Raw genomic sequence first — 57,671 nt, forward strand, 5'->3', positions numbered from 1 at the left:
GGCGCGGATGCTGCGCAGCGTGCACGCGTACGCCGCGCCGAACACCGGCGGCGAGTCCTTCGGCATGATCCTCACCGAGGCGATGGCCGCCGGCGCCCCGGTGGTGGCCAGCGACCTGGACGCGTTCCGCCGGGTGCTCGCCGGCGGCACCGCGGGCGTGCTGTTCCCGACCGGCGACGACGGCGCGCTGCGGGCGGCGCTGGCGGGGCTGCTGGACGACGGCGCGGAGCGGGCCCGGCTGGCCGCGGCGGCGGCGTCGGCGGTGGCGGCGTACGACTGGCCGCTGGTGGCCGGCCGGGTCCTGGAGGTGTACGCCGCGGCGATCGAGATCGGCACGGCCCGCACCCCGGTGCCCCCGGACCGGGTGGCCGCCGAGATCACCGCCCTCTGGGACTCCTGACCCGCCCCGGGGATGCCCGACCCCGCCCCGGGGATGTCGGCCGAGCGGTGGGGGACACGCGCCGGCCGGTGGGGTCGCACGGCGCGTTCCGGTGCGATTCGGTCACCCGCGCGGCCCGCGGGCGGGCGCACCGGGCCGGGCCGGCCTACGATGCCGGTCATGCTTCTCATGGCAGTGCTGCTCGCCGTGGCCCTCGCCGGCCTGTACGCCGCGTGGACCGCGGCCCGGGTCGACCGGCTGCACGCCCGGGCCGCCGCCGCCGGCCGGGCGCTCGACGCCCACCTGGTCCGGCGGGCCGCCGCCGCGGCGGTGCTGGCCGAGCAGCTCCCCGCCCCCGGCCTGTACACCGTGGCCCGCAGCGCGCTCGACGGCGCCGGCGACCGCGAGGCCGCGGAGAACGACCTCACCCGGCAACTACAGTGCGTAGCGGGCCGCTGCGACCTGTCCGAGCCCGTGCGGGCCGCCTGCCGGCGGGTGGCGGTGGCCCGGCAGGTGCACACCGACCTCGTCCGGGACGCGCTGGCGGTGCGCCGGCAGCGGCTGGTCCGGCTGCTCCGGCTGGACCGGCGGCACGCGTGCCCTGCGTACTTCGACATCCAGGACCCGGCGCTGGCCGCGCCGGCGCCCGTGCTGGTCCCCGCGGGGGCGCCCGGCGCCGGGCCGCGCCCCGCCCCGGTGGTAGTGAAACAGGCCACAGGCCAGGCCACGGGGGTTTGATTGGCCGTCGGGCGGGCCCGACCACGCGGCGTAGCATGACCGGCGACTCACCACCCCGTCCGGTGAGCGCTGGGCCGTCCCGTCCGAGGAGCTGAACCGCCGTGTCGACCAACCCCGAGAACGCCCCCGCCGCCCCCGCCGTCGGCACGGCCCGCGTCAAGCGCGGCATGGCCGAGATGCTCAAGGGCGGCGTGATCATGGACGTGGTCACCCCGGACCAGGCGAAGATCGCCGAGGACGCCGGCGCGGTCGCCGTGATGGCGCTGGAGCGGGTCCCGGCGGACATCCGCGCCCAGGGCGGCGTCTCCCGGATGAGCGACCCCGACATGATCACCGGGATCATCGAGGCCGTCTCCATCCCGGTCATGGCCAAGGCCCGGATCGGGCACTTCGTCGAGGCGCAGATCCTCCAGTCGCTCGGCGTCGACTACGTCGACGAGTCCGAGGTGCTCACCCCGGCCGACTACGCCAACCACATCGACAAGTGGGCGTACACCGTGCCGTTCGTCTGCGGCGCCACCAACCTCGGCGAGGCGCTGCGCCGACTCACCGAGGGCGCGGCGATGATCCGGTCCAAGGGCGAGGCGGGCACCGGGGACGTCTCGAACGCCACCACCCACATGCGGAGGATCCGGGCGGAGATCCGCAGGCTGACGTCGCTGCCGGCCGACGAGCTGTACGTGGCGGCCAAGGAGTTGCAGGCCCCGTACGAGCTGGTCCGCGAGGTCGCCGAGACCGGCAAGCTGCCGGTCGTGCTGTTCACCGCCGGCGGCATCGCCACCCCCGCCGACGCGGCGATGATGATGCAGCTCGGCGCCGAGGGCGTGTTCGTCGGCTCGGGCATCTTCAAGTCCGGCAACCCCGCCGAGCGGGCCCGGGCCATCGTCAAGGCGACGACGTTCCACGACGACCCGGACGTGCTCGCCAAGGTCTCCCGCGGGCTCGGCGAGGCCATGGTCGGGATCAACGTGGACGACATCCCCGTCCCGCACCGGCTCGCCGACCGCGGCTGGTAGGTCACCCGTACAGGTTCCTCCCGGGCGGCTGTACAGCGTGCTCCGAGGTTCTCCCGGCACGATGGTCGGCACCGTCTCCGGGAGGTCGAAACCTTGAAGCGCACCCGCATGCCCCTGGCCGCCACCGTCGCGGCGCTGCTGGCGTCCACTGTGGCGCTGGCGGCGTGCGACGCCGACGCCGAGCCGGACGCCGGCGCGGACGGCCCGGCCGCCGAGGCGCCGGCCGGGCTGACCGAGGCCGGGCCGCCCACCTGCGACACGATCTGGCAGCGGCGCGGCGCGTCGTTCTACGACCGGGCCGAGCCGATGGTGGACAGCCACGACGACCGGGCGGAGTGGACGGTGGCCCCGCCGGCCGCCGCCGGGCTGGACACCGCGGCGCTCGCCGCCGGCGGCGACGCGCTGGCCGAGCACCGGGGGATGCGGGCGGTCGTCGTGCTGCGCGGCGGCAAGCTGGTGTACGAGCGGTACTTCCGCGACGGCGCCGCCAACCAGAGCAACAATGTGCACTCGGCGTCCAAGAGCATCCTGCAGGCGCTGACCGGCATCGCGGTCGCCGACGGAAAGATCAAGAGTCTGGACGCGCCGATCTCGACGTACCTGCCGCAGTACGCCGCCGCCGGCACCCCCACCGGCGCGATCACCGTGCGCCGGCTGCTCGGCATGTCCTCCGGGCTGGACTGGCGCGAGGACGAGACCGAGGAGCGGATCGAGGAGTCCGACGACTGGGTCGGCGCGATCCTCGGCCTGGCCGAGAACCCGGCCGCCGGCTTCAACTACAGCACCGGCAACACGCACGTGCTCTCGGCGGTGCTCCAGGCCGCGACCGGCACGACCACGTGCGCGTACGCCCGGGAGAAGCTGTTCACGCCGCTGGGCATCATGCCGGAGCGGTGGACCAGGGACCCGCAGGGCGTCTACGCGGGCGGGTACAACATGTACCTGACCGCCCGCGAGCTGGCCCGGTTCGGCCAGCTCTACCTCGCCGGCGGGGTGTGGCAGGGCAAGCGGGTCGTGCCGGCTGCGACGGTCACCCAGTCCCGGACGATCACCGCCGAGCGGGTCCGGCAGCCCGGCTACCGGTACGCCTCCGGCTGGTGGGCCACCGACGCCGCCGGCCACGCGGTCAACCTGGCCTGGGGCTTCGGCGGCCAGTACGTCGCGGTGATCCCGGACCTCGACCTGGTCGTCACCACCACCCAGAACACGCAGGGCGACGGCGACCGCGCCGAGTACCGCGAGCTGGACATCCGGGACTTCCTCACCCGGTACGTGGTGCCGGCCGTCCGGTGACCGGGCGGGCCGGCGGGCCGCCTAGGCTGCGGGCATGAACGTGGATCCGATCGTGGGGGTGCTCGCGCTCCAGGGCGACGTGCGCGAGCACCTGGCCGCGCTGGCCGAGTGCGACGTCATCGCCCGCCCCGTCCGCCGCGCCGCCGAGATCGCCGCGGTGGACGCGCTGGTCATCCCCGGCGGCGAGTCGACGACGATGAGCAACCTGGTCGACGTGTTCGGCGTCCGCGACGTCATCACCGAGCGGATCGCCGCCGGCATGCCCGCGTACGGCTCCTGCGCCGGAATGATCATGCTGGCCCGCACGGTCCTGGACGGCCGCCCGGACCAGCGCGGCTTCGACGGCATCGACGTGGTGGTGCGGCGCAACGCCTTCGGCCGGCAGGTCGACTCGTTCGAGGCGCCGGTCGAGCTGGCCGGCGTCGAGGGCGGGCCGCTGCACGCGGTGTTCATCCGGGCCCCGTGGGTCGAGTCGGTCGGCCCGGGCGTCGAGGTGCTCGGCCGGGTCGCGGTCGGCGCGGCGGCGGGGGGTGCGGGCGGGGCCGGCGCCGGTACAGTCGACGGGAGCGACGGTAGGATTGTCGCGATTCGGCAGCGGCGGCTGCTCGCCACCTCCTTCCACCCGGAGCTGACCGGCGACCTGCGGGTCCACCGGCTGTTCGTGGAGATGGTGCGGGCGGCGACAGGGACGACGGAGGACTGATGTCCGGGCACTCCAAGTGGGCGACCACGAAGCACAAGAAGGCGGCGATCGACGCCAAGCGTGGCAAGCTCTTCGCCCGGCTCATCAAGAACATCGAGGTCGCGGCCCGGACCGGCGGCGGCGACCCGGCCGGCAACCCGACGCTGTTCGACGCGATCCAGAAGGCCAAGAAGTCCTCGGTCCCCAACGACAACATCGACCGCGCCGTCAAGCGCGGCTCCGGCCTGGAGGCCGGCGGCGCCGACTGGCAGACGATCATGTACGAGGGGTACGGCCCGAACGGCGTCGCCCTGCTCATCGAGTGCCTCACCGACAACCGCAACCGCGCGGCGACCGAGGTGCGCACGGCGCTGACCCGCAACGGCGGCACGTTCGCCGACGCCGGCTCGGTGTCCTACATGTTCTCCCGCAAGGGCGTGGTGATCGTGCCCAAGGCCGAGTTGAGCGAGGACGACGTGCTGCTCGCCGTCCTCGACGCCGGCGCGGAGGAGTGCAACGACATCGGCGAGGCGTTCGAGGTGGTGTCCGAGCCGGGCGCGCTGCTGCAGGTGCGGGAGGCGCTGCAGGGCGCGGGGATCGAGTACGACTCGGCCGAGTCGTCGTTCGTCCCCAGTGCGACGGTGCAGCTCGACGAGGACGGCGCGCGCAAGGTGCTCAAGCTGGTCGACGTCCTCGACGACTGTGACGACGTCCAGAACGTCTACGCCAACTTCGACATCCCCGACGACGTGCTGGAGAAGGTCGAAGCGTAGGTCAGGGGCGCCGGGCCAGCCAGGTGCTGCGGACCGCCCGGACGGTCAGGTCGCCCCGCTCGGTGATCCCCGCCGCCAGCGCGTCCAGCGCCGCCACGTCCGCCGCGGGCAGCCGGTCGGCCACCCGCTCGCGCATCCGCAGCAGCGTGACCAGGGCGTACTGGGGCGCGGCCGCGGGCAGCGGCGGGCGCAGGACGAGGTCGGCGCGGCGGGCGTCGAGCACGGTGAAGCCGGCCCGGGTCAGCGCCGGCGCCCAGTCCTCGTGCATGTGCAGCCCGGCCTCCGCCCGGAGGTCGGCCAGGATTGCGTGGCCGCGCTCCTCCACCGCCGCGTCGGGGGTGTCGGCCAGGAAGCGCGGCAGGTCGGTCAGCTCGGTGACCGCGAGCAGCCCGCCCGGCCGCAGCGCGGCGTGGACCGCGGCGAGGACCCGGTCCGGGTCGGCCACGTGGTGCAGCGACGCCGACGCCCAGACCAGGTCGGCGGGGCCGTCCAGCGGCGGCAGCGCCTCGTCGACGTCGGCCCGGACGGTGCGAATCCGGTCGGCGACGCCGGCCGCCGCGGCGCGCTCGCGCAGGCGGCCCAGCATCTCGTCGTCCACGTCGACCGCGACCACGGTGGCCGACGGTAGCTGCCGGGCCAGGGCGACGGCGCCGGTGCCGGTACCGGCACCGAGGTCGACGATCCGGGCCCGCTCGGGTACGGCGGCGGCGACCGTGGCGACGAGGTCGCGGTGGTGCTCGCCCAGGACCTCCGCGTCGAGGTCCAGCATGTCGGCCAGGTGTGTGTGCGTCATGCCCCCGACGGTACCGCCGTCGTGCGCCAATGGCATAAGGTCTTGCGTATGAAGCAAGACGGTGAGGTCGATGCGCTGGTCCGGCAGCGGCTGCGCGGGCTGCGGCTGGCCCGCGGCTGGTCGCTGGACGAGCTGGCGGTCCGTTGCCACCTCAGCCCGTCCACGCTGAGCCGGATCGAGACCGGCCAGCGCCGGATCGCGCTGGACCAGCTCGCCGCGCTGGCCCGGGTGCTGGACACCTCGATCGATCAGCTCGTGGAGTCCGCCGGCGACGACGACGTGGTCATCCGGCCGCACCGGGACGCCCGGCGCGGGATCACCACCTGGCTGCTGTCCCGGCCGGGCGCCCCGCACGGGATGACGATCGCCAAGCTGCGGGTCACCCGGGCGGTGCCGGCGGAGCCCCGGGTGCACCCGGGCCGGGACTGGTTCACGGTCCTGTCCGGGACGGTGGCGCTGCGGCTCGGCGAGCGGATCATCCTCGTCCGGGTGGGGGAGGCGGCGGAGTTCTCGACGATGGTGCCGCACGCGTTCGGGGCGGCCGACGGGCCGGCCGAGATGCTGTGCATCCTCGACCACGACGGCAAGCGGACCCACCTGGGTCCGGGCGGCGAGGGGGCCGACCCGCCCGACCAGCCGGAGGCCGGGAGCGGCTGCGGTCAGAAGTAGTCGGAGAGCTGGGCCGGCTCGCCGCAGGCCAGCAGGTCCAGGGTCGCGGGGTCGGCGCCGCCGGCCGCCGCCGCCGAACCGGCCGCGACCAGGCTCCGGCCGGTCGTCACGCCGCAGTAGAGCTGGGCGAAGCCGCCGGGCGTCAGCCGCAGGTCCGCGCCGGCGGCCGGCTCCAGCGTGCCCCGGCCGTCGGCGACGGTCAGCCGCCAGTGGCCGTCGTTCCACGGGCACAGCGGGTCGGCCAGGGTGAACGTCACCGCGCCCCCGGCGTGCGGCGGCCAGCCGCGCGCGGCGACCGCGCGGGCCGCGTCCACCGGCCGGTGCATCCACGGCTGCGCCGCGTGCTCGCGCATCGCCGGCCAGGGCAGCAGTGGCCCCAGCGCGTCGTACGCCAGCGGCGCGATCCGCAGCGTCGGCGTCACGCTGCGCCAGCCGGCGAGCGCGCCGAGCAGCGCCCGGGCGGCGGCCGGGTCCGCGGCCACCGGGTCCTCGACGGTGAGCGTCGCGTCGGCGGCGTAGCCGCGGCCGCGATCCCAGTACGCGTACGCGCACAGCTCGCCGTCCCGCTCCACCAGCGTCAGCCCGTCGGTGCCCGCGGTGGCGGGCGGGTCGCCGAACCGGCCGCCCGCGCGGGCGAGCAGGCCGGTGCGGTGGGCCACGAGCCGCCCGTACAGGTCGGCGGTCGCCGGTACGTCGGCGTCGGTGCCCGCGCGCAGCGTGAGGCCGGGCTCCGGGCGGTACCGGGGGAGGGCGGCGGCCGGTAGCGCGTACTCGCGGCGGGTCCCGCAGACCGCCCAGCCCGCGGCCGCGTACGGCTCGACCACCGTCGGGAACAGCGCGCTCACCGCCGCGCCGCGCTCGCGCGCGCCGGCCAGCAGCGCCGCGAGCAGCGCCCGGGCCACGCCCCGGCCGCGCCACTCCGGCGCGACCGCCACGCCGGCCACGTCCGCGGCGGCCAGTGTCCGGCCGCCCCACCACTGGGTGTCGTGCAGGTCGATCGCCCGGCCGACCAGGGTGCCGTCGGGGGTGAAGGCGCCGTACCGGGTCAGCCAGTCCGGCGTGGCCAGCGCCGCGGCGGGCGGCTCGTCGGCGGGTTCCCCGCCGAAGGCCAGCCGGCCAAGGTCCCACGCCGCCGCCAGCTCGTCGGGCTCGATGGGGCGTACCGTCAGCTCGCTCACGGCCGCGAGCGTAGCCAGCCGGCCGGCCCAGCGCACCGCGGTTTCCGGTCCGGGGTGGACGCGCCGCGGGCGCGGCCGGGCCGGCGGCGGCGCGGGCAGCCGCTAAGCTGTCGAACAGGTGTACGGGGCGGCCGAACGGTCACCGCTACCGGACAGGCACGGCGGTCGACAGGCACAGCGGTCCACAGGCACGGCGGTCGCACAGCTACGGCTGCCGGACCGGTACAGCGGTCGAACAGGTGGGGCTGCCGGACAGGCGCGGCGGAGGGAGTGCGGCGGTGCGGGTGCTCGGCATCGATCCCGGCCTCACCCGGTGCGGCGTCGGCGTCGTCGAGGGGCAGCCGGGCCGGCCGTGCACGCTGGTCGGCTACTACGTCGTCCACTCCGACCCCGGCGACGAGCTGCCGCTGCGGCTGCGCCACCTCGACCGCTCCCTGGCCGACCTGGTGGCGCAGCACGCCCCGGACGCCGTGGCGGTGGAGCGGGTGTTCAGCCAGCACAACGTGCGCACGGTCATGGGTACCGCGCAGGCCAGCGCGGTCGCCGTCCTCGCCGGCGCCCGGGTCGGCCTGCCCGTCGAGACGTACACCCCCAGCGAGGTCAAGGCCGCCGTCACCGGCTCCGGCCGGGCCGACAAGGCGCAGGTCACGGCCATGGTCACCCGGCTGCTGCGACTCGACGCGCCGCCCCGCCCGGCGGACGCCGCCGACGCCCTCGCGCTCGCCATCTGCCACATCTGGCGCGGCGGTACCCGCGCCAGGGTCGCCGCCGCGGCGGCCCGGATCGGAGGTCGACGATGATCGCCAGCGTGCGCGGCCGGGTCGTGGCCGTCGCGGCCGACCACGCCGTCGTGGAGGTCGGCGGGGTGGGCTTCGCCGTCCAGTGCAGCCCCGCCACCCTCGCCGAGCTGCGGCCCGGCGCCGAGGCGGCGCTGGCCACCAGCCTGGTGGTCCGGGAGGACTCGCTGACCCTGTTCGGCTTCGCCGACGCCGCGGCCAAGGAGCTGTTCGAGCTGCTCCAGACCGCCAGCGGCGTCGGGCCGCGGCTGGCCCAGGCGATCCTCGCCGTGCACAGCCCGGACGCGGTCCGGGCGGCGCTGGCCGGCGGGGACGTGGCGACGCTGACCCGGGTGCCGGGCATCGGCAAGAAGGGCGCCGAGCGGCTGATCCTGGAGCTGCGCGACCGGGTCGGCCCGGTCGCCGCGGCCGGCGGCGACGGCGCGGGCGCGCCGGTCGCGGCGCTCTGGCAGGACCAGGTCCGGCAGGGCCTGGTCGGGCTGGGCTGGTCGGCGGCGCAGGCCGAGTCGGCGGTCGGCGCGGTCGCCGAGACCGTGGACGGGACGCCGCCGCCGGTGCCGGTGCTGCTGCGGCACGCGATCCGGCTGCTCGGCAAGGCGCGCTGATGTCGGACGCCGGTGTGGTCTCGGCGTACGCCGACGACGCGGAGCGCGACGCCGAGGCGAGCGTCCGGCCGAAGCGGCTGGCCGAGTTCGTCGGGCAGCACCGGGTCCGCGAGCAGCTCGACCTGCTGTTGCAGAGCGCGCTGCGGCGCGGCGCCGCGCCGGACCACATCCTGCTGTCCGGGTCGCCGGGGCTGGGCAAGACCACGCTCGCCATGATCGTCGCGGCGGAGCTGGGCGGCGGGCTGCGGATCACCAGCGGGCCGGCGATCGAGCGCTCGGGCGACCTGGCCGCCGTCCTGACCAGCCTGGCGGCCGGGGACGTGCTGTTCATCGACGAGATCCACCGGATCGCGAAGCCGGCCGAGGAGCTGCTGTACAGCGCCATGGAGGACTTCCGGGTCGACGTCATCGTCGGCAAGGGGCCGGGCGCCACCGCGATCCCGCTGGAGCTGGAGCCGTTCACCCTGGTCGGCGCCACCACCCGGGCCGGCCTGCTCACCGGGCCGATGCGGGACCGGTTCGGCTTCGTCGCCCACCTCGACTTCTACGAGCCGGCCGAGCTGGAGCGGGTGGTCACCCGCGCGGCCGGCATCACCGGCGTGTCGATCACCCCGGACGGCGCGGCGGAGATCGCCGGCCGGTCCCGCGGCACGCCGCGCATCGCCAACCGGCTGCTGCGCCGGGTTCGCGACTTCGCCGAGGTCCGCGGCGACGGCGTGGTACACCGGGAGGCGGCGCTGGCCGCGCTGCGGGTGTACGACGTCGACACGTCCGGCCTGGACCGACTCGACAAGGCCGTGCTGCGGGCGCTGGTCGACACGTTCGGCGGCGGGCCGGTCGGCCTGTCCACCCTGGCCGTCGCCGTGGGGGAGCAGCCGGACACGGTGGAGGAGGTGTGCGAGCCGTTCCTGGTCCGGGCGGGACTGCTGGCCCGGACGCCGCGCGGCCGGGTGGCCACCGCCGCCGGCTGGCACCACCTGGGCCGGACGCCGCCCGCCGCGCCGGGTGGACAGGGTGCGCTGTTCGGCGCGTCGGACAACCCGGACGAGCGCCCGTAACCGTACCGTGATCTGTCGGGGTCCGTGTCTTCCCGGGGCCACGGACTAGACTTCGCGCGGTCCGTCCCGGACATAGTTCCCAGCGCGACCGCCGGCGCAACCCGTGCCGGCGGCCCACCGGAAGGTCGATGACTCGTGCTCAGCGCAGCGCCCGAGAGCGGCGGTGGCGGCAGCTACCTGCCGCTGCTCCTGCTCGTCCTGCTCTTCGCCGCCATGTACTTCATGATGATCCGCCCGCAGCAGCGCCGCCGCCGGGAGGCCGAGCGGATGCAGTCGGAGCTGAAGCCGGGCGACGAGGTCGTCACGATCGGCGGCCTGCACGCGACGGTGGCCCTGGTCCGGGACGACGTGGTCGAGCTGGAGATCGCGCCGGGCGTCACCGTCCGCTACGCGCGGCCCGCGATCGCGCAGGTCGTACCGAAGAAGCCGGCCGAGGAGACCGCGGCCGAAGCCGTCGAGAGCACCGACTGATCCACGGCCGCGCCGCTCCCCGGCCGGGGTGGGCGGCGCGGCCGGCCGGCGCCACCCGCCGGCCGTGCGCCACCCACCTCGGTCGGACGGGAGCGGCCGCCCGCGCACGGGCGCCCGACCCGCGACCATGACATCGGGAGATACCTAGCCGTGGCACCACCTCCAGACGGGCAGATGCGCCCCGGACGGCAACTCGCCATCCTCGCCGGGCTCTTCGTGGTCCTGTACCTGCTGGTCATGTTCGTCGGCACCAGCGGGATGAGCTGGTCCGAGCGGTTCGAGCCGCGCCTGGGCCTGGACCTCGTCGGCGGCCAGCGGCTCACCCTGGAGGCGCAGCCGCTGCCCAACGGCAACATGCCCACCCAGAAGGAGATGGAGCAGGCCCGCGGCATCATCCAGCAGCGGGTCGACGCACGCGGTGTGTCCGAGGCGGAGATCATCGTCGAGGGCGAGAAGAACATCGTCATCTCCCGGGCGGGCAGCGGCGCGAACCTGACCTCGGACATCGGCAACGCCGCTCAGCTCCGCTTCCGCAAGGTGCTCAACCGCACCGACGGCGCGGACCCGTCGGCGACGCCGACCCCGTCCGCCACGCCGACGCCCAGCGGCAGCGCGGCGCCGAAGCCGACCCCGGCCCCGAGCGCCCCGGCGGCCAAGCCGAGCGCCCCGGCCGCCGTGCCGGCGCCCACCGCGACCCCGATCGCGACGCCGCCGCAGCGCACCAAGAAGAACAATGCCGAGCTACTCGCCGACGCGAAGAAGAAGGTCGGCCCGCAGGCGTGGGCGGCGGCCGAGGCGCTGAAGGCGCCGGACGCCGGCAAGACCGCGGCGCTCAAGCCGTTCGCCCAGCTCACCGCGGAGGAGGTCGGCGCGCTGCCGCCGGCGATCCAGTTCAACGTCCCGCAGGTCACCTGCGAGAAGCTGGACAACCGCCGGCAGGGCTCGATCGTGGACGAGAAGGCCAGGGCGGTCGCCTGCCAGGAGGGCAGCAAGTACCTCCTGGACATCGCCAAGGTCATCGGCACCGACGTGGAGACCGCGAGCCCGCAGGTCGACCAGAACGGCGAGCGGGTCGTCAGCCTCCAGTTCTCCTCGGACGGCGCGGGCAAGTGGACGAACCTGACCCGGGAGGCGTTCAACAACTCCGGGCCGGCGGAGACCAAGTGCCCGCAGCAGGTGCTGGGCAGCAACCAGCACTGCCTCGTCGCGGTGGTCCTGGACAACGAGATCATCTCGGCGCCGGAGATCCAGGGCGTGCTCGGCGAGCAGTCGCAGATCACCGGCAACTTCTCGCCGAAGGAAGCCGAGCAGCTCTCCTCGCAGATCCGCTACGGCGCGCTGCCGGTGACGTTCGAGCAGCTCGACGCGCAGACCGTGTCGGCGACCCTGGGTACCGAGCACCTCAAGGCGGGCCTGCTCGCCGCGGGCATCGGCCTGCTGCTGGTCATCATCTACTCGTTCTTCTACTACCGGCTGCTCGGCACGGTCATCTTCCTCAGCCTGGTGCTGTCGGCGCTGCTGGTCTTCGGCGCGCTGGTGTTCCTCGGCCGGCAGATCGGCTTCACCCTGACCCTCGCCGGCATCGCCGGGTTCATCGTGTCGCTGGGTGTCGCCGCGGACTCGTTCGTCATCTACTTCGAACGACTCAAGGACGAGATCCGGGACGGCCGGTCGCCGCGCAGCGCGGTCCCGCGGGCGTGGGCCCGGGCCCGGCGGACGATCATCTCGGCGAACGCCATCACCATCATGGCCTCGGTGATCCTGTACCTGGTCTCCGTCGGCACGGTGAAGGGTTTCGCGTTCGCGCTCGGCCTGGCCACGGTCCTCGACCTCGTCGTGGTCTTCCTCTTCCGACACCCGATCATGACGATGTTCGCGCGGACGAAGGCGTTCCTCTCGCCGCGGGTCAGCGGCCTCGGCCGGGTCCTGCAGCGCGACGACGCGAAGGAGGCCTGAGATGAGCGGGCTCGCGACTCGGCTCTACAAGGGCGAGGCCGGCGTCAACATCGTCGGCCGGCGCAACATGTGGTTCGGCGTGGCCGGCGGGGCGATCCTCGTCGCCATCCTGAGCTTCGTCCTGTCCGGCTTCCACCTCGGCATCGAGTTCGCCGGCGGCAACCAGTTCAGCGTGCCGGCGACCGTCGGCACGCAGGAGCAGGTGGAGGAGGCGTTCCGCGACGCCGGCGCCACCGTCGGCACGTCGCAGAAGGTCGGCGGCAACGCGTACGACATCAAGACCGCCGCCCTCGACCCGGACGACGTGGACCGGGTGCGGCAGACGGTCGAGGCGAAGTTCGGCCTGCCCGCCAACGCGATCAGCACCGCGGCGGTCAGCGCGGCGTGGGGGGCGCAGATCACCCGCAGCGCGCTGATCGGCCTGGCGCTGTTCATCGCCGCGGTGGCGGTGTACCTGGTCATCCGGTTCGAGTGGCGGATGGCGGCGGCGGCGATCGCCTCGCTGGTCCTGGACCTCATCCTCACCGCGGGCGTGTACTCGCTCACCGGGTTCGAGGTCACCCCGTCGACCGTCATCGGCTTCCTGACGATCCTCGGCTTCGCCCTGTACGACGTCGTCGTCGTGTTCGACAAGATCCAGGAGAACACGCGCGGGATCACCGCCAGCGGCACCCAGACGTACGCCGAGGCGGCCAACCTGGCCGTCAACCAGACGCTGATGCGGTCGATCAACACCGGCCTGGTGGCGCTGCTGCCGGTCGGCGGCCTGCTGTTCATCGGCGCCGGGCTGATGAAGGCCGGCACGCTGAAGGACCTCAGCCTGGTGCTGTTCGTCGGCATGGCCTTCGCGGTCCTGTCGTCGATCTTCTTCGCGACGCCGGTCCTGGTGGCGCTGAAGAGCGCCGAGCCGCGGATCAAGGCGCACACCCAGCGCGTCCTCGGCCGGCGGGCGGCCATCGCCCGCGGCGAGGAGGTGCCGGGCAGCCGGCGCCGGGCCAACCGGCCGGCCGCGGCCCCGGCGGCGCCCGCGGCGCCGGCCGCGGAGGCGCCGGCCACCGGTGCGGGCGAGGGCGGCAGCACCGGCGGCGGGGCGACCCGGCCGTCCGGCGGGGCGCCGCGACCGGGCAGCCGGCCGGGCAGCAAGGGCCGGCGATCCGGCGGCGGCAAGCGCCGCTGACGCCGCGCGAGCGCAGGGGTGGGGAGGCCGCGATCGCGGCCTCCCCACCCGCATTCCGGGCCCCGGCCGGGCCGTCGCGGCGGGCCGGCGGCGGGCGCGCGCGGGCGGCGGATCACCGGTGCGGGGACGCCGCGCAGGCGCAACCGCACGGCCGAAGCGCCGGCCCGATACGCCGGGTACGATGGCCTTCCTGCCCGCCCCGAGGTTTTCCCAGGGTAACGGCGCTGTCGCAGGCAGTTCCGCCCCGGGAGTGCACCGGTGTCGGGTTCACAGCACGTCGACCGCGGTCGGCGAGCCGGCGTGATGAGGAGCAGCCCCGGTGTCCAGCGACGTCGCGCCCCCGTCCCGTGGGTCGGCGCCCGCCGACGGTGCGACACAGCATTCCGCCGGCGTCGCGCCCGACCCGGCGGCGCGCAACGGCGCGGTCCCCGGCGGGCGTGCCGCCCACGCCGACCCGGCCGGTCCCGGGCCCGCTGCCGAGCCGGAGCCCGAACCCGAGCGCGAATCCGCTGCCGTCGTTGTCGGACCCGACTCCGCCACGGCGGGTGAATCCGGCGCGGTGGGCGAGTCCGGCGTGGCGGGGGAGTCCGACGGCAATCCGTCGGCCGGGACCCCGGGCGCGGCCGGATTGCCCACCGGCAGCCCCGATGCGTCCGCCGACAACCCGACCGGGCCCGGCGCCACCGCCGGCGGTCCGGCTGCCGACCGGGCTGTTGATCGGGTCGCCCCGGCCGCGGCCGGACCCTCCGCCGCGGGTGGTGAGCGGGATGCCGGCCCGCCGCGGCCCGCCGCCGACCCCGGCAGCGAATCCGCCGGCGACGGACCCGCCGACGGCGGTGCGGCAGGCGGCGACGCCGGCACCGCGCGCGAGGGAACCGATACCGCGCCGGCCGACGCCGCCGGCCCGCACGACGATGCCGGCCCGCACGATGCCGGCCCGCACGATGCCGGCCCCGCCGGCGGCGGTACGCCCGCCGACGTCGCCAGCGCCAACGGGGCCGCGCCGGCGAGGGGTCCCGGTACCGAACTCGGCCCGAGCACCCGGCCCGTCGTCGTCGGCGACCCCGGTCCGTTCGCGCTCGCCGGCGCCCCCACCGGCCGGCGGGTCCGCGCCCGGCTCGCCCGGTTCAACGCGCCGTGGCAGACGCCGCAGGTCAGCGAGGTCCTCGAACCGCTGATCGCCGTCCACCGCAACGCCCACCCGAAGGCCGACGCGCGACTGCTCCAGCGGGCGTTCGACACCGCCTCGCACTGGCACGAGGGGCAGTTCCGCAAGTCCGGCGACCCGTACATCACCCACCCGCTCGCCGTGGCCACGATCCTGGCCAACCTCGGCATGGACACGACCACGCTGGTCGCCGCGCTGCTGCACGACACCATCGAGGACACGCCGTACACCCTGGACGAGATGCGCCGGGACTTCGGCGAGGAGGTGACGCTGCTGGTCGACGGCGTCACCAAGCTGGACCGGGTGAAGCTCGGCGACGCGGCGAAGGCCGAGACCATCCGCAAGATGGTCGTGGCGATGGCGAAGGACCCGCGGGTCCTGGTGATCAAGCTGGCCGACCGGCTGCACAACATGCGCACGCTGACCTTCCTGCCCCGCCCCAAGCAGGAGCAGAAGGCCAAGGAGACGCTGGAGATCCTCGCCCCGCTCGCGCACCGGCTGGGCATGAACACGATCAAGTGGGAGCTGGAGGACCTGTCCTTCGGCACGCTGTTCCCGAAGCGGTACGAGGAGATCAACCGGCTGATCGGCGAGCACCAGCCGCAGCGGGAGGCGCTGCTGCGCCAGGTCACCAAGAAGGTCGGCCTGGACCTGCGCAGCGCCAAGATCAAGGCCGAGGTCAACGGCCGGCCCAAGCACCTGTACTCGATCTACCAGAAGATGATTGTCCGTGGCCGCGAGTTCTCCGACATCTACGACCTCGTCGGGGTGCGCATCCTGGTCGACACCGTCCGCGACTGCTACGCGGCGCTCGGCGTGATCCACGCGAACTGGCAGCCCGTGCCGGGCCGGTTCAAGGACTACATCGCCATGCCGAAGTTCAACATGTACCAGTCGCTGCACACCACGGTGATCGGCCCGACCGGCAAGCCGGTGGAGATGCAGATCCGCACGTACGCCATGCACCGCACCGCCGAGTACGGCATCGCGGCGCACTGGAAGTACAAGGAGGTCAAGAACGCCGCGGTGGTCGGCCCGCCGGCGCACATCGACGAGATGACCTGGCTACGGCAGCTCCTGGACTGGCAGCGCGAGGCCAGCGACCCGAGCGAGTTCCTGGACGCCCTGCGCTTCGACCTGTCGAGCCAGGAGGTCTACGTCTTCACGCCCAAGGGCGACGTGATCCCGCTGCCGACCGGGTCGACGCCGGTGGACTTCGCGTACGCGGTGCACACCGAGGTCGGGCACAAGTGCATCGGCGCCCGGGTCAACGGCAAGCTGGTGCCGCTGGAGTCGACGCTGTCCAACGGCGATGTGATCGAGATCTTCACGTCCAAGTCGGAGACCGCCGGGCCGTCCCAGGACTGGCTGGGCTTCGTCAAGAGCCCGCGGGCCCGGACGAAGATCCGCCAGTACTTCAACAAGGAGCGGCGCGAGGAGGCCATCGAGATCGGCAAGGCGTCGATCACGAAGGCGATGCGCAAGCAGGGCCTGCCGTTGCAGCGCCTGCTCACCCCCGACTCACTGATGGCGATCGCCCGCGACCTGCACCTGTCCGACCTGGCGTCGCTGTACGCGGCGGTGGGGGAGAGCCAGGTGTCCGCGCAGTCGGTGGTCACCCGCCTGGTCGCCGGGTACGGCGGCGAGGAGGGCGCGGTCGAGGACATCGCCGAGACCGCCATGCCGACCCGCCCGCCGCGGCACCGCGGCGCCGGTCAGGACCCGGGCGTGGTGGTCAAGGACGTTAGCGACGTGTGGGTGAAGCTGGCCCGCTGCTGCACCCCGGTACCGGGCGACAAGATCTTCGGGTTCGTCACCCGCTCCGGCGGGGTGAGCGTGCACCGCGAGGGCTGCGCCAACGCCGACGACCTGCGCGAGCAGAGCGAGCGGCTGGTCCAGGTCGAGTGGAAGCCGACGTCGGCGTCGACGTTCCTGGTGGCGATCCAGGTGGAGGCGCTGGACCGGCACAAGCTGCTCGCGGACGTCACCAAGGTGATGAGCGAGGAGCGGGTGAACATCCTGTCGGCGACGGTGACGACGACGCGGGACCGGGTGGCGGTGAGCCGGTTCAGCTTCGAGATGGCCGACCCGAAGCACCTGGGGCACCTGCTGGCCGCAGTCCGCAAGGTGGACGGCGTCTTCGACGCCTACCGCGTCACCTCCGGCGCCTGACCCGCCGGACACGCCGATGGCGGCCGCCCGGGCCGGGCGACCGCCATCCGACGTACGCTAGCTGATCGTGATCGACTTGATGACGATGTCGTTCTTCGGGTGGCCGCCGCTGCTGCCGAGCTTCTCGTAGGCCTTGTCGTCGCCGGCCTTCGTGGCCTTCTTGATCACCTCGATGCCCGCGGCGTCGACCTTGCCGAACACCGTGTACTCCGGGTCCAGCTTGAAGCTGTCGTGGGTGAAGAAGAACTGGCTGCCGTTGCTGTCCGGGTTCTGCGTCCGGGCCATCGCCAGGGTCCCCGCCGGGTACGGGTCGGGCAGGTTGACCGGCAGGTTCTCGGTGCCGTACCGGTAGCTCGGCCCGCCCCGCCCGTCGGTCTCCCGGTACCCCTTGCCCTTGGCGTTCGGGTCGCCGCACTGGAGCACGGCCGGGATCATCCGGTGGCACTTGGTACCGTCGTAGAAGCCCTTCTGCGCCAGGTACATCAGGCTCTCCGACGTGCACGGCGACTTGGCCAGGTCCATCGTGGCGTTGATGTCGCCGAAGTTGGTGTGGAACGTCACCGTCTTGGTGCCCACCATCGACGCGGTCGCCGGCGGCTTGCCGACGTCCTTGACGATCGAGCCGCCGGTCGCGTCGGAGTCCAGCCAGGTGCACGCCTTGCTGGTCGGCGGCGGGGGCACGTACGTCACCTTGTAGATGACCCAGGCGGTGCCGCCGGCCACGACCGCGAGCGCCGCGCCGCCGGCGACCCAGATGCGGGTCTTGCGCCGCTTGCGCGCGGTCGCCCTGCGCTCGGCCATGTCTTTCTCCAGGCGCGCCCGCGCCGCGGCCCGCTCCGGCTGGTTGGTCGCGTTCACCCTCGCTCCTTCGCGCGTGTGCTGCTGCTGGTCTCGCTCACCGCGGGCTGGCCGAGGGGGTCGGCGTCGCGGTCGGCGTGACCGTCATGATCGGCTGGTTCGGGATGCCGCCCTCGACGGTGACCGACGTCAGCGTCAGGGCGGTTTTCGGCTTGGTCCCGCCGGGCGCCGTGCCCGCCTTGACCACGCGGTCGACGTGGTTGATGCCGGCGGTGAGGTAGCCCACCGGGGCGAGTGTCGGATCGCTCGTGCGGATGTCCTTGTACACGATGGCGAACTGGCTGCCGTACGTGCCGAGGTTGTTGCGGACCAGCGCGATCGTGCCGCGCAGGTACTGCGGGTCGCCGGCCGGCGACGGCGAGCCGGCCGGGGCCGGCGCGGGCAGGTTCTCGCCCAGTACGCCGTACGTCGGGCCGCCCGCGCCGGTGCCGGTGGGGTCGCCGCAGCGCAGGTACTCGGGGGTGAGCGCGTGGCAGGTGGTGTTGTTGAAGAAGCCGCGCCCGGCCAGGTGCCGCAGGCTGGCCACGCCGCACGGCGCGGTGCCCTGCTCCAGCGTGATGTCGAGCTGGCCCTGGTTGGTCGAGGCGGTCAGCACCGCGTCGCCGACCGCGGGGTTGCCGCGGCGCGGCGGCTCGCCGACGTCGCGCAGGTTGCTGTCGGCGGCGGGGTCGAGGCGGGTCCAGTCGCAGCCGCCGGCGCCGGGGCGCGGGTCGTCGTCGCCGCCGAAGAACCAGAACGCGCCGACGACCACCAGCAGCACGGCGAGCCCGGTGGCGATGCCCGCCACGAGCTGCCGGCGCCGGCGCACCTGCTCGGCCCGCCGGGCGAGCTGCCGCTGCCGTTTGGACCGGGCCAGCGCCCGCGCGCGTTCGTTACCGGAAGCCACGCGCGCTCCCTTCGTCGTCCTCCGTCACCGACCCGGTGCCCGGGCCGCGCGTGGGCCACGCCACACGCCCGCCAGAGTGTACGGGTCGATCCCGGGATCGGGTGGACCGAGGCGCCGGGTTTGCGCCGGTCGGTGCCGGCCGGTGTGCGCCGGTGGGCGGCGATGTGCCCCGTATGATCGGTCGCTGCGGCGCACGACGACGAGGCACCTGGAGGAATCAGTGTTGGTCGACGGCTTCCCGGCCGACGCGTTCGGGACCAACTGCTACGTCGCCGCGGTCGGCAAGGGCGAGCAGTGCGTGATCGTCGATCCGGGCATCGGCGTGCTGGACCGGCTGGACGAGCTGATCGCCCGGCACCGGCTGCACCCGGCGGCGGTCCTGCTCACCCACGGGCACCTGGACCACACGTTCTCGGTGGTGCCGGTGTGCGGGGCCCGGGGCATCCCCGCGTACGCCCACCCGGCGGACCGCGAGCTGCTGGCCGACCCGGCCAAGGGGCTGTCGGCGGACATGACGGCGCTGTTCGGCGGGCGGCTGCCGTACACCGAGCCGGACGACGTGCGGGAGCTGGCCGACGGCGCGACGCTGCGCCTGGCCGGGCTGGAGATCGTCGTCGACCACGCGCCGGGGCACACCCGCGGCTCGGTGATGTTCCGGCTGCCGGCCGCGGACGCGTTCGACGCCGACCAGGTGTGCCTGTCCGGGGACGTGCTGTTCGCCGGTTCGATCGGCCGCACCGACCTGCCCGGCGGGAGCATGCGCGAGATGGCGACCAGCCTGCGCACCAAGGTGCTGCCGCTGGCCGACGACACGGTCGTCCTGCCCGGCCACGGGCCGGCGACGACGATCGGCCGCGAGCGGGCGGCGAACCCGTACCTGCGGGACGCGGCCACGACGTCCCCGAACCGAGGCTGGTGACCGATGAGCAAGCCCACTGCGCTGTCCGGATTCCCCGAGTGGCTGCCGGAGCAGCGGATCGTCGAGCAGCACGTGCTGGACCGGCTGCGGTCCACGTTCGAGCTGTACGGCTTCGCCTCGCTGGAGACCCGCGCGGTCGAGCCGCTGGACCAGCTCCTGCGCAAGGGGGAGACGTCCAAGGAGGTGTACGTCCTGCGCCGGCTCCAGGCCGAGGACGCGGCGGGCGACGCCGGGCTGGGGCTGCACTTCGACCTGACCGTGCCGTTCGCCCGGTACGTGCTGGAGCACGCGGGCAAGCTGCACTTCCCGTTCCGCCGGTACCAGATCCAGAAGGTGTGGCGGGGCGAGCGGCCGCAGGAGGGCCGGTACCGCGAGTTCCTCCAGGCCGACATCGACGTGGTCGACCGGGACGCGCTGTCGCCCCAGTACGAGGTGGAGCTGCCGCTGGTGATCGGCGACGCCCTCGGCGGCCTGCCGCTGGGGCAGGGGCCGGGGGAGCGGCCGGTGGTGATCCAGGTGAACAACCGGAAGGTCTGCGAGGGCTTCTACCGCGGCCTGGGCCTGACCGACCCGGAGGCCGCGCTGCGCGCGGTGGACAAGCTCGACAAGATCGGCCCGGAGAAGGTGGCGGCGCTGCTGGCCGAGACGGCCGGGGCGAGCGACGCGCAGGCCCGGGCGTGCCTGGCGCTGGCGGCGATCAGCACCCCGGACCCGTCGTTCGTGGACGCGGTGCGCGCGCTCGGCGTGACCGACCCGCTGCTGGACGAGGGCCTGGCGGAGCTGGCCGCGGTGATCGAGGCGGCGAACGCGCACGCGCCGGGGCTGTGCCGGGCGGAGCTGCGGATCGCCCGCGGCCTGGACTACTACACCGGGACCGTGTACGAGACGCTGCTGCGCGGGTACGAGCGGTTCGGCTCGGTCTGCTCCGGCGGCCGGTACGACAACCTGGCCAGCGGCGGCGCGGACCGGTTCCCCGGCGTCGGCCTGTCGATCGGGGTGTCCCGGATGCTCGGGCTGTTGTTCGGCGCCGGCGCGCTGCGGGCGTCCCGGCAGGTGCCGACGGCGGTGCTGGTGGCGCTGCCGGACGAGGGGGCCCGGCCGGCGTGCGCGGCGGTCGCCGCCGCGCTGCGCGCCCGCGGCGTCCCGACCGAGGTGGCGCCGAGCCCGGCGCGGTTCGGCAAGCAGATCCGGTTCGCCGAGCGGCGGGGGATCCCGTACGTCTGGTTCCCGGGTGTCGACGGCGAGCCGGATTCTGTCAAGGACATCCGCTCGGGCGAGCAGGTGGCCGCTGACCTGGCGGAGTGGGCCCCGCCGGCCGCCGATCTGCGGCCGGGTATCACCGGCGGCTGACCGCCCGATCACACCGGGTGAAGATCGATTTCGATCATTACCATGTAGTAATCACAAGTTCAATGCTGTCTTTGAATGAACCGAACGGCTAGCGTCTCCATATCGACCGCTGTCATTGTCCGGCCTTCCCCCGGATCGCCAGCGGTGGCATTCCCTGCCGCATGTCGGGCCACCCACCCCGCTTTGGAGGCGTTACCCATGGGGACCACCCTCTCCGCGAGCCGGATCGCCGGCTCCGTCATCGCTGCCGCGGCCCTTGTGGCCGGCGGCGTCGCCCTCGCGCCGGGCGCGTCCGCGGACACCGCGGCCGTCGGGCGCATCCTCCTCGCGGACTCACCCACCGCGATCCCGGGCAGCTACGTCGTGAAGTTCAAGGAGTCCCGGGTCGCCGGCCGCGCCGTGGCGCCGACCGCCACCCGGCTCGCCCGCGCCAACGGCGGCCGGGTCGGCTTCACCTACGCCACCGCGCTGCCCGGCTTCCAGTTCAAGGGCGACGCCGCGGGCGCCGCCCGGCTCGCCGCCGACCCGTCGGTCGAGTACGTCGAGCAGGACCAGACGGTCACCCTCGACGACCGCGCCGGCGACACCCGGCTGGCGACGGCCTGGGGCCTGGACCGCAGCGACCAGCGCAAGCTGCCGCTGGACGACAAGTACGCGCCGCGCGGCAAGGGCGGCGAGAACGTCAGCGCCTACATCATCGACACCGGCATCCGGCAGACCCACCAGGACTTCGGCGGGCGCGCGGTGGCGGGCTTCGACGCCGTGACCCAGGGCGGCAAGGCCGACGACTGCCACGGCCACGGCACCCACGTCGCCGGCTCGACCGCCGGCACCACGTACGGCATCGCGCCGAAGGCGAAGCTCTACGCCGTCCGGGTGCTCAACTGCCAGGGCAGCGGCTCGAACAGCGGCGTCATCAGCGGCATCGACTGGGTCGCCAAGAACGCCGTCAAGCCGGCCGTCGCCAACATGAGCCTCGGCGGCGGTGCCAACCAGGGCACCGACGACGCGGTCGCCAAGGGCGTCAGTGCCGGCGTGGTGTTCGTGGTCGCCGCCGGCAACGGCAACGCCCAGGGCGTGCCGCAGGACGCCTGCGGCTTCTCCCCGGCCCGCACGCCGACCGCGATCACCGTCGCGGCCAGCCAGAACAACGACTCGCGCGCCTCGTTCACCAACTACGGCAAGTGCGTCGACATCTGGGGCCCGGGCGTCAACATCCCGTCCGCGTGGAAGGACAGCGACACCTCCACCAAGACGATCAGCGGCACCTCGATGGCGTCCCCGCACGTCGCCGGCGCCGCGGTGCTCGCGCTGGAGGCCAACCCGACCGGCACGCCGGCGCAGATCGGCGACAAGCTCGTCGCCGACGCCACCCCGGACGTGATCACCAACCCGCAGGGCGGCACGGCCAACAAGCTGATGTACGTCGGCTCCTGACCGGTACCCCGCACCGCTGACCGCCGGCCCCGGCCCGCTGCGCCCCGCGCAGCCGGCCGGGGCCGGCGGCCGTCCGGGCCCGCCGGGGCGGCCGGCGCAAAACCGGAGCGGGCGCAAACGCGGTGGCGGTCGGTGAAAGAATGGCGGCACAGGACGACGAAGGAGAGCCAGCCGTGATCCGTACCCATGCCGCCGGGAGCCTGCGGGCCACCGACGCCGGCGCGACCGTCACCCTCGCCGGGTGGGTCGCGCGGCGCCGCGACCACGGCGGGGTGATCTTCGTCGATCTCCGGGACGGCTCCGGCGTCGCGCAGGTCGTGTTCCGGGAGGGCATCGAGGCCGCCCACGGGCTGCGCAACGAGTTCTGCGTCGCGGTCACCGGCGAGGTCGCCGCCCGCCCGGCCGGCAACGAGAACCCCGAGCTGCCCACCGGCGCCGTCGAGGTCATCGCCGCCGAGCTGACCATCCTCTCCGAGGCGGCGCCGCTGCCGCTGCCGGTCGACGACCACGTCACCGCGGGCGACGACGTGCGGCTGCGGTACCGGTACCTCGACCTGCGCCGCTCCGGGCCGGCCGCGGCGCTGCGGCTGCGCTCGCGGGCCAACGCCATCGCCCGGCGGGTGCTGGACCGGCACGACTTCCTGGAGATCGAGACGCCGACGCTGACCCGGTCCACGCCGGAGGGCGCGCGCGACTTCCTGGTCCCGGTGCGGCTCCAGCCGGGGAGCTGGTACGCGCTGCCGCAGTCGCCGCAGCTCTTCAAGCAGCTCCTCATGGTCTCCGGGCTGGAGCGGTACTACCAGATCGCCCGCTGCTACCGGGACGAGGACTTCCGGGCCGACCGCCAGCCCGAGTTCACCCAGCTCGACATCGAGATGTCGTTCGTCGGGCAGGACGACGTGATCGCGCTCGGCGAGGAGATCGTCCGGGACCTGTGGCGGGAGCTGGCCGACCACGAGATCCCCGCGTCGATCCCGCGGATCACCTGGCACGAGGCGCTGACCCGGTACGGGTCGGACAAGCCCGACCTGCGGTTCGGCTGCGAGCTGGTCGACCTCACCGACTACCTGCGCGGCACGGCGTTCCGGGTGTTCGCCGGGGCGATCGAGGGCGGCGGGTACGTCGGCGCGGTCGTCATGCCCGGCGGCGCCGGCCAGAGCCGCAAGGAGCTGGACGCCTGGCAGGACTGGGCCAAGGCCCGCGGCGCCCGCGGCCTCGCCTACGTCGTGCTGGACGCCGAGACCGGCGAGCCGCGCGGGCCGGTGGCCAAGAACCTGTCCGCCGAGCACCTCGCCGGCCTCGCCGACGCCGCCGGCGCCAAGCCCGGCGACGCGATCTTCTTCGCCGCGAGCGAGGACCGGCGGGCCGCGCAGGAGCTGCTCGGCGCCGCCCGGCTGGTGGTCGGCAAGCGGGTCGGGCTGATCGACGAGAGCGCGTGGGCGTTCTGCTGGGTCACCGAGGCGCCGATGTTCGAGCAGGTCGAGGGCGTCGGCGCGGCCGGCGACGGCTGGACGGCCGTGCACCACCCGTTCACCTCGCCGGTGGCCGAGTGGGAGGGCCGGTTCGAGGAGGCGCCGGGGGAGGCGCTGGCGTACGCGTACGACATCGTCTGCAACGGCAACGAGATCGGCGGCGGCTCCATCCGTATCCACCGCGAGGCGGTGCAGAAGCGGGTGTTCACGCTGCTCGGCATCAGCGAGCAGGAGGCGGCCGACAAGTTCGGCTTCCTGCTCGAGGCGTTCAAGTTCGGGCCGCCGCCGCACGGCGGCATCGCGTTCGGCTGGGACCGGGTGTGCATGCTGCTCGCCGGCGCGGACTCGATCCGCGAGGTGATCGCGTTCCCGAAGACCGGCGGCGGGTACGACCCGCTGACCGGCGCCCCGACGCCGATCACGGCGCAGCAGCGGACCGAGGCGGGCATCGACGCCAAGCCGAAGCCGGCGCCCGCCCCCGCGGCGTCCTAGCCGGGCCCGGGGACCGCGCCGCGCCGCGCGCGGGCGGTCCCCGTCGGGGCGATTACGGTGAGTAACGGGCCGTAGTGGCGCGTATGTGGTGATTTTTGGCGGCTGCGCGGCTGCCGGTACTGTCAGTGGTGATGGAGCCAGACGCACTCTTCCCGGTCGCGCCGCGCACGTCGACCGGCGGCGATGCCGTGGCCGGCCCGACCGCGGCGCCCTTCGCCGTCGGCCCCGACGCCCCGCTGCCCGCCCGGATGCGCCCGGCCGTCCTGGACGAACTGGTCGGCCAGGAGCACCTGCTCGCCCCCGGCGCCCCGCTGCGCCAGCTCCTCGCCGGGGACGCCCTGCTCTCGGTCATCCTGTGGGGCCCGCCCGGCTGCGGCAAGACCACCATCGCCCGGCTGGTCGCCGGCGCCGCCGACCGGCGGTTCGTGGCGCTGTCCGCGCTCAACGCCGGGGTCAAGGACGTCCGCGCCGTCATCGACGAGGCCCGGCGGCAGCGGCGTACCGGCGGGCCGGCGACCGTGCTGTTCATCGACGAGGTGCACCGGTTCAGCAAGACGCAGCAGGACTCGCTGCTCGCCGCCGTCGAGGACCGGACCGTCACGCTGCTCGCCGCGACCACCGAGAACCCCCACTTCTCGGTGATCTCGCCGCTGCTGTCCCGCTGCGTGCTGCTCACGCTCCGTCCACTCGACGCCGACGTCGTGGGTACGCTCGTCGATCGGGCGGTCGCCGACGCGCGCGGCCTCGCCGGTGCGGTCGGGCTCGCCGCCGATGCCCGCGCCCACCTCGTCCGGCTCAGCGAGGGCGACGTCCGCAAGGCGCTCACCGCGCTGGAGGCCGCCGCCGCGAGCGCCCGCGCCGCCGGCCGCCCGGAGATCGACCTGCCGACCGCCGAGCAGGCGGTGGACGTGGCCGCCGTGCGGTACGACCGGGACGGCGACGCCCACTACGACATCACCAGCGCGTTCATCAAGAGCCTGCGCGGCTCCGACCCGGACGCCGCCCTGCACTGGCTCGCCCGGATGCTCGTCGCCGGCGAGGACGCCCGGTTCATCGCCCGCCGGCTGATCATCTTCGCCAGCGAGGACGTCGGCCTCGCCGACCCCACCGCGCTGCCCGTCGCCATCGCCGCGGCGGGCGCCGTCGACCGGGTCGGGCTGCCCGAGGCGCAGCTCAATCTCGCCCACGCCGTTATCCATCTCGCGGCGGCGCCGAAGTCCAACGCCGTCACCACGGCCCTGGCGGCGGCGCTCGCCGACGTCCGCGCGGGCCGCGGCGGCGCCGTGCCGGCGCACCTGCGGGACAGCCACTACCGCGGCGCGCGCGGGCTCGGCCACGGCATCGGGTACCGCTACCCGCACGACGACCCCCGCGGGGTCGTCCCCCAGCAGTACGCGCCGGACCCCCTGGTCGGCGTCGACTACTACCAGCCGACCCGGCACGGCGCCGAGGACGCGGTCGCCGCGCGGATGCCCGCGCTGCGCCGCATCGTCCGCGCCGGGTCCCCGCGGGGCGCCGAGGGCGCCCCCGCCGACGGAAAGAGGACGACGTGAGATCGCGCGGCTCCGATCGCCCCGAGGACAGCGGCGACGACACCCGCCAGGGCCGGGCCAAGGGCCGGCGCTGGGGGCGGGGCAAGGCCGCCGCCGAGCCGCCGGTCGAGGAGGAGGTACCGCGCGAGGAGCTGGGCTGGATCGCGGAACTGCGCAGCGCCAAGGAGGCCAAGGGCAGCCTGGCGCCCGGTGAGCAGCGCGCCGGCGAGCCCCCGGCGGCCCCCGCCGCCCCGGCGCGGGGCGCCGAGCGCGCGCCCGCCGGTGGTGGGCGCCCGGGCGTCGCCGGCCGACCGGCCGGTGCCGATCGGGGTCCCGGCCCGGCGGCCGGGTCCGCCGGCCGCGCCGATCGGTCCGGCCAGCTCGCCGATCAGTCCGGCCAGCTCGCCGACCGGGACCGGGGCGCCGGCGGGTCCGCCGGCCGGGGCCTGCCCGAGCGGGCGCCGGCGACCGAGCCGGGTCCGGCGCCGCGGGCCGGCGGACGGCGCCCCACGATCGAGCCGCCGCGCCGCGGCGGCAGCACCCCGCGGCCGGGCGCCGACCCGCGCCCGGCCGGCGCCGCGCCGGACGCCCCCCGCGGTCCGGGGCCGGAGCCCCGGCCGGACGGCCCGCGCGCCGGTGCCGGGTCGCGCTCGGCCACCGAGCGGCCCGGCCTGGACCACGGCCCCGCACCGCTGGGGCGCCGGGGTCCCGACGCGCCCGGCGCCGACCGGGGTCCCGCACCGCTGGGGCGCCGCGGCCCCGACGCCCTCGACCGCCGTACCCCGGCCGAGCCCGACCGCGGCCGCCGCGCCACCGACCCGCCGGCCGCGGGCCGTCCCGCGCTGCCGGACCGGCGGGCGGGCGACCCGGCCGCCGGCCACCGGCCGGCCGGGTCACCGGACGCCCCGCGCCCGGCCGCCAACCGCGCCGACGAGCGCCGCCCGCTGTCCGACGAGCGCCGGCCGCCGGGCGACGACCGCCGTGGGCTGGCGGACGAGCGTCGGCCGCCGGCCGACGAGCAGCGCCCCGGTGCCGGGGAGCCGTACGGCGGGTCGGCCCGGCGGCCGGCGCCGCTGCGGCCCGGCGCCGACGTGCCCCGGCCGGCGCCGGACGCGCCGCGGGGCGGCCGCCCCGCGGTCGAGCCGCCGCGACCCGGCCGGGACGTACCGCGGCCCGGCTTCGACCAGCCGCGGGCCGGGGGAGCGGGCGAGCCGGGGTACCCGGCCGGCCGATCCGGCTTCGACCCCGCCCCGCCGCGCGCCGGCGGCCCCGCCGCTGGCGACCCGGCCGGGACCGGCCGCGGTGATGCCGGTCGCGGTGACGCCGGGACCGGCCCGGTCGACCGGCGGCGACCCGTCGTGGAGCCGACACGCCGCCGCGGCGCGCCGGCCACCCCGCCGCCGCTGCCCGGCGGCGTCCACCGCGACCTCGACCCCCGCGACGCCGATCCGCGCGGCGCCGACCCCCGCGGCGGGATTCCACACCGGCAGCGCCCGGCGGGCGGCCCGGCCGAGCCCGCCGGCCCGGTGGGCTCGCGTGGAGCCCTCGAAGCGCGCGGCGCCACCGGCCACCGCGACGTCGCGGGCCCCCGCGACGCGCTCGACCGCCGCGACGCGCTGGACCGCCGCGACGCCCCCGGCCCCCGTGATGCGCTGGACCGTCGCGACGCCCCGGGCCCCCGGGACGCGTTGGACCGCCGCGACGCCCCGGGCCGGCGCGGTGCCGATGCCCTCGACCCCGGCACCCGCGACGCCGGCGCTCTCGACCGGCCGGACGGCCGGGCGGCGGCCGGACCGCGGCGCGCCGGGCCGCAGGAGCAGCCCCCGCCGCCGGTGAGCCCCGGCCGGACGACCCCCGCGGCCGCGCCGCACCCCGGCCGCCCCGGCCCGCCCCCGCCGGTCCCGAGCGGGTCCGGCCCGCGGGCCGGCCGCCCGGCCCCGGCGCCCGCCGAACCCGCGGAGCCCGGCCACCGCGGCGCCCTGCCGCACCGCCCCCACGGCACGGCACCCGGTGCCGCTGCCGGCATCGCCGCCGGCGCGGCCGCGGCCGGAGCGGCCGCCGTCCGCCCGGCCCCGCCCGGCGGCGCGCCGCCGCCGGCGGGCCGGCCCGCGCTCGACCGCCCGCCGGTCGACCCGGCCGACCGCGCCGCATCGCCGGCCCGCCCGGCGCTGCCCGCGCCCCCCGGCAGGCCCGGCGCCACGCCGCCGAGCCTGACCGCCGGCCGCGCCGCGGCCGCCGCGCCGGCGCCCCCGGTGCCGCCGCCGGCACCGGCGTTCGACCGCCCGGCCGCACCGGACCGCCCGGCCCTGCCGGGCCGCCCCGCCCCGGACCGCGCCGACCACCCCGCCCCGCCCGCGGGCCGGGCCGCCCCGCCGCTCGACCGGGCGGCGCCGTCCCCGGACCGGACCGGGCCGCTGCCCCCGGACCGAACCGGCGCCCTGCCGCCGGACCGGACCGGGGCGTTCGACCGGCCCGGCGCGACCGCCTTCGACCGGCCCGCGGCGTACGGCACGGCGGCCGACGACCGGCCCGCGGCGTACGGCGCGGCGGCCGACGACCGGCCCGGCGCGGCGGCGGACAGCCCGCCCGGCGCCGTACCGCAGCGCGGGGCCGGGCGCGGCCCCGCGCTGCGCGGCGCCCCCGCCGAGATCCGCCGGCAGCTCCGCGAGCGCAAGCGGCTCCGGCTGGCCACCCTCGTCGTGGGGTGCGTGGTGATCCTCGGCGCCGTACCGCTGTTCTTCGGCGTCCGGGCCAGCCTCCGCGACCCGGTGTTCGTCGCCCTGGACGGCATGGAGATCCCCGGCTGGGCCGGGCAGGCGGCCCGGGACGAGACCAGCGGCAGCGCGTGGTGCATCGACGAGTGCCGGTTCCGCGAGCGGCGGCTGTCCGCCGAGCGGGCGCCGGGCGAGACGAACAGCGCGTACGCCGCCGGCCTCGGCGCCGCGGGCTGGCAGCCCTGGCGGATCGAGCCCTGCCCGGGCCAGCCGCTGCGCCCGGACGAGTTCTACACCTGCTGGCGGCGCGACGAGTACACGCTGGACCTGTGGGTGCGCAAGCCCGCGTGCGAGCCGGCCGGCGCCGACGGGTGCGCCGGGGCGGCGGTGACGATCAAGGTCCGGAACGCCATCGCGGACGAGCGGCTGAACCCGACCCGGGTCGGCACCGACCCGAGCGAGACCGGCGAGGACCCCGACCCGGTGTTCACCGACCCGCCACCATCGACACCACCGGCATCGTGATGCACGCGGCCGCGGCCGGGCCGGTAAGGTCAGCCGGGTCGGCGCGGATGTGGAGCGCGGGCGCGTACGCGCCCGCGCCGCGGTGAGGAGGCGGAGCCCGTGGTTGCTGGGGACGTGGCGGGGCTGGTCGCGGCCGGTGCCTTCCTGATGCTGGTGCTCGTGCTCGCGGTACCGATCCTGCGGCTGGGGCGGACGATCGACGCCGCCACCCGGGCGATCACCGACCTGAACGCCCGGACGGGCCCGCTGCTGGGCAACGTCACCGCGAGCGTCGAGGGGGTGAACACCGCGCTGGGCCAGGTCCAGGTCACCCTCGACGGGGTGAACGCGCAGCTCGCCAAGGTCGACACGATCACCGGGCACGTGCAGACCGTCAGCGCCAACGTCGCCAACCTGGCCACGATCGTGACGACCGCCGCGGCGAACCCGCTGGTCAAGGTGGCCTCGTTCGGGTACGGGCTGCGCAAGGCGACGGCCGCGCGCCGGCACGCGGAGACCGAGCGCGAGGTGCGCGCCACCATCAAGGACCGGCTGCGCGGTCGGCGCTCGGGCTGAGCCCCGCGCCGGGACGGGAGTGAGCGATGAAGCGGATGCTGTGGCTCGGGATCGGCCTGGCGGTCGGCGCGCTGGTGGTGCGCGCGGCGACGAAGCGGGCGCGGGCGTTCACCCCGCAGGGGATCGCCGGCGCCGTGACGGGGTCGGCGGAAAACGCGTTGGGGGCGGTGCGTAGCTTCGTGGACGATGTCCGGGCGGGCATGGCCGAGCGCCAGGACGAGATCCACGCCGCCATCGCCGCGGGCATCGTCCTGCCGGCCGACCCGGTGGACGACGACGAGCCGTACGAGGAAGGTCAGCGATGAGGACAGCGGAGATCAAGCGCCGGTTCCTGGCGCACTTCGAGGCCAACGGGCACACGGTCGTGCCCAGCGCCCCGCTGCCCGCCATCGAGGACCCGAACCTGCTGTTCATCAACGCCGGCATGGTCCAGTTCGTGCCGTACTTCCTCGGCCAGCAGGCGCCGCCCTGGCCGCGGGCGGCGAGCGTGCAGAAGTGCATCCGGACGCCGGACATCGACGAGGTCGGCAAGACGTCCCGGCACGGCACGTTCTTCCAGATGAACGGCAACTTCTCGTTCGGCGACTACTTCAAGGATCGGGCGATCCCGCTGGCCTGGGAGCTGTCCACGAAGTCGGTCGACGACGGCGGCTTCGGGCTGGACCCCGACCGCATCTGGGCGACGGTGTACCTGGACGACGACGAGGCCGCCGACATCTGGCGCCGCACCGGCCTCCCGGCCGACCGGATCGTGCGCCGCGGCAAGAAGGACAACTACTGGCACATGGGCATCCCCGGCCCGGCCGGCCCGTGCTCGGAGCTGTACTACGACCGCGGCCCCGCGTACGGCCCGGACGGCGGCCCGGAGGTGGACGAGGACCGGTTCCTGGAGTACTGGAACCTGGTCTTCATGCAGGTCGAGATCGCCAACGTCACCGCGAAGGAGACGTTCGACATCCTCGGCGACCTGCCGGCGAAGAACATCGACACCGGCATGGGCCTGGAGCGGATGGCGTCGCTGCTGCAGGGCGTCGACAACATGTACGAGATCGACGAGGTCCGGCCGGTGCTGGCCCGGGCCGCCGAGCTGACCGGTAGGGCGTACGGCGTCCGGTCGGGGCAGGCGGCGACCGCGTCGCACCCGGACGACGTCCGGCTGCGGGTGATCGCCGACCACGTCCGCACCTCGCTGATGCTGATCGGCGATGGGGTGACGCCGAGCAACGAGGGCCGCGGCTACGTGCTGCGCCGGATCATGCGCCGGGCGATCCGCTCGATGCGCCTGCTCGGCTGGCAGGACCGGGCGCTGCCCGAGCTGCTGCCGGTCGCGCTGGACTGCATGGCGCCGTCGTACCCGGAGCTGCGCACCGACTTCGACCGGATCAGCAGCTACGCGTACGCCGAGGAGGACGCGTTCCTGGCCACGCTGCGCCAGGGCACGACGATCCTGGACACCGCGCTCGCCGAGACGAAGGCCGCGGGCGGCACGGCGCTGGCCGGCGACAAGGCGTTCCAGTTGCACGACACGTACGGCTTCCCGATCGACCTGACCCTGGAGATCGCGGCCGAGCAGGGCCTCGCGGTGGACGCCGACGGCTTCCGCGCGCTGATGGCCGACCAGCGGGCCCGGGCCAAGGCGGACGCGAAGGCGCGCAAGACCGGGCACGCCGACCTGTCGGCGTACCGGGCGGCGCTGGACGCGCACGGCCCGACCGACTGGGTGGCGTACACCGAGTCGGCGACCGAGTCGCGGGTGCTGGCGCTGTGGGGCGAGGCCGGCCCGGTGCCGGCCGCGGCGCCGGGCGAGATCGTCTCGGTGGCGCTGGACCGCACCCCGTTCTACGCCGAGTCCGGCGGCCAGGACTCCGACGCCGGCGAGCTGGTGGGCGGCAGCGTCCGGGCGGAGGTGCTGGACGTGCAGCGGCCGATCAAGGGCCTGGTCGTGCACCGGGTCCGGGTGCTCGACGGCACCCTGGCGGTCGACGACCGGGTGACCGCGACGGTCGACCCGGAGTGGCGGCTGGGCGCCCGGCAGGCGCACTCCGGCACGCACGTCGTGCACGCCGCGCTGCGGCACGTGCTCGGCCCGGCGGCGCTCCAGTCCGGCTCGTACAACCGGCCGGGCTACCTGCGGCTGGACTTCTCCTGGCGCGGCGCGCTGTCGGACGCCACCCGGTCCGAAGTGGAGGAGGCGGCCAACGCGGCCGTCCGCCGGGACCTGCCGGTGGCGGTCAAGTACATGTCGCTGCCGCAGGCCCGCGAGCTGGGCGCGCTGGCGCTGTTCGGCGAGACGTACGACGAGACGGTCCGGGTGGTCGAGATCGGCGGGGAGTGGTCCCGCGAGCTGTGCGGCGGCACGCACGTCGAGCACGCCGCCCAGATCGGGCCGATGGCGGTCACCGGCGAGTCGTCGGTCGGCGCCGGGCAGCGCCGGGTCGAGGCGGTCGTGGGCATCGAGGCGTACCGGTACCTGGCCCGCGAGCGCGACCTGGTCGCCCGCATCGCCGAGCAGCTCCGCGCCCCGCGCGAGGAGCTGCCGGACCGGATCGCCGGCCTGGTGGCCCGGATGAAGCAGGTGGAGAAGGAGCTGGCCGACCTGCGCGGCAAGCAGCTCCTGGGCGGGGTGGCCGAGCTGGCCGCCGGCGCGCGCGACGTCGACGGGGTGGCGTTCGTGGGTACCGAGGCGCCCGAGGGCACCGGCGGCAACGACGTGCGCACGCTGGCGCAGGAGGTCCGCGGGCGGTTCGCCGCGGACCGGCCCGGCGTGGTCGCGGTGGTCGCCCGGGCGGGGGACAAGGCGTCGCTGGTGGTCGCCGCGAACGCGGCGGCGAAGGGCCGCGGGGTGTCGGCCGCCGAGCTGGTGAAGGCGGCCCTGTCCGGCCGCGGCGGCGGCAGCGCCGAGCTGGCGCAGGGCGGCGGCGTGCCCGCCGGCGAGGCGCCCGCGCTGCTCACGGCGGTGGAGAAGGCCCTCGCGGGGGTTCGCTGACCCCGTGTCCGCTTTCGTCCGAGGGGTCCGGCTCGGCGTCGATGTCGGCCGGGCCCGGGTCGGGGTCGCCGCCTGCGACCCGGACGGCATCCTCGCCTCGCCCGTGGCCACGCTCGCCCGGGACCGGGCGGACGAGCCCGACCGCGCCCCGTCAGATATGGTGGAAATAGGGCGTTTAGCCGCCGAGTACGGGGCAATTGCCGTCGTCGTGGGGCTCCCGGTGACCCTGGCCGGCACCCACGGGCAGGCGGCCGACGAGGTCGGCGCGTACGCTCGTCGCCTGGCCACGCTGCTCGCGCCCATCGAGGTCCACCTGTCCGACGAGAGGATGTCAACGGTCGTCGCGACTCGTAGGCTGGCCGAACGCGGCGTGCGCGGCAAGCGCCGGCGCGCGGTCGTCGACCAGGCGGCCGCGGTGGAGATCCTGCAGGGCTGGCTCGATTCCCAGCGGAGGCGGACACGATGATCGACGAGCTCGGACTGGCGTACGAGGAGGGGGAGCGCGGCCGGCACCGGCGGGTACCCCCGCCGAAGCGCCGCCGCGGGCGCAGCGCGATCGCGGCCGTCCTCGCCGTCCTGCTGCTCGGCGCCCTCGGCGGCGCCGCGTACTGGGGCATCGGCCGGGCCATGGACTTCTTCGCCGCCCCCGACTACACCGGCGGCGGCACCGACGAGGTCGTCGTCGAGGTGCAGCAGGGGCAGACCCTGCGGGAGATCGGCGGCACGCTGCAGAAGGCCGGCGTGGTCAAGAGCGACAAGGCGTTCATCGACGCCGCCGAGGACAACGCCCGCAGCGAGAACATCCAGCCCGGCTTCTACAAGCTGCGCAAGGAGATGCGCGCCCGCGACGCCGTCTCGCTGCTGGTCAACCTCGTCAACCGGATCGTCAAGGGCGTGACGATCCGCGAGGGCCTCTCGGTCATCCAGACGTACAAGCTGCTCGCCGAGAAGACCGGCATCGCCCTCCGTGAGTTCCAGGCCGCCGGGAAGGACCCGGCGAAGCTCGGCGTCCCCGACTTCTGGTTCAAGCGCACCGACGGCAAGAAGGCCGCCGCCAAGCCCTCGCTGGAGGGATTCCTCTACCCGCAGACCTACGAGTTCCCGCCGAACGCGGGCGCCGCCGATATCCTCAAGGCGATGGTGCAGCAATTCCTCACCGCGGCCGAGGAGGTCGGTTTCGTGCCGACGGTGGAGAAGGAGCGGGGCGGGATCAGCCCGTACGAGGCGCTGATCGTGGCCTCGCTCGCCCAGGTCGAGGCCGGCGTGCCGGGCGACCTGGGGAAGGTCGCCCGGGTGGCCTACAACCGGGCGTACGGCGGGGACTTCCCCTGTGGGTGCCTGGAGATGGACGTGACCGTCAACTACTGGCTAGAGGTCAACGGCAAGCCGACGAAGGCGTCGAAGGACATGACGGCCGCCGAGCTGGACGACCCGCGCAACCCGTACAACCGGAAGATCGCCGGGCTGCCGCCCACGCCGATCGACAACCCGGGCGAGGCGGCGCTGCGCGCGGCCATGGACCCGCCCGCGGGCAACTGGCTGTACTTCGTCGCGATCGACAAGAAGGGCAACTCGGCGTTCGCCACGACGCTCGCCGAGCACGAGCGCAACCAGGCCACCGCGCGCCGGAACGGCGTCCTGTGAGCGGGCGCCGGGCCGCGGTCGTCGGCCACCCCATCGCGCACTCGCTGTCGCCGGTGCTGCACAACGCCGGGTACGCGGCCGCCGGCCTCGCCGAGTGGACGTACGACGCGCTGGACCTCGAGCCCGGCGGCGCGCTCGCCCAGCTCCTGCACGACGAGGACCCGCGCTGGGCCGGCATCTCGGTCACGATGCCGCTCAAGGGCGAGGCGCTGTCGGCGGCCTCGGGCGCGTCGTCCACCGCCCGGCTGGTCGGCGCGGCGAACACGCTCATCCGCCGGCCGACCGGCTGGTACGCCGACAACACCGACGTCACCGGCATGGGCGGCGTGCTCCAGGCGGTCAAGGCGCCGGTCGGCGGCGCCGCCACCGTGCTCGGCGCGGGCGGGACCGCCCGGGCCGTGCTGGCCGCGCTGGGCCGGTACGGGGTCAAGTCCGCCGTCGTCGTCGCCCGCCGGGCCGGCGCGGTGGCCGCGCTGCACCCGATCGCCCGCGCGGTCGGCCTGCGGCTGCGGCACGGGCCGTGGGACAGGGCCGCCGAGCACCTGGGCGCGGACGTCGTCGTCTCGGCGCTGCCGCCGGGCGTCGCCGACGACCTGGCCGGCGCGGCGCAGTGGGCCCCCGACGGGGTGTACGTCGACGTGCTGTACGACCCGTGGCCGACGCCGCTGGCCACGGCCGCCGCGGCGGCCGGCGTGCGGGTGGCGTCCGGGCTGGACCTCCTGCTGGCCCAGTCCTTCGACCAGTTCACCCACTTCACCGGCGAGCCGGCGCCGCAGGCGGCCATGCGCGCCGCCCTGCTCGACGCCCGCCCCGACTGGGTCCCGGCCGATCACGGGAGCGCCGGCCCGGCGTGACACACTGACCGCCGAAAGGTGGTGGCAGGGTGCGCTGGATGACCGCGGGCGAATCGCACGGTCCGGCGCTGGTCGCGATCCTGGACGGGGTCCCGGCCGGCGTGGAGATCACGAGTGACGAGGTGGCCGACGAGCTGGCCAGGCGCCGGCTCGGCTACGGCCGGGGCGCGCGGATGGCGTTCGAGCGCGACGCCGTCGAGATGGTCGGCGGCGTCCGGCACGGCGTCACGCTCGGCAGCCCGGTGGCGATCCGGGTCGGCAACTCCGAGTGGCCCAAGTGGGAGACCGTCATGGCGGCCGACCCGGTGGACGCCGAGCTGCTGGCCGGGCAGGCCCGCAACGCCCCGCTGACCCGCCCCCGGCCCGGCCACGCCGACCTGGCCGGCATGCAGAAGTACGGCCACACCGACGCCCGGCCGATCCTGGAACGGGCCAGCGCCCGGGAGACCGCCGCCCGGGTCGCCGTCGGCACCGTCGCCCGGGCGCTGCTGCGCCAGGCGCTCGGCGTGGAGATCGTCTCGCACGTCGTCGAGCTGGGCGCGGTCGCCGCGCCGCCCGGCGCCGCGCCGACCCCCGCCGACCGCGAGCGGGTCGACGCCGACCCGCTGCGCTGTGTCGACCCCGCCGCCAGCGCGGCGATGGTCGCCGAGGTCGACGCGGCCAAGGCCGACTCCGACACCCTCGGCGGCGTGGTCGAGGTGCTGGCGTACGGGCTGCCGCCGGGCCTGGGCAGCCACGTCCAGTGGGATCGCAAGCTGGACGCCCGACTGGCGCTGGCGCTGATGTCCATCCAGGCGATCAAGGGTGTGGAGATCGGCGACGCGTTCACCCAGGCCCGCTCCCGCGGCTCGGTCGCGCACGACGAGATGGAGCCCGGCCCCGACGGCGTCCGCCGGCGCACCGACCGGGCCGGCGGCCTGGAGGGCGGGATCACCACCGGCCAGCGGCTGCGGGTCCGGGCGGCGATGAAGCCGATCTCGTCGCTGACCCGCGCGCTGGACACCGTGGACATCGTCACCGGCGAGCCGGCCACCGCGATCAACCAGCGCTCGGACGTCTGCGCCGTGCCGGCCGCGGCGATCGTCGCCGAGTCGATGGTGGCGCTGGTACTCGCCGACGCCGCGACGGAGAAGTTCGGCGGCGACTCGGTGGCCGAGATCGCCCGCAACCTGGCCGCGTACCGCGCGCACCTGGTGTGCGCGTGAGCGGACCGGTCTGCGTGCTGGTCGGCCCGCCCGGCGCCGGCAAGACCACCGTCGGGACGGCGCTGGCCGGGGCGCTGGGCGTGCCGTTCCGGGACACCGACGCCGACATCGAGGCCGCCGAGGGCCGGCCGATCCCGGAGATCTTCGTCGACGCCGGCGAGGCGTACTTCCGGGCCGCCGAGCGCACCGCGGTGGCGGCGGCGCTGGCCGACTTCGCCGGGGTGCTGGCGCTGGGCGGCGGCGCGGTGCTCGACCCCGGTACCCGGGCGGCGCTGGCCGGGCACCCGGTGGTGTACCTGACGGTGGAGCTGCCGGACGCGCTCGGCCGGATCGGCCTGGGCTCGGGGCGGCCGCTGCTGACGGTCAACCCGCGGGCCACGCTGCGGCACCTGCTGGACCAGCGGCGGCCGCTGTACGCCGGGGTGGCCGCGCACACGGTGGCCACCGACGGGCGCACGCCGGAGGAGATCGTCGCGGACGTCCGGGCGGCCCTCGGCCGCTGACCGACCGGCGCCCGGAATCCTCGCTCCTGGGAGCCATTCGGACCGGTGCTCGGTTCCCGTACCGCAGCCGGCGCCGCCCGCGGCCGGTAGCCTCCGGGTATGGCGGGGGAGGGCCGGCCCGACGCCGGCACGCGTCGCGCCTGGCGGTCGTGGTTCTGGAACATCGTGGGTATGCTGCCCTTCGCGCTCATGGGGTGGATCGTCACGACGGTGGCCGTCGACCACGCGCGCGAGGGGAACGCGTTCGTCGCCGTGCTGTTCGGTGCGGGGGCGGTCTGGCTGGTGGGCGGCGCGGTGCGGATGCCGCTGCTCGGCGTGGCGGCCCGGTCGGACCGGGTGATCGTCCGGAACCTCGGCCGCACCATCGTGATCCCGTGGGCCGAGGTGGTCGACATCGTGGATCACACGCCCGTGCCCGGGCCGGCCGCCGCCGCGGGCGCGATCGGTCCGGCGATCGTCCGACGCCAACCCGGCCGGCCCGACCGGGTGGTCTCGCTGCACTGCCTCGGCTCGTACGGGGTGGGTCGCGGGCCGACCCCCGGCGAGCGTGCGGCGGCGGGGCTGCGCGAGTGCCTCGTCCGGTGGCGCGCGGACCATCGGGCGGACGGCTGAGACCGTTCACACCTGCGCGAAAATGAAGGAAAATCGCGTTCACTTGTCGAGGTATTCCCATCCCTCGATCGAGAGCTAGCGTTTACCGGTTCCCGCGGCGCGCCCCGCCGCGGGCCGCCGGAGAGGACCTTCCCCATGATCTCGATCACCCCCTGGTGTCGGCGCGCCCTCGCCGTCACCTCCATCGGCGCCCTCGCCCTGGTCGGACCGCTGCCCGTGGCCGCCGGGACGGCCGCGTCGGCCGCCCCCTGCGACGACGCGGCCGCGACCGCCGCGCGCGGCCAGCACCCGCGGCACGACGGCAACGAGTACACCGCCGCGCAGAAGGCCCGGTACGAGGCCGACTTCCAGCGCCGCCTGCGCGAGCAGCCGCAGGACCTCACCCCCGGCGCGCCGGTGACGATCCCGGTGTACGTGCACGTCGTCGCCAAGGACTCCAGCCGCGAGGGCGGCAACATCCCGGACTCCATGATCAATGACCAGATGAAGGTGCTGGCCGACTCGTTCGCCGGCAGCACCGGCGGCTCGGCGTCGGAGTTCCGGTTCGCCGTGCAGAAGATCAACCGGGTGATCAAGCCCGAGTGGGTGCCGATCAAGATCTCCGAGGGCGGCGCCGAGGGCGCGATGAAGAAGCAGCTCCGCCAGGGCGGCGCCGGTACGCTGAACCTGTACCTCGGCCCGCTGGACCCGAACCTGCTCGGCTGGGCCACCCTGCCCGCCGACGGCGCGGGGACGTACGACGGCGTCGTGGTCGCGGCCGAGTCGCTGCCCGGCGGGACGATCGGCTCGTACAACCTCGGCGACACCGGCACCCACGAGGTCGGGCACTGGCTGGGGCTATACCACACGTTCAACGAGGACAACACCTGCGACGAGCCGGGCGACCACGTCGACGACACCCCGGCCGAGAAGAGTCCGGCGTCGGGCTGCCCGAAGGACCGGGACACCTGCACCGCCCCCGGCAAGGACCCGGTGGACAACTTCATGGACTACTCCGACGACGCCTGCATGAACAAGTTCACCGCCGGCCAGGTGCAGCGGATGGACGACCAGTGGCGGACGTACCGCGAGGGCAAGTAGCCCCGCCGGTGCCGCTACCGCCCGTCGCGCGGTAGCGGCACCACCCGCCGGGACCCCGGCGTCAGCCGCCGGCGAGGCGGGCGCGCAGGTGCTTGCCCGTCAGCGTGTCCGCCCCGGCCAGCTCCGCCGGCGTCCCCTCGAACACCACCAGCCCGCCGTCGTGCCCCGCCCCCGGCCCGAGGTCGACCACCCAGTCCGCCCGGGCGATGACGTCGAGGTTGTGCTCGATCACCACCACGGTCCGGCCGCCGTCGACGATCGAGTCGAGCAGGCCGATCAGCATGTCCACGTCGGCCATGTGCAGCCCGGACGTGGGCTCGTCCAGCACGAACACCCCGGCCGTGCCGCCGAGGTGGATGGCCAGCTTGAGCCGCTGCCGCTCGCCGCCGGACAGCGTGTTCAGCGGCTGCCCCAGCGTCAGGTACGGCAGCCCGGCCGCGACCAGCCGGTCCAGCACCGCCCGGATCGGCTTCTCGGTGAAGTGCGCGCGGGCGGCGGCGACCGACATGGCCAGCACGTCGGTGATGGTGGCGCCGCGCAGCCGGTACCCGAGCACCTCCGCGGTGAACCGCCGGCCCTCGCACGCCTCGCAGACGCTGGTCACGCCGCTCATGAACTGCAGGTCGGTGTAGATCAGGCCGAGTCCCTTGCACTCCGGGCAGGCGCCCTCGGAGTTGGCGCTGAACAGGCTCGCCGGCACCCCGTTGGCCTTGGCGAACGCCTTGCGGATGCCGTCGAGCAGCCCGGTGTACGTGGCCGGGTTGGACCGCCGCGAGCCGCGGATGGCCGACTGGTCCACCACCGTCACGTCGGTGGCCCGGGGCAGGTACGTGTGGATCAGGGTGCTCTTGCCCGATCCGGCGACGCCGGTGATCGCGGTGAGCACGCCGCGGGGGATCGAGACGGTGACGTCGCGCAGGTTGTGCCGGTCCGCGCCGCGGATCGTCACCTGCCCGGTCGGCGGCCGGACCGCGGCCTTGACCTCGGTCCGCCGCTCCAGGTGGTCGCCGGTGCGGGTGCCGGCCGCGCGCAGCCCGGCCGGGGTGCCGGCGTACACGACGTGGCCGCCGTCGGCGCCGGCGCCGGGCCCGAGGTCGACGATGTGGTCGGCGATCGCGATGACCTCGGGCTTGTGCTCGACCACCAGGACGGTGTTGCCCTTGTCCCGGAGCTGGCGGAGCAGGTCGTTCATCCGGGCGATGTCGTGCGGGTGCAGGCCGACGGTGGGCTCGTCGAAGACGTACGACACGTCGGTCAGCGCCGAGCCGAGGTGGCGGACCATCTTGACCCGCTGCGCCTCGCCGCCGGACAGCGTGCCCGCCGGCCGGTTCAGCGACAGGTACCCCAGGCCGATCTCGGTGAGGTTGGTCAGCGTGCCGCGCAGGTTGGCGACCATCGGCGCGACCCGGTCGTCGGCGACGCCGGCGAGCCACTCGTTCAGGTCGTCGACCTGGGCGGCGGCGCAGTCGGCGATGCCCCGGCCGGCGACCCGGCAGGCCAGCGCGGCGGCGTGGAGCCGGGCGCCGGCGCAGTCCGGGCAGGTGGTGAACGTGGCCAGCCGCTGCACGGCGGCGCGGATGTGCGGCTGGAGCGCGTCGACGTCCTTGCTCAGGTAGAGCCGGGTGACCTTGGGGATCAGCCCCTCGTAGCTGAGGTTCATCCCGCCGACCCGCAGCTTGGCGTCCGGCCCGTGCAGGAACCGGTCCCACGCGTCGGCGGGGTAGTCGGCGAGCTTGCGGTCGGGGTCGAAGTAGCCCGACTCGGCGAAGATCTTCCAGTACCAGGACCCGACCGTGAAGTTCGGGAACGTGATCGCGCCCTCGTTGAGCGACTTCTCCCGGTCCACCAGCGCGTCGACGTCGACGTCGGAGACCTGGCCGCTGCCCTCGCAGCGCGGGCACATGCCGTGCGGGTCGTTGAACGAGAACAGGTTGGCCGGCCCGACGTGCGGCTCGCCGAGCCGGCTGAAGATGAGCCGGAGCATCGAGTACGCGTCGGTGGCGGTGCCGACGGTGCTGCGGCTGTTGGCGCCCATCCGCTCCTGGTCGACCACGATGGCGGCGCTGAGGTGGCGCAGCGAGTCCACGTCCGGGCGGGCCTGGCTGGGCATGAACGACTGGACGAACGCGGTGTACGTCTCGTTGATGAGCCGCTGCGACTCGGCGGCGATGGTCCCGAACACCAGGCTCGACTTGCCGGACCCGGAGACGCCGGTGAAGACGGTGAGCGCGCGCTTGGGGATGTCGACGTCGACGTTGCGCAGATTGTTCTCGCGCGCGCCGCGCACCTCGATCCGGTCGTGCCGTTCCACGTGGGTCACCTTCCGTCGGGATCTGTTTACAGCGTAATATGATAGCATCAACTTACGCCGTAAACAGATTCGTGACAGCAGGAGGGGTGAGGGTTCATGGTTACCTACGCCGGTCAGGGCGATCCGGTTCGCACGATGGCGCTGCTGTGGGGCGGCCCCGCCGACGCCGGGTCCAAGCCGGGGCCGCGGCCGGCGCTCACCCTCGACGCCGTCGTCGCCGCGGCGATCGGGATCGCCGACGCCGACGGGCTCGCCGAGGTGTCGATGCGCACGGTCGGGGCCAGGCTGGGCAAGTCGGCGATGGCGCTGTACACGTACGTGCCCAGCAAGGCCGAGCTGCTCGACCTCATGGTCGACCGGCTGCTCGCCACCGCCGACCGGGACCTGCCGTACGACCGGGGCTGGCGGGCGGCCGCGGAGGCCAGCGCCCGCGGCGGCTGGGAGTTCCACCTGCGGCACCCGTGGCTGCTGCACATCTCCGGCACCCGGTCGGTGCTCGGGCCGCACGAGCTGGACGCGTACGAGGCCCAGTTGCGCGTCTTCGCCGGCCTCGGCCTGGCCGGGCTGGACGTGGCCCGGCTGGTCGGGATGCTGCACACGTTCGTCCGCGGCGCGGCGGCGGCGATGGCCGAGGCGCGGGCGGCCGAGCGGGCCACCGGCATCAGCGAGGACGACTGGTGGACGGCCCGCGCGGGCTACCTCGAGGACATCGCGAAGGGGCCGGCGTACCGGGAGCGGTACCCGACGATCACCAGCCTGGACCAGCAGGCCGCGTTCGACGTGCCGCAGTCCGACGAGCCGTACCTGGAGCAGCAGGCCCGGGACACGTTCGAGCAGGGCCTGGCGGTGCTGCTCGACGGCATGGAGCGCTTCATCGCCACCCGCGCCGCCGATGCCGGGAAGGCCGGATAGCGGGCGCTGAGCGGGCGGCGACCCCTCGCGCTCAGCGCCCGCGCGGCATCAGCCCCGGCCGATCCAGGCGTCGTCCAGCGCCCCGTGGAACTGGTCGTTGTTGGCCACCGTGCTCTTGCCGCCGAGGCGCACCGGCGAGCCGTTGCGGATCGCCAGCCCGGCCGGGATCCCCACCCGGCCGCGCACCGCGCCGTCGACCAGCACCGTCAGGCTGGCCCGCTCCCGCCGGCACTCCACCGCGTGCCAGCCGCCGTCGGCGACGCTCACCCCGGCGGCGGCCAGGTGCACCCGGCCCGCGCCGGTCCCGACGACCACGCAGCTCGGCCGCCCGGCCGTGCCGTCGACCTGGAGCTTGTACTGGCCGCCGCCGTTGGCGAACCCCTTCTGCAGCACGTTCTCCCCGGCGCCGGTCTGGCTGCGGCGCAGCGCGATCCGGGCGCCCCAGCGCCACGGCGCGGTGCCCGGGTTCAGCCCGGCGCTGTCGGCGGCCTCCAGGACCACCCGCGGGCAGCCGCCGCCCCGGCACTGCGCCGGGAAGACCACCGCCCGGCCGCCGGCCCGCGCGGTGGTCCCGGTCCGGCCGCCGTTTCGGGCGCGCGGCGCCAGCTCCCGGCCGTGGCCGGAGGAGTCCCGGTACCCGCCGCCGGCCAGCGGCGTGTCGAAGGACCAGCTCGCCACGGCGGCGGACCCGGCCCGGGCGGGCGCGGCGGGCGACAGCCCGGCGACGACCGCCATCACGATGAGTGCAATACGTACTTCCCCCATGGAATAACCATGCTCAGGTTGTTACCCTCTCAAACCCGACGAAGCCCACGGGTCGGTGCGGACCTGCCCCGGACCGGATGGTTGGGTGTACGGATGCGAAGCGTGATCGAGGTGGGCGGCCCGCAGCCGTACCGGGTCGTGGTCGGGCGCGGGCTCGCCGCGGAGGTGCCGGGCCTGCTGCCCGGCGCGGCGCGCGCCGCCGTGCTGTACGCCGGGCCGCTCGCCGACCGCGCCGCCGCCGTGGCCGGCGCGCTGGACGCGGCCGGCATCGCCCCGCTGCCGATCGAGGTGCCGGACGCCGAGGCCGGCAAGGACGCCGCGGTCGCCGTCCGCTGCTGGGACGCCCTCGGCGCCGCCGCGTTCACCCGCACCGACGCGGTCGTCGGCGTCGGCGGGGGAGCGGTCACCGACCTGGCCGGCTTCGTCGCCGCCGCCTGGCTGCGCGGGGTGCGCTGGGTGCCGGTCGCGTCCAGCCTGCTCGGCATGGTCGACGCCGCGGTCGGGGGCAAGACCGGGATCAACACAGCCGCCGGCAAGAACCTCGTCGGCGCCTTCCACCCGCCCGCCGGCGTGCTGGCCGATCTGGACCTGCTGGACACGCTGCCGCCGGCCGACCTGCGGGCCGGGCTGGCCGAGGTGGTCAAGTGCGGATTCATCGCCGACCCGGCCATCCTGGACCTGGTGGAGCGGGACCCGGCCGCGGCCGCCGACCCCGGCCACCCGGCGCTCGCCGAGCTGGTCGAGCGGGCCATCCGGGTGAAGGCCGACGTGGTCGCGGGCGACCTGCGCGAGGCCGGGCGGCGGGAGATCCTCAACTACGGGCACACCCTCGGGCACGCGATCGAGCACGTCGAGGGGTACCGCTGGCGGCACGGCGACGCGGTCGCCGTCGGCTGCGCGTACGCCGCGGCGCTCGGCCGGGCCGCCGGCCGGCTGGACCCGGCCACCGCCGACCGGCACGCCGCCGTGCTGGCCGGGCTGGGGCTGCCGGTGACGTACGCGGCGGACGCCTGGCCGGCGCTGCGCGCGGCGATGTCCGTGGACAAGAAGGCCCGCGGCGGTACGCTCCGGTTCGTCGTGCTGGACGGGCTGGCCCGGCCGGGCATCCTCGCCGGCCCGGCCGAGGAGCTGCTGGCCCGGGCGTATGCGGAGGTGGCGGCGTGACGCCGGTGCTCGTGTTGAACGGGGTCAACCTGGGCCGGCTGGGCAGCCGGCAGACCGACATCTACGGCCTCACCTCGTACGCCGAGCTGGCGGCTCTGTGCGAGCGCACCGGCGCCGCCCACGGCCTGGCCGTCGAGGTGCGGCAGACCGACGCCGAGCACGAGCTGGTCGGCTGGCTGCACGGCGCCGCCGACGCGGGCACGCCGGTGGTGCTGAACCCGGCCGCCTGGTCGCACTACTCGATCGCCGTCCGGGACGCCTGCGCGCTGCTGACCGCCCCGCTGGTCGAGGTGCACCTGTCCAACATCCACGCCCGGGAGGCGTTCCGGCACCACTCGGTCGTCTCGGCCGTGGCGGCCGGGGTGATCTGCGGCCTGGGCGTGGACGGGTACGTCCTCGCCCTCACCCACCTGGCCCGGCGGCTCGGCGCCGCGCAGGGTGGTGCGGCGGACGGGCGCCCGCGCGGCTAGAATTCTGGCCGTTCGTGCCCACACACCGAAGGACGGCCCGCCCAACATGGCTTCCACCAACGATCTGAAGAACGGCATGGTGCTCAACCTCGACAAGGAGCTGTGGTCCGTTGTCGAGTTCCAGCACGTGAAGCCGGGTAAGGGCCCTGCCTTCGTCCGCACCACGCTCAAGCACGTGCTGAGCGGCAAGGTGGTGGACAAGACGTTCAACGCGGGCACCAAGGTCGAGACCGCCACCGTCGACAAGCGGACGATGCAGTTCCTGTACGCCGAGGCCAACGGCGACTTCATCTTCATGGACCTGGACACCTACGACCAGATCCACATCCCGGCGGCGACCGTCGGCGACGCGAAGAACTACCTGCTGCCCGAGGCCAACGCCACGGTCGCCACCCACGAGGGCGTCGTGCTGTACGTCGAGCTGCCCACCTCGGTCATGCTGGAGGTCACGTACACCGAGCCGGGCCTGCAGGGCGACCGGTCCACCGGCGGCACCAAGCCGGCGACCGTGCAGACCGGGGCGGAGATCCAGGTCCCGCTGTTCATCAGCACCGGCGAGAAGGTCAAGGTCGACACGCGCGACGGCCGCTACCTCGGCCGTTCCTGATGCCGGAGGGCCCCGGGGTGCAGATGCCCGCGCGGCGCAAGGCGCGCAAGCGGGCACTGGACGTGCTCTACCAGGCCGACCTGCGGGACGAACCGGTCGCGCCGCTCCTCGCCGACTACGTGGCCCGGCTCACGCCGCCGCTGCCGGAGCACCTCGGCTACGCCATCGGGCTGGTCGAGGGCGTAGCCGAGCGGCTCGACCGGATCGACGAGGTGATCTCCACGTACGCCGAGGGGTGGACGCTGGAGCGGATGCCGGTGGTCGACCGGAACCTGGCCCGGATCGCCACGTACGAGCTGCTGTGGGTCGACGAGATCGACGACGCGGTGGCGATCACCGAGGCGGTGGAGCTGGCCCGGCAGATGTCCACGGACGACTCGCCGCGCTTCCTCAACGGCGTGCTGGGCCGGATCGCCGAGTACGCCACCCGCTGACCGCGCCGGCGGACGCCGGACACGCGGAAGGCCCGGACCGGCGCTGCCGGTGCGGGCCTTCCGCGATTCGGGTGGTGCGGTGGCGCGGTGGTGCGTCGGCTCAGGAGCCGAAGAACGCGCGCGGGTCGGCGACCAGCACGCCCTGCTCGCTCAGCCGCTCGATGAGGCCGGAGGGCGAGATGTCGTACACGATCGCCAGCGCGCGCAGGTCGTCGGCGCGGATCGAGAGGACCCGGCCGTTGTAGTCGCCCCGCTGCTGCTGGATCGCCCGCGCGTACCGGGCGACGTAGGCGAGATCCTCCGACGCCTGGTCGTACAGCTTCTCCAGGTCGAGGACGATCTTGTTGGTGGCCTCCTGCCGGATGCCGCTGCTGTCGGGCAGCAGCTCCGCGACGGGAACCCGGTAGAAGTCGGCCAGTTCGGCGAGGCGGGACACGGTGACCGCACGGTCGCCCCGCTCGTACGAGCCGACGACGACGGCCTTCCAGCGCCCGTTCGACTTCTCCTCCACCCCCTGCAGGGATAGGCCCTGCTGCTGGCGGATGGAGCGCAGTCGCGCGCCCAAGGACTTGGCGTACTCAGAGGGCATCGAGATACTCCCAGTGCTGCCCGGGGGGTCACCCCCAGCTACTCGCTACGGAGCGTGACGGTACGGGCCGGAGCACATGAGGTCAAGTGTGCGAGACAGATCAATGCAATATCGCGTTCGGCGCGTCGCCGCTTCCGCCGTCCGGATGGCTTGGGGAGGCCCATTCGGCGACCATGATCGCATGCTGCTACGGTGTGCCCGGCTTCGACCACGCGCCGGTCCCCCGGCCGCGGCGGCGGAGCCGCTGTGAGCTGCGTTACCGCACGTACACCCCGGCACACCGCCGGAAGTGGCACGGCCGGTGACGATACCGACATCCTTTAACGACCCGTCCCGTGAGGCGGGGAAGGAGGTCCGCCTTGGCCTACCCCGAGGCTGCCCGCGACCACGGGAAGGTGATTCTCGCCGCCCCGGAGATCCAGCGCATGGTCGACCGGCTGGCCCACCAGATCCTCGAGAAGACCGCCGGCGCCACGGACACTGTCCTGTTCGGCATCCCCACCAGGGGGGTACCGCTCGCCCGCCGGCTCGCCGCCCGGCTGCGCGCTTTCGAGGACATCGAGGTCCCCGTCGGCACCCTGGACGTCACCGCCTGCCGGGACGACCGGGACCTGCGCCCCACCGGCGGCCGGCACGCCCCCACCGAGGTGCCGCCCGGCGGCGTGGACGGCCGGCGGCTGATCCTCGTCGACGACGTCCTCTGCTCCGGCCGCACCGTCCGGGCCGCGCTGGACGCGCTCCAGCAGCTCGGCCGCCCGGCCTCGGTGCAGCTCGCCGTCCTGGTCGACCGGGGGCACCGCGAGCTGCCGATCCGCGCCGACTACGTCGGCAAGAACATCCCGACCGCGCTGCGCGAGACCGTCCGCGTCGCGCTGGTCGAGGTCGACCCCCGCGACGAGGTACGTCTCCACGGAGGAGCCGCGTGATCGAGCACCTGCTGTCCGCCGCCGACCTGTCCGCCGCCGACGCCACCGCCCTGCTCGACCGGGCCGCCGCGCACGCCGCGGGCACCGCCCCGGCCCGGCCGCTGACCGGCCGGACCGTGATCAACCTCTTCTACGAGGACTCCACCCGGACCCGGTTCTCCTTCGACACCGCGGCCCGCCGGCTCGGCGCCGGCGTGGTCAACTTCGTCGCCAAGGGCACCAGCGTCGGCAAGGGCGAGTCGCTCAAGGACACCGCCTGGACCCTGGCCGCCATGGGCGCCGACGCGGTGATCTGCCGGCACTCCGCCTCCGGCGCCCCGCACCGGCTCGCCGGCTGGCTCGGCGCCGCGGTGATCAACGCCGGCGACGGCACGCACGAGCACCCGACCCAGGCGCTGCTGGACGCGTACACGATCCGGCAGCGGCTCGGCCGGGTCGCCGGGCTGCGGGTGGCGATCGTCGGCGACGTCCGGCACTCCCGGGTGGCCCGGTCCAACGCCCTGCTGCTGTCCACCCTCGGCGCCAAGGTGGTCCTGGTCGGCCCGCCGACCCTGGTCCCGCACGCCGGCCACGTCCCGGTCGCCGGCGTCGAGGTCGCGTACGACCTGGACGCGGTCCTGCCCGACGTCGACGTGGTGATGATGCTGCGGGTCCAGCACGAGCGGATGGGCGCGTCGTTCTTCCCGTCGGTGCGCGAGTACTCCCGCCGGTACGGCCTGACCGTCGACCGGTTCGACCGGCTCGCCGACCACGCCATCGTCATGCACCCCGGCCCGATGAACCGCGGCGTCGAGATCGACGGCACGGTCGCCGACTCGGCCCGGTCCACCATCGTCGACCAGGTCGCCAACGGGGTCTACACCCGGATGGCGGTCCTGGACCTCCTCCTGGAAGGGCGCGGCCAGTGAACCACCACCTGATCAGGGGAGCCCGGATCGCCGGCGGCGAGCCCGTCGACCTGCTGCTGCGCGACGGCGTCGTCGCCGGGGTGGGCAGCGGCCTGTCCGCCGCCGGCGCCACGGTCGTCGACGCCGACGGGCTGATCGCCCTGCCCGGCCTGGTCGACCTGCACACCCACCTGCGCGAGCCCGGCCGGGAGGACGCCGAGACCGTCGAGTCCGGCAGCCGCGCCGCGGCCCTCGGCGGGTACACCGCCGTCTGCGCCATGGCCAACACCGACCCGGTCGCCGACAACCCGGCCGTGGTCGAGCAGGTGTGGCGGCGCGGCCGCGAGGTCGGCCTGGTGGACGTCCAGCCGATCGGCGCGGTCAGCGTCGGCCTGGCCGGGCAGCGGCTGGCCGCGCTCGGCGACATGGCCGACTCGCCCGCCCGGGTGCGGATCTTCTCCGACGACGGCATCTGCGTGCACGACCCGCAGCTCATGCGCCGCGCGCTGGAGTACGTCAAGGCGTTCGACGGGATCATCGCCCAGCACGCCGAGGAGCCCCGGCTCACCGAGGGCGCCCAGATGCACGAGGGCGAGGTGTCGGCCCGGCTCGGTCTGGGCGGCTGGCCCGCGGTCGCCGAGGAGGCGATCATCGCCCGGGACGTGCTGCTCGCCGAGCACGTCGACTCGCGGCTGCACGTCTGCCACGTCTCCACCGCCGGCTCGGTCGACATCCTGCGGCACGCCCGCAACCGCCCGTGGGTGAACCGCGGCGCGATCCCGCGGGTGACCGCCGAGGTGTGCCCGCACCACCTGCTGCTCACCCACGAGCGGGCCGGCACCTACGACCCGGTGTACAAGGTCAACCCGCCGCTGCGCACCGACGCCGACGTCGCCGCGCTGCGCCGGGCCCTGGTCGACGGCGTCATCGACGTCGTCGCCACCGACCACGCCCCGCACGCCTCGCACGACAAGGAGTGCGAGTGGGCCGCCGCCCGGCCCGGCATGCTCGGGCTGGAGACCGCCCTGTCGATCGTCCTGCACGCGCTGCGCGCCGAGGGGCTGGCCGAGCGGGCGCTGTGGGAGCTGGTCGCCCAGCGGATGTCCCGCGCCCCGGCCCGCATCGCCGGCCTGGACGAGCACGGGCACGACCCGGCCCCCGGCCGCCCGGCCAACCTCACCCTGGTCGACCCCGAAGCCACCCGGCTGATCGACGCGCGCGCGCTCGCCAGCCGAAGCCGCAACACCCCGTACGCCGGGTTGAAACTGCCCGGCCGCATCGTCGCGACGTTCCTGCGCGGAACGCCGACGGTCCTGAACGGAAAGGCCAGTAGGTGACACGGGAAGCGATTCTCGTCCTGGAGGACGGGCGCACGTTCGTCGGCGAGGCGTACGGGGCGGTGGGGGAGACGTTCGGCGAGGCCGTGTTCAGCACGGCCATGACCGGGTACCAGGAGACCCTCACCGACCCGTCGTACCACCGGCAGGTCGTCGTCCAGACCGCGCCGCACATCGGCAACACGGGCGTCAACGGCGAGGACGACGAGTCCGACCGGTTCTGGGTGGCCGGGTACGTCGTCCGCGACCCGAGCCCGCGGGCCGCCAACTGGCGGGCCACCGGCGAGCTGGGCGACCGGCTGGCCGCCGAGGGCGTGGTCGGCATCGCCGGCATCGACACCCGGGCGCTGACCCGGCACCTGCGCGAGCGCGGGGCGATGCGGGTCGGCGTGGCCAGCGACGGCACCGACGCGGCGACGCTGCTGGACCGGGTGCGGCAGGCGCCGCCGATGGCCGGCGCGGACCTGTCCGCCGAGGTGACCACCGCGCGGCCGTACACGGTCGCGGCCGACGGCGAGCACCGGTACACCGTCGCCGCGCTGGACCTGGGCATCAAGCGCAACGTGACCCGCCGGCTGGCCGCCCGCGGCGTCACCACGCACGTGCTGCCGGCGTCGTCCACGATCGACGACCTGCTGGCCGCCGGCGCGGACGCGGTGTTCCTCTCGCCCGGGCCGGGCGACCCGGCGACCGCCGACCACCCGGTCGCGCTCGCGACGGAGGTGCTGCGCCGGGGGATCCCGCTGTTCGGGATCTGCTTCGGCAGCCAGCTCCTCGGCCGGGCGCTGGGCTTCGGCACGTACAAGCTCGGCTACGGGCACCGCGGGATCAACCAGCCGGTGCTCGACCGGACCACCGGCAAGGTCGAGGTGACCGCGCACAACCACGGCTTCGCCGTGCAGGCGCCGGTCGACGCGGTCGCCGAGACCCCCTTCGGGCGGGTCGAGGTCAGCCACGTCTGCCTCAACGACGGCGTGGTGGAGGGCCTGCGGGCGCTGGACACCCCGGCGTTCACGGTCCAGTACCACCCGGAGGCGGCGGCCGGGCCGCGCGACGCCGACTACCTGTTCGACCGCTTCCGCGACCTGATCGAGGGGCGGGCACAGCAGAAGGGGGCCGGGCATGCCTAAGCGCACCGACCTGCAGCACATCCTGGTCATCGGCTCGGGGCCGATCGTCATCGGCCAGGCGTGCGAGTTCGACTACTCCGGCACCCAGGCGTGCCGGGTGCTGCGCGCCGAGGGGCTGCGCGTCTCGCTGGTCAACTCCAACCCGGCGACGATCATGACGGACCCGGAGTTCGCCGACGCCACGTACGTCGAGCCGATCACCCCGGAGTTCGTGGAGAAGGTGATCGCCCGGGAGCGGCCGGACGCGATCCTGCCCACCCTGGGCGGGCAGACCGCGCTGAACACCGCTGTCGCGCTGCACGAGGCCGGCGTCCTGGACAAGTACGGCGTGGAGCTGATCGGCGCCAACATCGAGGCGATCCGCCGCGGCGAGGACCGGCAGCTCTTCAAGGAGGTCGTGGCCGCCGCGGGCGCCCGGGTCGGGCTGACCGGCGACCTGGTGCCGCGCAGCCGGGTGTGCCACTCGATGGACGAGGTCCGGGCCACGGTCGCCGACCTCGGCCTGCCGGTGGTGATCCGGCCGTCGTTCACGATGGGCGGCCTCGGCTCCGGGATGGCGCACACCGACGCCGAGCTGGAGCGGATCGCCGGCGCCGGCCTGGCCGCCTCCCCGGTGCACGAGGTGCTGATCGAGGAGAGCGTGCTCGGCTGGAAGGAGTACGAGCTGGAGCTGATGCGCGACCGCCGGGACAACGTGGTGGTCGTCTGCTCGATCGAGAACGTCGACCCGATGGGCGTGCACACCGGCGACTCGGTGACCGTGGCGCCGGCGATGACGCTGACCGACCGGGAGTACCAGGGGCTGCGCGACCTCGGCATCGCCGTGCTGCGCGAGGTCGGCGTGGACACCGGCGGCTGCAACATCCAGTTCGCGGTGAACCCGCGGGACGGCCGGCTGGTCGTCATCGAGATGAACCCGCGGGTGTCCCGCTCCTCGGCGCTGGCCTCCAAGGCGACCGGCTTCCCGATCGCCAAGATCGCGGCGAAGCTGGCCATCGGGTACACGCTGGACGAGATCCCCAACGACATCACCCGCAGGACGCCGGCGGCGTTCGAGCCGGCGCTGGACTACGTGGTGGTGAAGATCCCGCGGTTCGCGTTCGAGAAGTTCCCCGGCGCGGACGCCGAGCTGACCACGACGATGAAGTCGGTCGGCGAGGCGATGAGCCTGGGCCGCAACTTCGCCGAGGCGCTGAACAAGGCCATGCGCTCGATGGAGACCAGGGCGGCCGGCTTCTGGACCCGCCCCGACCCGGCCGACGCCACGGTGGAGAACACCCTGGCGGCGCTGCGGGTGCCGCACGACGGCCGGCTGTACACGGTCGAGCGGGCGCTGCGGCTGGGCGCCACCATCGCGCAGGTCGCCGAGGCCAGCGGCGGGATCGACCCGTGGTTCCTGGACCAGATCGCCGGGCTGATCGCGCTCCGCGAGGAGATCGTCGCCGCGCCGGTGCTGGACCTGCCGCTGCTGCGCCGGGCCAAGCGGTCCGGGCTGTCCGACCGGCAGGTGGCCGCGCTGCGGCCGGAGTTCGCCGGCGAGGACGGGGTGCGCCGGCTGCGGCTGCGGCTGGGCCTGCGGCCGGTGTACAAGACGGTGGACACCTGCGCGGCCGAGTTCGCGGCGGACACGCCGTACCACTACTCGACGTACGACGCCGAGACCGAGGTGGCGCCGTCGGCCCGGCCGAAGGTGCTGATCCTCGGCTCGGGGCCGAACCGGATCGGGCAGGGCATCGAGTTCGACTACTCGTGCGTGCACGCGGTGATGGCGCTGCGCGCCGCCGCCCGCCCCGGCGCCGGGTACGAGACCGTGATGGTCAACTGCAACCCGGAGACGGTGTCGACCGACTACGACACCGCCGACCGGCTGTACTTCGAGCCGCTCACCTTCGAGGACGTGCTGGCCGTCTGGCACGCCGAGGACACCTCCGGCAAAGAGGCCGGCGGGCCGGGCGTGGTCGGGGTGATCGTCCAGCTCGGCGGGCAGACCCCGCTGGGCCTGGCCCGGCGGCTCAAGGCCGCGGGCGTGCCGATCGTCGGCACCACCCCGGAGTCGATCCACCTGGCCGAGGAGCGGGGCGCGTTCGGCGCGCTGCTGACCCGGGCCGGGCTGCGCGCGCCCGCGCACGGCACGGCGGTCAGCTTCGCCCAGGCCAAGGCCATCGCCGACGACATCGGCTACCCGGTCCTGGTCCGCCCGTCGTACGTGCTCGGCGGCCGCGGCATGGAGATCGTCTACGACGAGCCGACGCTGGCCGACTACATCGGCCGGGCCACCGAGGTCTCGCCGGAGCACCCGGTGCTGGTCGACCGGTTCCTCGACGACGCGATCGAGATCGACGTGGACGCGCTGTGCGACGCCACCGGCGAGGTGTACCTCGGCGGGGTGATGGAGCACATCGAGGAGGCCGGCGTGCACTCCGGCGACTCGTCCTGCGCGCTGCCGCCGATCACCCTCGGCGCCAGCCACATCGAGCAGGTCCGGCTGTACACCGAGGAGATCGCCCGCGGCATCGGCGTGCGCGGCCTGCTCAACGTCCAGTACGCGCTCAAGGACGACCAGCTCTACGTGCTGGAGGCCAACCCGCGGGCGTCCCGGACGGTGCCGTTCGTCTCCAAGGCCACGGCCGTCCCGCTGGCCAAGGCGGCCGCCCGGATCATGCTCGGCGCCACCATCGGCCAGCTCCGCGCCGAGGGGATGCTGCTGCCGGCGGCGCCCGGCTTCGGCGAGCGCTCCGGCCCGGACGGGGCGGACCTGCCCGCGTCGGCGCCGGTGGCGGTGAAGCAGGCGGTGCTGCCGTTCAAGCGGTTCCGCACGCCCGCCGGCAAGGGGGTGGACTCGCTGCTCGGACCGGAGATGAAGTCCACCGGCGAGGTGATGGGCATCGACACCGAGTTCGGCCACGCCTTCGCCAAGAGCCAGTCCGCGGCGTACGGGTCGATGGCCACCGCCGGGAAGATCTTCGTGTCGATCGCCAACCGGGACAAGCGCGGCATGCTGTTCCCGATCAAGCGGCTGGCCGACCTCGGCTTCGAGATCGTCGCCACCAGCGGCACCGGCGAGGTGCTGCGCCGGCACGGCATCGACTGCGAGATCATCCGCAAGCACTACGAGGGCGGCAGCGGCCGGGACGCGGTAGCGCTGATCGGCTCGGGCGAGGTCTGCCTGGTGATCAACACACCGCAGGGGTCGGGGGCGCCGGCGCGCTCGGACGGGTACGAGATCCGCAGCGCCGCCGTCACCGCCGACATCCCGTGCATCACCACCGTGCCCGGCGTGGCCGCGGCGGTGATGGGGATCGAGGCGCTGATCCGCGGCGACATGACCGTCCGGCCGCTCCAGGAGCTGCACGCCAGCCTCCGGGCGCAGCCGTGACGGTGTTCGAGCGGCTCGTCCGCCCGGCGCTGTTCCGGCTCGGCGGCGGCGACGCCGAGACCGCGCACGAGTGGACGCTGGCCCGGCTGGCGGGGCTCGCCCGCCGGCCGGCGCTGCTGCGCGCGCTCGCCGCCCGGTACGCCGTCGCCGCCCCGCGCACGGTGTTCGGGGTGCGCTTCCCCAACGCCGTCGGCCTGGCCGCCGGGATGGACAAGAACGGGGTGGCGCTGCCGGCCTGGCCGGCGCTGGGCTTCGGCTTCGTCGAGGTCGGCACGGTCACCCGGCACGCCCAGCCCGGCAACGACCGGCCGCGGCTGTTCCGGCTGGTGGACAGCGCCGCGGTGGTCAACCGGATGGGCTTCAACAACGCCGGCGCCGACGCGCTGGCGGCCCGCCTGGCGGCCCTGCCGGCCCCGCTGGGGGTGCCGCTGGGGGTCTCGCTGGGCAAGTCCAAGGCGACGCCGCTGGAGGAGGCGGTCGAGGACTACCTGTACTCGTACGACGCCCTGGCCGCGCACGCCGACTACATCGCGGTGAACGTCTCCTCGCCGAACACCCCCGGCCTGCGCGCCCTGCAGGACCGGGACAGCCTGGACGCGCTGCTCGCGGCCCTGGTCGGGCGCCCGGTGCCCGGCCGGGCCGGCGGGCCGCCGCCGGTGCTGGTCAAGCTCGCCCCGGACCTGACCGACGCGGCGATCGCCGACGCGCTGGCCGTCTGCACGGCCCGCGGGGCGGCCGGGGTGATCGCCACCAACACCACGCTGTCCCGGGACGGCCTGGCCGCGGCCGACGCCGGCCGGGCGGCCGAGGCGGGCGGGCTGTCCGGCGCGCCGCTGGCCGCCCGGGCGCGCGCGGTGGTGGCGTTCATCCACCGGGAGACCGGCGGCGCGCTGCCGGTGGTCGGGGTGGGCGGCATCCTCGCCGCCGACGACGCCGCCCGGCTGCTGGACGCCGGGGCGGCGCTGGTGCAGGTGTACTCCGGATTCATCTACCGGGGGCCGGCGCTGGTCCGCGCGGCCGCCGCCCGGGCCGGGTCCGGGCGGCCGTGACGGGGGCCCGGTCGTGACGCCCGAGGAGATCGTCGCGCTCGACCGGGCGCACGTCTGGCACCCGTACGGGCCGATGCCGGGCACGAGCGACCCGTACGTGGTCGCGTCCGCTTCCGGCGTGCGGCTGACGCTGGCCGACGGGCGGGAGCTGGTCGACGGGATGGCGTCCTGGTGGGCGGCGATCCACGGGTACCGGCACCCCGCCCTGGACGCCGCCGTCGCCGACCAGCTCGGCCGGATGAGCCACGTGATGTTCGGCGGGCTCACCCACGAGCCCGCGGTCCGGCTGGCCACCCGGCTGGTCGCCGCCGCCCCGCCCGGCCTGGCGCACGTCTTCCTGGCCGACTCCGGCTCGGTCGGCGTCGAGGTCGCGGTGAAGATGGCGCTCCAGTACTGGCGCTCCCGCGGGCGCCCCGAGAAGCGCCGGCTGGCCACCTGGCGCGGCGGGTACCACGGGGACACCTTCCACCCGATGAGCGTCTGCGACCCCGAGGGCGGCATGCACGCGCTGTGGCGCGGCGTGCTGCCCGCGCAGGTGTTCGCCCCACCGCCCCCGGCCGGCGGCGTCGACGACGCGTACGTGGCCGCGCTGGACACCCTCCTGGGCACCCGTGCGGGTGAGTTGGCGGCGGTCATCGTCGAGCCGGTGGTGCAGGGCGCCGGCGGGATGCGCTTCCACGACCCCGGCTACGTGGCCGCGCTGCGCCGGCTCTGCGACGCCCACGGGGTGCTGCTGATCCTCGACGAGATCGCCACCGGCTTCGGCCGGACGGGTGAATTCTTCGCCGCCGGGCACGCCGGGATCACCCCCGACATCATGTGCGTGGGCAAGGCGCTCACCGGCGGGTACCTCTCGCTGGCCGCCACGCTGTGCACCCCGGCGGTCGCCGACGGCATCTCCCGCGGCGCCGTTCCCGTCCTGGCGCACGGACCGACTTTCATGGGCAATCCGCTCGCCTGCGCCGCCGCCAACGCGTCCCTGGACCTGCTCGCCACCGGGGCCTGGCGGGCGGACGTGGACCGCCTCGCGCGGGGCCTGGCGGCCGGCCTGGGGCCGCTGCGGGGGTCACCGGGAGTGGCCGACGTCCGGGTGTGCGGGGCGATCGGCGTGGTCCAGCTCGACCACCCCGTGCCGATGGCCGCGGCGACCGCGGCGGCGGTCGCGGCGGGGGTCTGGCTGCGCCCGTTCCGGGACCTGATCTACGTCATGCCGCCGTACGTGACCGACGACGCGGACCTCGCGCTGATCTGCCGCGGCGTCGCCGCGGCGGCCGCCGCGGGCCCGCAGTGAGGAGGAACACAATGGAACCTTTCGGTACCCGCCTGCGGTCCGCGCTGGACCGGCTCGGGCCGCTCTGCGTGGGCGTGGACCCGCACCCCGGCCTGCTCGCGCGGTGGGGGCTGGCCGACGACACCGACGGGCTGGCCCGGTTCAGCGGGGCGGTCGTCGAGGCCCTCGCCGGCCGGGTGGCGGTGATCAAGCCGCAGTCCGCGTTCTTCGAGAAGTACGGATCGCGTGGAATTGCAATACTGGAGTCGACTATCCGACAGTGCCGCGAAGCGGGGTCATTGGTGTTGCTCGATGTCAAACGGGGCGACATCGGTTCGACCATGACGGCGTACGCGACGGCCTACCTCGACCCGGCGAGCCCGCTGTGCGCCGACGCCCTGACGGTGGCGCCGTACCTCGGTGTCGGTGCGTTGCAGCCGGTCTTCGCCGCTGCCAGGGCCGCGGGTGGCGGGGTGTTCGTGCTGGCGCTCACGTCCAACCCGGAGGGTGCCGCCGTACAGCACGCGCGGGCGGCCGACGGGCGGACCGTGGCGCAGACCGTGATCGACGACATTGCCCAGCTCAATGCGGGGGTGACCCCGCTGGGCAGCATGGGACTGGTGGTCGGCGCGACGATTGGCGACACCGGCCACGAATTGACGAATTTCAATGGCCCAATCCTCGCGCCGGGCATGGGGGCGCAGGGCGGAACCGCCGCCGGATTACGCAACGTGTTCGGCGACGCGCTCTCCGCAGTGCTGCCGTCGTACTCCCGCGAGGTGCTCGGCGCGGGGCCCGGAGTGGCCGCGCTGCGGGCCGCGGCGGACCGCGTCCGGGACGACTGCGCGGCCGTTCTGCGCGGCTGAACGCCGCTGAGCTGGGGTACCGCCGCTGTGATCTTGCCAGCCCGACGTTGCCGAAAACGCCGTTGACCGCTAGTTTTCCGTCCCGCCGGGAACCACCAGCCCCACGCGTTCCCGGTGACCCTTCGAACCAGACGCGCTCCGGTCGACCGGCCGGGGCGCAAGGGACCTGAGGAGAACTGGTGCCGCTCCCGTCACTGAGCCCCGAGCAGCGCGCTGCCGCGCTGGAGAAGGCCGCGGAGATCCGCAAGGCCCGTGCCGAGCTGAAGGATCAGCTCAAGCAGGGCAAGACCACCCTGGCCGACGTGCTCGAGCGCGCCGAGGCCGACGACGTGGTCGGCAAGCTGAAGGTCTCGGCCGTGCTGCAGGCGCTGCCGGGCATCGGCAAGATCCGGGCCACCCAGATCATGGAGAAGCTCAAGATCGCGGACAGCCGGCGGCTGCGCGGTCTGGGCGACCAGCAGCGCCGCGCGCTGCTGGGGGAGTTCGCCGCGAACTGACCGCGGCGGGTCGCGTATAAACGTTCCATGCATCGCGACGCGCGCCCGGCAGCCCGGCTCACGGTTCTCTCCGGCCCCTCGGGGGTCGGCAAGGACAGCGTGATCGAGCTGATCCGGGCGCGCGCGCCCTGGGTCGCCCTCTCGGTGTCGGTCACGACCCGCAAGAAGCGCGACTACGAGGTCGACGGGGTGCACTACCACTTCGTCGACCGGGCGGAGTTCGCCCGGCTCATCTCCGGCAACCAGCTCCTCGAGTGGGCGGAGTTCGCCGGCAACCTGTACGGCACCCCGCGGGCCCAGGTCGAGGGCAAGCTCGCCGCCGGGATCCCCACCCTGCTGAAGATCGACCTGCAGGGCGCCCGCCAGGTCCGCGCCTCGATGCCCGCGGCGCAGCTCATCTTCCTGGCCCCGCCGAGCGTCGAGGAGCTGAAGCGGCGGCTGATCGGCCGCGGTACCGACGACGCGGAGACGATCGCCCGCCGGATGGCGCACGCCGACGACGAGCTGGCCGCCGAGAAGGAGTTCGACCGGA

At 74.9% G+C, this 57,671-nt stretch carries 50 protein-coding genes and 2 pseudogenes (2 of these 52 only partly in view); 45 read left to right on the top strand and 7 right to left on the bottom strand.

What is annotated here, in order from left to right:
* From IEY94_RS07295 to IEY94_RS07320, 6 genes are all read left to right on the top strand, one after another.
* Positions 1 to 400, top strand: partial view of a glycosyltransferase family 4 protein gene (locus IEY94_RS07295; protein WP_189169255.1) — the 3' portion only. Its footprint begins 785 nt before the window's first position; only the last 400 of its 1,185 coding nucleotides appear in the window; its start codon lies off the left edge, out of view; the stop codon is at positions 398 to 400.
* Between the two features lie 150 nt (positions 401 to 550).
* Positions 551 to 1,117 carry a hypothetical protein gene (locus IEY94_RS07300; RefSeq protein WP_373291232.1) on the top strand — a complete coding sequence of 189 codons (567 nt, stop codon included), beginning with the start codon at positions 551 to 553 and terminating at the stop codon, positions 1,115 to 1,117.
* Positions 1,118 to 1,218: 101 nt separating this feature from the next.
* Entirely contained in the window at positions 1,219 to 2,133 is a 915-nt protein-coding gene (gene pdxS / locus IEY94_RS07305; RefSeq protein WP_189169256.1) for a pyridoxal 5'-phosphate synthase lyase subunit PdxS, read from the top strand.
* A 93-nt stretch (positions 2,134 to 2,226) separates the two neighbouring features.
* Positions 2,227 to 3,426: a serine hydrolase domain-containing protein gene (locus IEY94_RS07310; protein WP_189169257.1), complete on the top strand. Its 1,200-nt coding sequence runs from the start codon at positions 2,227 to 2,229 to the stop codon at positions 3,424 to 3,426.
* Between the two features lie 34 nt (positions 3,427 to 3,460).
* Complete coding sequence (pdxT, locus tag IEY94_RS07315) at positions 3,461 to 4,129, top strand: pyridoxal 5'-phosphate synthase glutaminase subunit PdxT (protein ID WP_189169258.1); 669 nt, start codon at positions 3,461 to 3,463, stop codon at positions 4,127 to 4,129.
* Entirely contained in the window at positions 4,129 to 4,881 is a 753-nt protein-coding gene (locus tag IEY94_RS07320; RefSeq protein WP_189169259.1) for a YebC/PmpR family DNA-binding transcriptional regulator, read from the top strand. The genes pdxT and IEY94_RS07320 overlap by 1 nt, the downstream gene beginning before the upstream one ends.
* Position 4,882: 1 nt before the next feature.
* Here IEY94_RS07320 and IEY94_RS07325 read toward each other — a convergent pair whose 3' ends face one another.
* Positions 4,883 to 5,674 (bottom strand): class I SAM-dependent methyltransferase, encoded by a 792-nt coding sequence (locus tag IEY94_RS07325; protein ID WP_229783392.1) that lies wholly within the window; start codon positions 5,672 to 5,674, stop codon positions 4,883 to 4,885.
* Positions 5,675 to 5,722: 48 nt separating this feature from the next.
* Here IEY94_RS07325 and IEY94_RS07330 point away from each other — a divergent pair, with 48 nt between their 5' ends.
* Positions 5,723 to 6,343 carry a helix-turn-helix domain-containing protein gene (locus tag IEY94_RS07330; protein WP_189169261.1) on the top strand — a complete coding sequence of 207 codons (621 nt, stop codon included), beginning with the start codon at positions 5,723 to 5,725 and terminating at the stop codon, positions 6,341 to 6,343.
* Here the strand turns inward: IEY94_RS07330 and IEY94_RS07335 are convergent.
* Positions 6,334 to 7,521 (bottom strand): GNAT family N-acetyltransferase, encoded by a 1,188-nt coding sequence (locus IEY94_RS07335; RefSeq protein WP_229783393.1) that lies wholly within the window; start codon positions 7,519 to 7,521, stop codon positions 6,334 to 6,336. The two genes, IEY94_RS07330 and IEY94_RS07335, sit on opposite strands and share 10 nt — an antisense overlap.
* A 278-nt stretch (positions 7,522 to 7,799) precedes the next feature.
* On the opposite strand from IEY94_RS07335, the gene ruvC reads away from it, so the two are divergent.
* From ruvC to IEY94_RS07370, 7 genes are all read left to right on the top strand, one after another.
* Positions 7,800 to 8,321 (top strand): crossover junction endodeoxyribonuclease RuvC, encoded by a 522-nt coding sequence (ruvC, locus tag IEY94_RS07340; RefSeq protein ID WP_189169262.1) that lies wholly within the window; start codon positions 7,800 to 7,802, stop codon positions 8,319 to 8,321.
* Positions 8,318 to 8,923, top strand: coding sequence for a Holliday junction branch migration protein RuvA (ruvA, locus tag IEY94_RS07345; RefSeq protein ID WP_189169263.1), 606 nt, complete (start codon positions 8,318 to 8,320; stop codon positions 8,921 to 8,923). Before ruvC ends, ruvA begins: the two co-directional genes overlap by 4 nt.
* Complete coding sequence (ruvB, locus tag IEY94_RS07350; RefSeq protein WP_189169264.1) at positions 8,923 to 9,981, top strand: Holliday junction branch migration DNA helicase RuvB; 1,059 nt, start codon at positions 8,923 to 8,925, stop codon at positions 9,979 to 9,981. Before ruvA ends, ruvB begins: the two co-directional genes overlap by 1 nt.
* 135 nt (positions 9,982 to 10,116) lie before the next feature.
* A complete protein-coding gene (gene yajC / locus IEY94_RS07355) occupies positions 10,117 to 10,452 on the top strand; it encodes a preprotein translocase subunit YajC (RefSeq protein WP_229783394.1) in 336 nt (111 codons plus the stop codon).
* 174 nt (positions 10,453 to 10,626) lie between these two features.
* Positions 10,627 to 12,408: a protein translocase subunit SecD gene (gene secD, locus IEY94_RS07360; protein ID WP_189169265.1), complete on the top strand. Its 1,782-nt coding sequence runs from the start codon at positions 10,627 to 10,629 to the stop codon at positions 12,406 to 12,408.
* A gap of 1 nt (position 12,409) precedes the next feature.
* On the top strand, positions 12,410 to 13,585 hold the full coding sequence (gene secF / locus IEY94_RS07365) for a protein translocase subunit SecF (protein ID WP_189169266.1): 1,176 nt from the start codon (positions 12,410 to 12,412) through the stop codon (positions 13,583 to 13,585).
* A 574-nt stretch (positions 13,586 to 14,159) separates the two neighbouring features.
* On the top strand, positions 14,160 to 16,925 hold the full coding sequence (locus tag IEY94_RS07370) for a RelA/SpoT family protein (RefSeq protein ID WP_306341595.1): 2,766 nt from the start codon (positions 14,160 to 14,162) through the stop codon (positions 16,923 to 16,925).
* 57 nt (positions 16,926 to 16,982) lie between these two features.
* Here IEY94_RS07370 and IEY94_RS07375 read toward each other — a convergent pair whose 3' ends face one another.
* Both IEY94_RS07375 and IEY94_RS07380 read right to left on the bottom strand, forming a co-directional pair.
* The gene (locus IEY94_RS07375) at positions 16,983 to 17,783 is read right to left on the bottom strand and encodes a peptidylprolyl isomerase (protein ID WP_229783395.1); all 801 of its coding nucleotides are present in this window, start codon (positions 17,781 to 17,783) and stop codon (positions 16,983 to 16,985) included.
* Between the two features lie 37 nt (positions 17,784 to 17,820).
* Positions 17,821 to 18,669, bottom strand: a complete 849-nt coding sequence (locus tag IEY94_RS07380; protein WP_189169267.1) for a peptidylprolyl isomerase — start codon at positions 18,667 to 18,669, stop codon at positions 17,821 to 17,823.
* Between the two features lie 220 nt (positions 18,670 to 18,889).
* On the opposite strand from IEY94_RS07380, the gene IEY94_RS07385 reads away from it, so the two are divergent.
* The 16 genes and pseudogenes from IEY94_RS07385 (at position 18,890) to IEY94_RS07460 (ending at position 38,549) form a co-directional block, all read left to right on the top strand.
* Complete coding sequence (locus IEY94_RS07385; protein WP_189169268.1) at positions 18,890 to 19,588, top strand: MBL fold metallo-hydrolase; 699 nt, start codon at positions 18,890 to 18,892, stop codon at positions 19,586 to 19,588.
* 3 nt (positions 19,589 to 19,591) lie between these two features.
* Positions 19,592 to 20,938, top strand: a complete 1,347-nt coding sequence (hisS, locus tag IEY94_RS07390) for a histidine--tRNA ligase (RefSeq protein ID WP_189169269.1) — start codon at positions 19,592 to 19,594, stop codon at positions 20,936 to 20,938.
* Between the two features lie 198 nt (positions 20,939 to 21,136).
* The gene (locus tag IEY94_RS07395; RefSeq protein WP_189169270.1) at positions 21,137 to 22,375 is read left to right on the top strand and encodes a S8 family peptidase; all 1,239 of its coding nucleotides are present in this window, start codon (positions 21,137 to 21,139) and stop codon (positions 22,373 to 22,375) included.
* 173 nt (positions 22,376 to 22,548) lie between these two features.
* A pseudogene (gene aspS, locus IEY94_RS07400) lies at positions 22,549 to 24,404 on the top strand (aspartate--tRNA ligase).
* 66 nt (positions 24,405 to 24,470) lie between these two features.
* Positions 24,471 to 25,871, top strand: a pseudogene (locus IEY94_RS07405) (replication-associated recombination protein A); the annotation flags it as partial.
* Positions 25,872 to 25,888: 17 nt separating this feature from the next.
* A complete protein-coding gene (locus IEY94_RS23355) occupies positions 25,889 to 29,110 on the top strand; it encodes a hypothetical protein (protein WP_229783396.1) in 3,222 nt (1,073 codons plus the stop codon).
* 99 nt (positions 29,111 to 29,209) lie between these two features.
* Positions 29,210 to 29,665 carry a DUF948 domain-containing protein gene (locus tag IEY94_RS07415; protein ID WP_189169273.1) on the top strand — a complete coding sequence of 152 codons (456 nt, stop codon included), beginning with the start codon at positions 29,210 to 29,212 and terminating at the stop codon, positions 29,663 to 29,665.
* A gap of 26 nt (positions 29,666 to 29,691) precedes the next feature.
* Positions 29,692 to 29,970, top strand: coding sequence for a hypothetical protein (locus IEY94_RS07420; protein WP_189169274.1), 279 nt, complete (start codon positions 29,692 to 29,694; stop codon positions 29,968 to 29,970).
* Positions 29,967 to 32,651: an alanine--tRNA ligase gene (gene alaS / locus IEY94_RS07425; RefSeq protein ID WP_189169275.1), complete on the top strand. Its 2,685-nt coding sequence runs from the start codon at positions 29,967 to 29,969 to the stop codon at positions 32,649 to 32,651. The genes IEY94_RS07420 and alaS overlap by 4 nt, the downstream gene beginning before the upstream one ends.
* Positions 32,652 to 32,655: 4 nt before the next feature.
* Positions 32,656 to 33,117: a Holliday junction resolvase RuvX gene (gene ruvX, locus IEY94_RS07430; protein ID WP_189169276.1), complete on the top strand. Its 462-nt coding sequence runs from the start codon at positions 32,656 to 32,658 to the stop codon at positions 33,115 to 33,117.
* Positions 33,114 to 34,295 carry an endolytic transglycosylase MltG gene (mltG, locus tag IEY94_RS07435; RefSeq protein ID WP_189169277.1) on the top strand — a complete coding sequence of 394 codons (1,182 nt, stop codon included), beginning with the start codon at positions 33,114 to 33,116 and terminating at the stop codon, positions 34,293 to 34,295. Before ruvX ends, mltG begins: the two co-directional genes overlap by 4 nt.
* Entirely contained in the window at positions 34,292 to 35,149 is an 858-nt protein-coding gene (locus IEY94_RS07440) for a shikimate dehydrogenase (RefSeq protein WP_189169278.1), read from the top strand. The genes mltG and IEY94_RS07440 overlap by 4 nt, the downstream gene beginning before the upstream one ends.
* Before the next feature lie 38 nt (positions 35,150 to 35,187).
* Entirely contained in the window at positions 35,188 to 36,354 is a 1,167-nt protein-coding gene (aroC, locus tag IEY94_RS07445; RefSeq protein WP_189169279.1) for a chorismate synthase, read from the top strand.
* Positions 36,351 to 36,857 carry a shikimate kinase gene (locus IEY94_RS07450; protein WP_189169280.1) on the top strand — a complete coding sequence of 169 codons (507 nt, stop codon included), beginning with the start codon at positions 36,351 to 36,353 and terminating at the stop codon, positions 36,855 to 36,857. Before aroC ends, IEY94_RS07450 begins: the two co-directional genes overlap by 4 nt.
* Before the next feature lie 171 nt (positions 36,858 to 37,028).
* Positions 37,029 to 37,469 (top strand): hypothetical protein, encoded by a 441-nt coding sequence (locus tag IEY94_RS07455; protein ID WP_189169281.1) that lies wholly within the window; start codon positions 37,029 to 37,031, stop codon positions 37,467 to 37,469.
* Between the two features lie 135 nt (positions 37,470 to 37,604).
* Positions 37,605 to 38,549 (top strand): zinc metalloprotease, encoded by a 945-nt coding sequence (locus IEY94_RS07460; RefSeq protein WP_189169282.1) that lies wholly within the window; start codon positions 37,605 to 37,607, stop codon positions 38,547 to 38,549.
* A gap of 61 nt (positions 38,550 to 38,610) precedes the next feature.
* On the opposite strand, the gene IEY94_RS07465 is transcribed toward IEY94_RS07460, so the two are convergent.
* Entirely contained in the window at positions 38,611 to 40,908 is a 2,298-nt protein-coding gene (locus IEY94_RS07465) for an ATP-binding cassette domain-containing protein (RefSeq protein WP_189169283.1), read from the bottom strand.
* Positions 40,909 to 40,956: 48 nt separating this feature from the next.
* Between IEY94_RS07465 and IEY94_RS07470 the strand changes: the two genes are divergently transcribed.
* Positions 40,957 to 41,772, top strand: a complete 816-nt coding sequence (locus tag IEY94_RS07470; RefSeq protein ID WP_189169284.1) for a TetR/AcrR family transcriptional regulator C-terminal domain-containing protein — start codon at positions 40,957 to 40,959, stop codon at positions 41,770 to 41,772.
* A 48-nt stretch (positions 41,773 to 41,820) separates the two neighbouring features.
* Here IEY94_RS07470 and IEY94_RS07475 read toward each other — a convergent pair whose 3' ends face one another.
* Positions 41,821 to 42,537 (bottom strand): laminin G domain-containing protein, encoded by a 717-nt coding sequence (locus tag IEY94_RS07475; protein ID WP_189169285.1) that lies wholly within the window; start codon positions 42,535 to 42,537, stop codon positions 41,821 to 41,823.
* A gap of 93 nt (positions 42,538 to 42,630) precedes the next feature.
* On the opposite strand from IEY94_RS07475, the gene aroB reads away from it, so the two are divergent.
* The 4 genes from aroB to nusB are packed head-to-tail and all read left to right on the top strand — an operon-like array spanning position 42,631 to position 45,212.
* Positions 42,631 to 43,701: a 3-dehydroquinate synthase gene (gene aroB / locus IEY94_RS07480; protein WP_189169286.1), complete on the top strand. Its 1,071-nt coding sequence runs from the start codon at positions 42,631 to 42,633 to the stop codon at positions 43,699 to 43,701.
* A 5-nt stretch (positions 43,702 to 43,706) separates the two neighbouring features.
* Positions 43,707 to 44,171, top strand: coding sequence for a type II 3-dehydroquinate dehydratase (gene aroQ / locus IEY94_RS07485; RefSeq protein WP_189169399.1), 465 nt, complete (start codon positions 43,707 to 43,709; stop codon positions 44,169 to 44,171).
* 46 nt (positions 44,172 to 44,217) lie between these two features.
* On the top strand, positions 44,218 to 44,778 hold the full coding sequence (gene efp, locus IEY94_RS07490) for an elongation factor P (protein ID WP_189169287.1): 561 nt from the start codon (positions 44,218 to 44,220) through the stop codon (positions 44,776 to 44,778).
* Between the two features lie 23 nt (positions 44,779 to 44,801).
* Positions 44,802 to 45,212, top strand: coding sequence for a transcription antitermination factor NusB (gene nusB / locus IEY94_RS07495; RefSeq protein ID WP_189169400.1), 411 nt, complete (start codon positions 44,802 to 44,804; stop codon positions 45,210 to 45,212).
* A 100-nt stretch (positions 45,213 to 45,312) separates the two neighbouring features.
* On the opposite strand, the gene bldD is transcribed toward nusB, so the two are convergent.
* A complete protein-coding gene (gene bldD, locus IEY94_RS07500; RefSeq protein ID WP_189169288.1) occupies positions 45,313 to 45,801 on the bottom strand; it encodes a transcriptional regulator BldD in 489 nt (162 codons plus the stop codon).
* A gap of 359 nt (positions 45,802 to 46,160) precedes the next feature.
* On the opposite strand from bldD, the gene pyrR reads away from it, so the two are divergent.
* The 10 genes from pyrR to gmk all read left to right on the top strand — a co-directional run.
* Entirely contained in the window at positions 46,161 to 46,727 is a 567-nt protein-coding gene (gene pyrR, locus IEY94_RS07505; RefSeq protein WP_268244823.1) for a bifunctional pyr operon transcriptional regulator/uracil phosphoribosyltransferase PyrR, read from the top strand.
* Positions 46,724 to 47,635, top strand: coding sequence for an aspartate carbamoyltransferase catalytic subunit (locus IEY94_RS07510; RefSeq protein ID WP_189169290.1), 912 nt, complete (start codon positions 46,724 to 46,726; stop codon positions 47,633 to 47,635). Before pyrR ends, IEY94_RS07510 begins: the two co-directional genes overlap by 4 nt.
* Entirely contained in the window at positions 47,632 to 48,951 is a 1,320-nt protein-coding gene (locus IEY94_RS07515; RefSeq protein WP_189169291.1) for a dihydroorotase, read from the top strand. Before IEY94_RS07510 ends, IEY94_RS07515 begins: the two co-directional genes overlap by 4 nt.
* Positions 48,948 to 50,081, top strand: coding sequence for a glutamine-hydrolyzing carbamoyl-phosphate synthase small subunit (gene carA / locus IEY94_RS07520; protein WP_189169292.1), 1,134 nt, complete (start codon positions 48,948 to 48,950; stop codon positions 50,079 to 50,081). The genes IEY94_RS07515 and carA overlap by 4 nt, the downstream gene beginning before the upstream one ends.
* Positions 50,074 to 53,457, top strand: coding sequence for a carbamoyl-phosphate synthase large subunit (carB, locus tag IEY94_RS07525; RefSeq protein WP_189169293.1), 3,384 nt, complete (start codon positions 50,074 to 50,076; stop codon positions 53,455 to 53,457). The genes carA and carB overlap by 8 nt, the downstream gene beginning before the upstream one ends.
* Positions 53,454 to 54,506, top strand: a complete 1,053-nt coding sequence (locus IEY94_RS07530) for a quinone-dependent dihydroorotate dehydrogenase (RefSeq protein ID WP_189169294.1) — start codon at positions 53,454 to 53,456, stop codon at positions 54,504 to 54,506. The genes carB and IEY94_RS07530 overlap by 4 nt, the downstream gene beginning before the upstream one ends.
* Before the next feature lie 13 nt (positions 54,507 to 54,519).
* Positions 54,520 to 55,797: an adenosylmethionine--8-amino-7-oxononanoate transaminase gene (locus IEY94_RS07535; protein WP_189169295.1), complete on the top strand. Its 1,278-nt coding sequence runs from the start codon at positions 54,520 to 54,522 to the stop codon at positions 55,795 to 55,797.
* Positions 55,798 to 55,808: 11 nt separating this feature from the next.
* A complete protein-coding gene (gene pyrF / locus IEY94_RS07540; protein WP_189169296.1) occupies positions 55,809 to 56,642 on the top strand; it encodes an orotidine-5'-phosphate decarboxylase in 834 nt (277 codons plus the stop codon).
* A gap of 179 nt (positions 56,643 to 56,821) precedes the next feature.
* Positions 56,822 to 57,139 carry an integration host factor, actinobacterial type gene (mihF, locus tag IEY94_RS07545; RefSeq protein ID WP_189169297.1) on the top strand — a complete coding sequence of 106 codons (318 nt, stop codon included), beginning with the start codon at positions 56,822 to 56,824 and terminating at the stop codon, positions 57,137 to 57,139.
* A 27-nt stretch (positions 57,140 to 57,166) separates the two neighbouring features.
* Positions 57,167 to 57,671, top strand: partial view of a guanylate kinase gene (gmk, locus tag IEY94_RS07550; protein ID WP_189169298.1) — the 5' portion only. The gene runs 86 nt beyond the window's last position; 505 of the gene's 591 nt are visible here — the first part of the coding sequence; the start codon lies at positions 57,167 to 57,169; its stop codon lies beyond the right edge, outside the window.

Source organism: Pilimelia anulata (assembly GCF_014647895.1).
Classification (GTDB): domain Bacteria; phylum Actinomycetota; class Actinomycetes; order Mycobacteriales; family Micromonosporaceae; genus Pilimelia; species Pilimelia anulata.

Excerpts from the sequence above, each read along its gene's own strand:
- IEY94_RS07300 (WP_373291232.1), top strand. The coding sequence starts at position 551 with ATGCCGGTCATGCTTCTCATGGCAGTGCTGCTCGCCGTGGCCCTCGCC.
- pdxT (WP_189169258.1), top strand. The coding sequence starts at position 3,461 with ATGAACGTGGATCCGATCGTGGGGGTGCTCGCGCTCCAGGGCGACGTG.
- IEY94_RS07320 (WP_189169259.1), top strand. The coding sequence starts at position 4,129 with ATGTCCGGGCACTCCAAGTGGGCGACCACGAAGCACAAGAAGGCGGCG.
- IEY94_RS07325 (WP_229783392.1), bottom strand. The coding sequence starts at position 5,674 with ATGACGCACACACACCTGGCCGACATGCTGGACCTCGACGCGGAGGTC.
- IEY94_RS07330 (WP_189169261.1), top strand. The coding sequence starts at position 5,723 with ATGAAGCAAGACGGTGAGGTCGATGCGCTGGTCCGGCAGCGGCTGCGC.
- ruvA (WP_189169263.1), top strand. The coding sequence starts at position 8,318 with ATGATCGCCAGCGTGCGCGGCCGGGTCGTGGCCGTCGCGGCCGACCAC.
- ruvB (WP_189169264.1), top strand. The coding sequence starts at position 8,923 with ATGTCGGACGCCGGTGTGGTCTCGGCGTACGCCGACGACGCGGAGCGC.
- secD (WP_189169265.1), top strand. The coding sequence starts at position 10,627 with ATGCGCCCCGGACGGCAACTCGCCATCCTCGCCGGGCTCTTCGTGGTC.
- secF (WP_189169266.1), top strand. The coding sequence starts at position 12,410 with ATGAGCGGGCTCGCGACTCGGCTCTACAAGGGCGAGGCCGGCGTCAAC.
- hisS (WP_189169269.1), top strand. The coding sequence starts at position 19,592 with ATGAGCAAGCCCACTGCGCTGTCCGGATTCCCCGAGTGGCTGCCGGAG.
- IEY94_RS07395 (WP_189169270.1), top strand. The coding sequence starts at position 21,137 with ATGGGGACCACCCTCTCCGCGAGCCGGATCGCCGGCTCCGTCATCGCT.
- IEY94_RS07420 (WP_189169274.1), top strand. The coding sequence starts at position 29,692 with ATGAAGCGGATGCTGTGGCTCGGGATCGGCCTGGCGGTCGGCGCGCTG.
- alaS (WP_189169275.1), top strand. The coding sequence starts at position 29,967 with ATGAGGACAGCGGAGATCAAGCGCCGGTTCCTGGCGCACTTCGAGGCC.
- mltG (WP_189169277.1), top strand. The coding sequence starts at position 33,114 with ATGATCGACGAGCTCGGACTGGCGTACGAGGAGGGGGAGCGCGGCCGG.
- aroC (WP_189169279.1), top strand. The coding sequence starts at position 35,188 with ATGACCGCGGGCGAATCGCACGGTCCGGCGCTGGTCGCGATCCTGGAC.
- IEY94_RS07455 (WP_189169281.1), top strand. The coding sequence starts at position 37,029 with ATGCTGCCCTTCGCGCTCATGGGGTGGATCGTCACGACGGTGGCCGTC.
- IEY94_RS07460 (WP_189169282.1), top strand. The coding sequence starts at position 37,605 with ATGATCTCGATCACCCCCTGGTGTCGGCGCGCCCTCGCCGTCACCTCC.
- IEY94_RS07465 (WP_189169283.1), bottom strand. The coding sequence starts at position 40,908 with ATGCTATCATATTACGCTGTAAACAGATCCCGACGGAAGGTGACCCAC.
- IEY94_RS07470 (WP_189169284.1), top strand. The coding sequence starts at position 40,957 with ATGGTTACCTACGCCGGTCAGGGCGATCCGGTTCGCACGATGGCGCTG.
- IEY94_RS07475 (WP_189169285.1), bottom strand. The coding sequence starts at position 42,537 with ATGGGGGAAGTACGTATTGCACTCATCGTGATGGCGGTCGTCGCCGGG.
- aroB (WP_189169286.1), top strand. The coding sequence starts at position 42,631 with ATGCGAAGCGTGATCGAGGTGGGCGGCCCGCAGCCGTACCGGGTCGTG.
- efp (WP_189169287.1), top strand. The coding sequence starts at position 44,218 with ATGGCTTCCACCAACGATCTGAAGAACGGCATGGTGCTCAACCTCGAC.
- nusB (WP_189169400.1), top strand. The coding sequence starts at position 44,802 with ATGCCCGCGCGGCGCAAGGCGCGCAAGCGGGCACTGGACGTGCTCTAC.
- bldD (WP_189169288.1), bottom strand. The coding sequence starts at position 45,801 with ATGCCCTCTGAGTACGCCAAGTCCTTGGGCGCGCGACTGCGCTCCATC.
- carB (WP_189169293.1), top strand. The coding sequence starts at position 50,074 with ATGCCTAAGCGCACCGACCTGCAGCACATCCTGGTCATCGGCTCGGGG.
- pyrF (WP_189169296.1), top strand. The coding sequence starts at position 55,809 with ATGGAACCTTTCGGTACCCGCCTGCGGTCCGCGCTGGACCGGCTCGGG.